This is a genomic window from Chryseobacterium sp. 2VB, from assembly GCF_005503635.1.
In the GTDB taxonomy this organism is placed as follows: domain Bacteria; phylum Bacteroidota; class Bacteroidia; order Flavobacteriales; family Weeksellaceae; genus Chryseobacterium; species Chryseobacterium cupriresistens.
This window is the reverse complement of record NZ_SCNC01000033.1, coordinates 1-44712: the sequence shown is the minus strand read 5'-3', so window position 1 is coordinate 44712 and position 44712 is coordinate 1. Positions and strand designations below refer to the sequence as shown.

Below are 44712 nucleotides of genomic sequence, written 5' to 3'. Positions count from 1 at the left end.
CCGTAATTCTTTACCTTAAACTTTAAACTTTAAATTCAAAGCTCTATTTAAACTTCTTCTTAAAGCTGAATTTAAGCATATTCATGAGTCCCGGTTCAATGATATCAATTCCCAGTCCGAAATTGCTGTCGGCAATGGTATGATGATCTGTTCTGAATTGTTCAAACTCACTTTGCGGAATTTCAATATTGATCAGAGGATTGTATTCAATATAAACACTTGCCCCATTTTTGTTCACTTTTTTTCGACTTTTATAATCAAAATATGGGTTGGATATTGTACTTTCCTGAACTGTATATTTTTCTTCAACATCAATTTTCTGATCCGTCTGCAAATTGATTTCATATTTCTCACTATCGAAATTATGCCAGAAAGGTAAATCTTTGTGGATGAAATCTCTTGCACTCGCCTTCACTACATTCCGGTCAAAGTACATCAGAAAACGGTTTTTCTGTGGATCCACAAAATAAGGATTTTCAATGGTTGCGGTATACTGGATCTTAACTTCATTCAGTCTTTTATCATCACTTACTACATCAATAGCAGCATCTTTGAATACGTTTCGGACATCTGTACCATTGCGGTCGCCTGAATAATTAAGCGCATAGAAAAGAAAGCTGTTCCAGCTGTCTATGATTTCTCTTTTATTGGTACTTTTAAAATACCTTCTCATAGCATTGGCTCTGTTTCCTTTATAAGTTGTTGATAAAGTAAGCTTTCCGGTATTACCCTGTGCATTTAAATCTACTCTTTCATCAATGCAGAAATAAGGGAATTTATAAGATTTTCTCACCTGAAGCTCCTGATCTTTCTTCACTTCCAGATAATGCATAAAATAGATAAAACCTCTGTTTTCAATCAATCCGAATTCATCACGGATGGTTGCATCAATGAAATATTCTTCACCTTTATAATTCACTTTTACGACAACATGATTGAAACTTAACAGGGACGGCAGATAGTATTTAATATAATAATCCGTATTAAAATTAACCAGAACTACAGAGGCGTCTACTCCTATATAATCAAGAATTACTTTCAATAAAACCGATTTTGCCTTACAATCACCCTGTTTATTTTCATAGGTTACTGACGGCTCCTGTGGCTTATGTCCATTCATTTCATCTGCATTGAAGACGTAATAAATATGATTTTGTACATATTCTATGGCAAACTGCAATTTTTCATCCTGATCAGCAATGGCATCCAGTTTTTCAACCAGGTTGGGAGCAAAATCCTTTAAAGAAGATTTGTTGAAAATCTCCTCATAGAACGGTACAATATAGTTGGAAAGATCTTTCCAGTTGCTTTCTGTAGCAAAATCTACATAAGGGAAAATTTCACGGCCTGAATCTACAGGGTTGATATAATTCTCTTCTTCAATGACAAATCTGTCTCCTTTTTTCAGATAACTGATTTCCGGCTCAAGAACATTGCCCTGTTCATCTCTGAAAAATGTTTTTTTGTAAGCAATAGTCTCTTCACGCTCATTGATGAACGTGAATTTAAAACTGCCATAAGCCCAATAGTTATCCGGACTTACCCAGACATATTTTGAGAACTCCTTTCTAAGAAAATCGCGGTCTGTAAATTCTTTGATTCTTGAATCTTCTAAAATCAGAACATCATACAGCCTGAGATCTTTAATGGTAATATTGATTTTTTTATTACTGCTCAGAACCCCTCCACTGCTTTGGTTTTCACTGTCGAGAACCTTAATTTTTGTGTCCGGAATCTTATCGATCAGCACTCCATCCCTTAACACACTGATTCTGTGAATCTGGTAGACTTCATTTTCCTCCACAATCACATCAGAAACAGAAGCTCTTTCCAGGTTTCCAGGTTCGTTCAGAGTATACGCCATGCAGACGTACTCACTGTTTTCCGTATTGCTTGTATAGTATTTTTTGTCTAAAAAATAGCAGTAATCACGACCTTCATCAATTTGTCTTCTGGCAAATTCGGAGTCTTTGATTCGGTTCTTTATTTCCTCATCCCCGATATTTCCTGCCCACATTTCAGGTTTTTGAATCCTGTAATTTTCAACTTGCATTTGATTATCCATATTTATTATAAGAATTATATTTTGGTTAGTGTTTAAGAAATTCAAATTAAACAATTAAAAAAGTAAAAAACAATAGCAGAAGTACTACAAATTCAGTATTTTTTTTCGGCACAGTAATTGCGAGGTATGGGGAAAATCAAGTTTATGAAAAGTATAGCAACAATTCTAAAAGGGGCAGCACCCGCATTAGCATTATTCGCAATGACGCAATGTACAACCACAGCCAATGCATCCGCAGGTGATGAAAAAACATTCATCGTAGGACCACAAACAGCAGATTGTACAGGAGTAGCTCCTATGAAATGTCTGCAGGTAAAAGAAAACGCTTCCGGAAACTGGACGAATTTCTACAGCAATATCGAAGGATTTACTTATGAACCGGGGTATGAATATGTTTTAAAAGTAAAAACAGAAAAAATTGAAAATCCGCCAGCTGACGGATCTTCCATAAAATACACTTTGGTAAAGCAGGTTTCTAAAACGAAAAAAGCAGAAATGGCAGCCAATGAAAAGACAATTATCGTAGGGCCGCAAACCGTAGAGTGTTCTGCTGGAGCCGGTCGTATGCAATGCATGCAGGTAAAAGAAAGCGCTTCTGCAGCCTGGACGAATTTCTACAGCCACATTGAAGGCTTTACTTATGAGCCGGGTTACGAATATGTTTTAAAAGTAAAAACAGAAAAAATCGAAAATCCTCCGGCAGATGCTTCTTCAATCAAATATACATTGGTAGAACAGGTTTCTAAAACGAAGAAATAATCAATAAAAAACCGCTTCTGAAAATTCAGAAGCGGTTTTTTATTGCTGGAAGCTGGGAGAATGAAGCCAGAAGTTGCTTTGGGACGATCCGAAAAAGTCAGCAAATAATCCATTTTAAGTGTTTATTTCTGTCTTTCTTTTTACTTCCTTTTTACTTCCTTTTTATCTTAAAACCCAGTCTCTTTTTGTGGAGGATCAGGATATTTTCCTTTCGTAGCCTCTCCCACTGTGTTGGCTGTTGTCATCGCCACTACAAGATCGTTCAGCATTCCGCTGGCTGCGGTGGGTGAATTGGGAAGGAGTACAAGATTACTTCTGTTGCTGGCGCCCACAGAATGTAAAGTATCATAATGCTGTGTCACCACAATCAATGCTGATGCTTCATGAGAATTGATATCCACATTATTTAGCATTCTTACAGACTCTTCAAGTCCTTTGGCAATTTCTCTTCTCTGGTCGGCAATTCCCTGCCCTTGTAATTTCTTGGATTCTGCTTCTGCTTTTGCAACCGCAACAATTCTTATTCTTTGTGCTTCAGATTCGTATTCAGCAGCCGTTTTTTCTCTTTCTGCTGCATTGATCCTGTTCATGGCATGTTTTACCTGCTCATCCGGATCAATATCGGTTACCAAAGCTTTGATAATATCATAACCATAACTGTTCATGGCATCCTGAAGCTCGCTTTTCACTGCAATGGCCACATCATCTTTTCTTACAAAAACATCATCAAGCTTCAACTTGGGAACTTCTGCTCTTACCACATCAAAAACAAAAGAAGTAATTTGATTTTCAGGATTTTCCAAACGATAATAAGCATCTCCCACCTGACTTCTGATGACCTGATACTGAACAGAAATTTTCATTTTGATGAAAACATTGTCTAATGTTTTGGTGTCAATCATGACATCCAGCTGCTGAATTCTCAGATTAAGTCTTTTGGCGATCTGATCTATGATGGGCAGCTTCAGGTGAAGACCTGAATGCTTTACCGCACGGAATTTCCCGAAACGCTCTATAATTGCTGCTGTTTCCTGCTTAACGACAAAAAACGAAGCGAATAAAATGATAAGCCCGAAGAAAATAACGGGTGCAAAATATATACTCATAGTTTTAATTTTTATTAATATGTCGTTACACCACCTGTTTTTGTTAAAAATATTTTTTGTAAGTAGCTGCTTAAATATAAGAAAAATAAATGTAAGATCCGGAATATAATCCCCGGGAAATCAGACTTGATGATATCATATTTTTTTTAAAACCAAAATTATTCTGAAAAAGACTTACTTTTGAATATTCATTACATCATGGTCAATTCAAAAGAAATATTAAAAGATCACATCTCTAAATTCACTTCAATTACTGAAGAGCAATTGGATTATGTTTTCGGACATTTTAACCTGATCTCTTTAAAAAAAGGGCAAAGTCTTATCTCGGAAGGTGATTTTGTGAATCATGAATATTTTGTTCTGGAAGGCTGTCTGAAAGCATTTTATCTTAATGACAGCATGAAAATGTTTATCCTTCAGTTTGCCATGCCTACGTGGTGGGTGACAGATTTTGATGCACTTTACAATAAAACAAGAGCAACCATCAATGTAGACTGTATCACCAATGCCAGCATCCTTTCTATTTCCAATGAGGACAGGGAAAAGATCTGTAATGAAATTCATGAAGTTGAACATTTTTTCAGATGGAGAACCAATAAAGGGTATGTAGCCGCCCAGAAACGCCTGTTATCTTTTATGAATAATGATGCCAGATTCCGGTATGAAGAACTTCTATCCTTGTATCCTCAATTGTACAATCTGGTTCCGAAACATCTGATTGCATCTTATCTGGGAGTAACCAGAGAAACTTTGAGCAGGCTGCACCAGTAATCAACCTCTTTAAAACAATTAATCTCTTCCTCTATTTTGTGAGGTACATCACGTAATTTTTTCCTTCAGTCGGCTGAACTTTGTGTCAATATTTAAAGCCAATAAAAATGGACACAAAAAATTTTAAAGTCAATACAGAAAACAGTACTATCGACTGGATCGGAAGAAAAGTAACCGGCGCTCACAATGGAACTATCGGTATAAAAGATGGAAACTTCACATTTGGAGAAGGAAGTTCTATGTCAGGAAAGTTTGTCATAGATACCCGTTCCATCAAAATCCTGGACATTGAAGATGCTGAAACCAATGCACAGTTTGCCAATCATCTGGCTTCTGATGATTTCTTTAATTCTGAGCATTTTCCTGAAGCTCATTTCGAAATCAAGCATGCTGAACCGGGTGATGAAAATCTTTATTATGCAAAAGGAGATCTTACCATAAAAGGAATTACACATCCTATAGACACAAGCCTGCAGATTGTAAAAACAGATAATATGGCCGTTCTAAAAACCAAGATCATAGTAGACAGAACGAAATTCAACATCAGATTCAGATCTTCCAATTTCTTCACCAATCTTGGTGATACGCTGATATACAACAATTTTGACTTAAACATCCATCTTGTAGCGGAAGCTTATTAATTCTATAACCTTAAAAATTGACCATCATGCCATTCATCAAAGTAGATGTACTTCGCGAAGATCTTAACCGCGAAACAAAACAGCAATTAATCAGAAAAATAAGTGAAGCTGTAACCTCAGTTTTAAATAAGGATCCTCATTTAACGCATATTGTCATCAATGAAATTGAAGATGACAACTGGGGATACGCCGGAGAACAGGTTTCAGTATTAAAAGAACAGGGGTTTTCAACAGGAAAAAAATAAATCAGCAATGAAAAAACAAACCGTCATTATAACAGGAGCTTCTTCAGGAATAGGATTGGAAACCGCCCGTTATTTCCTGGACAGAGACGATAATGTCATCATCAACTCACAAACGGCATCCAAATTAGAGGAAGTTTATCATGAATTGGGAGCAGGGGAAAATCTGGCAATGGTTGCCGGAAGTGTTTCTGACAAATCAACAGGGGAAGCATTGGTAAAAACAGCAATTGAAAGATTCGGATCAATCGACGTTCTCGTCAATAATGCCGGAATTTACGAGAACAAGCCTTTCCTTGAAGTTACCGAAGATTATCTGGACCGTTTTTTAACAACGAATTTAAAAGGAACATTCTTCACTACACAGGCTGTTATTCCTCAGATGATCAGACAAAAAGACGGCGTCGTGATCAATGTAGGAACGCCATTGGTGTATCATGCCATTGCGGAGTCTCCTTCCACAGCGCCTATTTCGAGTAAGGGAGCTATTCATGCACTGACTTTGCAGCTGGCGGCAGAGTTTGGGAAAGATAATATCAGAGTCAATACGGTGGCTCCCGGATTGATCAGAACTCCCATGCATGGTGCAGACCTTGACAATAATTCAGGAATCCATTTGATCAATCGTATTGGAGAACCTGAAGAAGTTGCTCAAATGATTCATGCGATTGCAAAGAACACATTAATTTCCGGGGCCATCATCAATGTTGACGGCGGAATGGGTGCCGGGCATCATTTATCATGAAACTATCATTAATTATAGCATGGCTGCTCAGCTTTCCGCTGAGTAGCCTTGCACAAAATCTAAAGGATATGAAAACCAATCAGAACGCAGAAACTGAAATAAGAAATGTGATAGAGAACTATTATTTCAAAGGAATTGATGAAGGAAATACTGAACTTCTTGGAAAAGCATTTTATAAAGGAGCTTTGCTTTTCGGAGATATCAATGGAGTTCCGTATTTCAAAACTGTAGAGCAATATATTGAAGGCGTTGGAAATCGTATAAGTCCGCAGAAATCAGGAAAAGGTTTTAAAGCGAAAATTATTTCAATCGACATTATGAATTCAATTGCTGTTGCAAAATTAAACGTAAGGATGTATGATTTTAATTATTATAATTTCATAACTTTCAATCATATAGACGGACAATGGATGATCGTTAACAAGACTTTGACCAATGTACAGCCTTAATTCAGATTTTTAATGAAAACCAATACAATCATGTGGAATAAAAATAGAATTACGGAATTACTGGGAATAGAATATCCTATTCTGCAGGGACCTTTTGGCGGAGGCCTTTCCACCGTTGAACTGACAACAACAGTGAGTAATCTCGGCGGATTGGGAGGTTTCGGAGCTTATACTTTGTCACCGCAGGAAATCTATGATGTTCACAGAGCCATACAATCCAAAACGGACAAACCTTATAATCTCAATCTCTGGGTAAGCGATCACGATATCATTAACGAAAAACACACAAAAGAACAATACCAAAAGGCTGTTGAGACTTTCAAACCTTATTTTGATCTTTTGCAGACGGATATTCCTTTACCACCACTCTCTTTTGAATCAAAATTTCAGAATCAGCTGAACACGGTTCTGGATATTAAGCCTAAAGTTTTCAGCTTTATGTTCGGACTTTTGGATGAAAATATCATCGAAGATCTTCATCGTCAGGGGACTGTTGTGCTGGGAAATGCAACAACGCCGGATGAAGCTGTTGCTCTGGAAAAAACAGGAGTGGATATTATTGTGGCTTCAGGTTTTGAGAGTGGCGGCCACAGACCTTCGTTTCTGGATAGTGCTGAGTTTTCTGTAACGGGAACTTTTGCTTTGATTCAATTGATTAAAGATAAGGTAAAAATTCCTGTAGTTGCTGCGGGAGGAATTGCCAACGGCCGTGGAATTGCGGGTGCTTTTAAGCTGGGAGCTGATGCTGTACAGATCGGAACGGCATTTCTGGCTACTGAAGAATCCGGAGCGTTACCGATACACAAAGAGTTTTTATTTTCTGAAGCTGCGAAATCCACTACTTTAACCAGAGCTTATACCGGAAGATTAGGACGTGGAATTACGACAAAAATCACAAGAGATGTATTGGCTGCAACAGAAAAAACATTACCGTTCCCATTGCAGACGCATTTTATGGGGGCATTGAGAAAAGCAGCTTTGGAACAGCAAAAAAATGATCTGGTTTTCTTCTGGTCCGGTCAGATTGCGCCGCTTTTAAAGCATAAAAAAGCCTCCACTTTAATGCAGGCATTAATTGAAGAGGCTTCTGAATTATTACAGTAAATAGAATTTATACGGTCATTCCGATGTCTATTCCTTTAATTTTTCTATATAAATCGGTAGCGTAATTGTCTGTCATTCCTGAAACGAAATCAATCACCCCAAGAACTTTCTGATAATCGGTGCCGTCATTGTAAATAAATTGCTTTGGAATTAGTTTCAAAGCTTTTTCATCATAGGATTTCCTATTGTCCTTAGACTTCAGAATGGAAGGAATAAAGTGATCCAGCAATTCATACATTACATTGTAACCGGCATTTTCAATTTCAACAACAGCTTTATGATTGTAAATTTTTTCTACCGAGAAACTTTCGATATCCTGCAGAGCTTTATTTTCTTTTTTATAAATATCAAGTAAGCCATTGCCAAGATTTCCTTCAAGAATCATTTCAAAGTTATGCTTATACATTTCAATCGATTTGTTGATCAAGGCATTGATTACTTTTGCTCTTAAATAAGAAATCTGTTCATTTTCATTGGATATAGAACTTAACTTTGTTTCAATTCTCTGAACATCATCAGTCTCCGATTTTACCAGCTCGAAAAACAGGTTTTTGCAGTCTGCTGTGGAAACAATTCCCAATCTGTGAGCATCTTCCATATCAATGATGTTGTAACAGATATCGTCAGCCGCTTCTACCAGCCACACAAAAGGATGTCTTTTGAAAATATGAGGTTCCTCACTTTCAGAAATAAGCTGTGTTCCTTTAGCAATTTCCAGGAAAATATCTTTTTCATTCTGGAAAAAACCGAATTTCTTCCTGTGAATAATTCCTTTCTTTTTCGCTACCGCTTCACACGGATATTTTGCAATACTTGCCAGTGTAGAGAATGTCAGCTGAATACCACCAGCATCTTTCCCTTGCTGCTGCTGTGCCAGCACTCTGATGGCGTTGGCATTTCCTTCAAAATTAACCAGATCCGCCCACTCCTTTTCATTGAACTTTGATTTCAGATCCTTTTCATTTCGTTCAAAATAGCTTGCAATAGCATCTTCCCCGGAATGTCCGAATGCAGGATTTCCCACATCATGGCATAAACACGCTGCGGCAATTACATTTCCTAAGTTATAGAGATAAAAATTTTTTGAATCTTCAGTGAGGTCGTTTTTAAAATCTTCAGCAATAAATTCACCGATAATACTTCCCAAACTTCTTCCTACGGATGATACTTCCAGAGAATGCGTAAGTCTGTTGTGTACAAAAACACTTCCCGGAAGAGGAAAAACCTGCGTTTTATTCTGCAGTCTTCTGAAGGCAGAAGAGAAGATAATTCTGTCGAAATCCCTTTGAAAATCAGTTCGCGAAGCTTTGGTCTGTGGATTGTTTCCTGTACGTTGATTGGTGAAAATCTGGTTTAAATTCATCATTTTTCAAAATTACTCCAAATTTTAATTGTATGGAATAGTATTTAGATTTTTATTAGTGAGATCTTTCATTCAAAAAATCTATTATAGTAAACGTTTTTTAGGGATCGGAAAACTTGATGAAATATTTTACATTTGGTCTAACTAATACATTGAAGATTATGAATGATTCTTCTTCATGTCAATTTTAAATTCTTAATACAATGACAGACAACACATGGCTCAACAGATGGGATGAAAGATACAGCACCAAAGAGTTTGCGTATGGAACAGAACCCAACAATTATCTCAGAGAACAATTAACACGGTTAACGCCCGGAAAAATACTTTTTCCTGCTGAGGGTGAAGGCCGGAATGCCGTTTTCGCAGCAACACAGGGATGGAAGGTTTCAGCTTTTGATATCAGTACAAACGGCAGGAATAAAGCGTTACAACTTGCAGAACAACTGGAAACCACCATTGATTATCAGGTTGGAGAACTTTCAACGTTAAACTATCAGAAAGAACAATTTGATGCCATTGCTCTTATTTACGCTCATTTCCCGGGAGGCATTAAATCTTCTATCCATCAGATGCTGAATCAGTATCTGCGTAAGGGCGGTTTTATTATTTTCGAAGCTTTCAGTAAAAACCATCTTGAATATATTGCAAAGAACGAGAAAGTAGGCGGTCCAAAGGATATTGAATCCTTATTTTCTATTGAAGAAATCAAAGCTGATTTTCCGGATTATGATATTATTGAATTAGCAGAAACAGAAATTGAGCTCAATGAGGGACTATTTCACAACGGGACAGGTTCCGTCATTCGTTTTGTAGGACAAAAACTGGCCTAAAAATATTTTAAACAGGTTTGTTTTGGGATAAAAATCAAGTTTTATGCAGTTATGGAATATTATTTGAATCTTTATCTCAAAACAAACGTATGCCTGAAGGTCCATCCATCATATTAATGAAAGAAAGCGTGCAGCCATTTGCAGGACAGCAAGTGACAGAAGTTTCAGGGAATGCCCAGTTTGAGAAAGATTCTTTTATTGGCCAGACTCTTCTCGAAATCCGTACTTTTGGAAAACAGACTTACCTCGTTTTTGAAAAAGCAGCCATCCGGATTCATTTATTAATGTTTGGTTCTTATAGCATTGATGAGCAGACCAAGCCGGATAAAAGTTTGCGTTTAGCCTTGTTTTTCGCTACCGGAAGTATTTATTTTTATACCTGCTCTGTGAAATCCGTAGATCTTGATTTTCTCTCCACCATTGATTGGGAAGCCGATGTAATGAGCGATCAGTGGAATCCCAAAAAAGCAGAAGAGAAATTGAAATCCAATCCGAAAATGATGGTTTGTGATGCATTGATGAATCAGGATATTTTTTCGGGTGTGGGAAATATTATTAAAAATGAGGTTCTTTTCAGGATTGGCATACAGCCGGAAAGCTTAGTGGGTAATCTTCCTGCTAAAAAAAGAAAAGAATTAATCGCTGAAGCCAGAAATTACAGTTTTGATTTTCTGAAATGGAAAAGAGAATTTGTTCTGAAAAAGCACTGGCTGGTTCATACAAAATCGGCATGTCCGGTTTGTGGACAAAAATTGGTTAAGAAACAAACGGGCGTAGGAAAAAGAAGAAGTTTTTATTGTGAAAAGGATCAGAAGCTTTATTGAATAAACGGTTATTTTATGTTTTGGCTGAAGCTATTGACTGTTTTTATTAATCTAACGGCCAAAGCCCGTTGCTATTGAATCATAATATTCTATTTTTCCCCACTGATTACACAGATTTACACAGATTTTCTAATCATTTGACTGATATTTATTATTACTCATTACTTATATATCAGTCTGAGTTGAGAAGACCTCCTGCAAATCTTGTAAAAAACTCGGAGCGGTAGACTTCACCAAGAGGAATTTCGGAATCTTCAATGTATATATTATGATTGTCAAATGAATCTATATAATTCATATTCACCACGTAGGATTTGCTGACTCTGATAAAGGTTTCCCCGGAAATCTTCTGATGAATGGTTTTTAAATTCATTGCCGTGATCAGCTTTTGCTGCTTTGTATAAATAACGACATAGTCTTTGAGCCCTTCAATAAATTTAATATCTGAAAAACTGATTTTATAGAACCTGCGTTCTGCCTTTATGAACAGGTAGTCTGCGGTATTGGATTCTACCGTATTTTTCACGGTATTCTTAGATAAAAGTTCGGTGTAAAGTACCGCTTTATCAATTGCTTTTTCCAGCCTTTGAGGATCAACAGGCTTCAGAAGATAATCAACAGCTTCCAGTTCATAACTTTTCAGGGCATATTGGGAATAGGCAGTTGTAAAAATGATCAGGGATTTTTTCGGAAGCATTTCTGCAAACTCCAGACCTGTTACCATAGGCATTTCTATATCAAGGAAAATAAGATCTACCTCATTATCTTTAAGAAATTCGAGAGCAGAAAGCGCATTGGAAAATTCCCCAAGGATACCGATACCGGAAATTTCAGCGATCAGCGATCTCATCTCGGATCTTGCCAGAGGTTCATCATCAATTATAATACAATTCATTACACGGGAATTTTTAAATTTACACTATATTCTGTATCATCAGATTCTATCTTCAAATCAAAAGTATCATTATAAAGAAGTTCCAGTCTTCTTGTGATATTGGCGAGCCCAAGTCCACCGCTCTTTTTGTCCGAAGGAAGATAACCGGTACTTATTGAATTTACACATTTAAAATAAAGCTGCCTGTTATTGATATTGATTTCTATTTTCACACAGGATTCTCTTCCACTAAGATCCACACTATGTTTTACCGCATTTTCTACAAAAGTGGTAAACAGATTCGGAGGAATAAAGGTACTGCTTATTATTCTGTGATCAATATTGACCTGAATGTCAAAAGAAAAATTGTCCCGTCTTATTTTTTCAAGGTTTAAAAAGTTAGACAGGAAATCAATCTCTGAAGTCAGCAACGTTTTTTCTTCGCTGTTTTCATACAGCTGATATCTGAGAAACTCGGAAAGTTTTACAATGACTACAGATGCTTTGGCCGGATCTGTTCTGATCAATGCTTTTACAAAAATAGACAATAACGGAAATTATATCAATTTTATTATACAAAACCGGTATTTTATTATACCAATGATTAAGCTTCAGGATTTCGTATAAAATACCGGCCATTTTGTATAAAAACAAATTTGTATCCTTCTTTTCTCTATTCCTTTGTGCTGATAAATGAACACATATGGAATTAACAGCTTTTCAAGAACTCACTCAGGAAATATCAGTAGAATGTTTTTTTATGACCGAATCTCAGCAGGAAGAAAAAGTAATACAGCTTATCGATCTTCATCATTTTATAGAATGTTTTGATGCAAAAATAAAAATTCTCAGCTATCTGCATCATTCCATTAATATTGTAAACCATGAAGGAAAGAAAAAAGGAATTCTGTTTTGTGACCTGAAACATTCTGCCGTTCCCGACAGCAATACATCTGAAGAGTTTAGAAGAAGATTTGGGCTCTCAGAACTCTGGTTTGTTTTTGTAGAGGAAACATTTGTGCCTGATACCGCCTGCTACACGGATGCAATTATTGAAAACAGCCTGGATATCTTCTACGACAGGATTTTCACCTTCAATTTTTTCCAATCTATCATTCAACCCTTAAAAAAATAAAACTGATTGTATAATATCTGAACTTATTTTTAAAATTCACAAGTTGGAAGATTAAAAAAAAATTAAAATTTTCTTCTTCCGGCTTTTAACCATTTCTTCAAAATACAATCAAAAAACAAAGCCGGCATAAGCTGTTTCAAATTTCAGGAATTCCCTCCTCCTTATGAAAACTCTTATTACTGCATGCACATCACTGATGAAAAGGATTTAAGAATTTGTATAAGGATTATTAAAAACAGGACATGGCAGTACCCAAACAAATATTTCAGACTTTTAAAACTAAAAAACTTCCTTTGATAACACGATATCACATCTGGAATATGAAAAGGAAGAACCCGGAATACAGCTATTTCTTTTATGATGACAGTGATATTGAAAAATTTCTCACAGAAGAATTTCCTCCCAGCTATATTGAAACCTACCATAAACTGACAATTGGTGCTGCAAAAGCTGACTTTTTCAGGTACGCTGTTTTATATAAAAAAGGAGGCATTTATCTGGATATTGACAGCAGTATCGTAAAGCCGTTCCGGGAACTTATCAAAGAAAGTGACGAAGCGGTGATCAGTGCGGAAAGACATGCCAATTTATATGTGCAATGGGGACTTATTTTTAATAAAAACCATCCTTTTCTTAAGAAGACATTAGAACTGATGCTTGATAATATCAATAATCACCGGTATCCGAATGATGTACATGCTACTACTGGTCCTACTGTCTTCAGTAAGGGCATAAAACAGTCTCTGGCTGAAAATCCATCTATTCCTTTTACTTTGTTTGACGGCATTGAGTTCAGGGGCTTTTTAAAGTTCAAATATAAACTGGGTAAGTTCTTTTTATACAAAAAAAGGTCTGAACATTGGAAGCAGCAGCAAATGCAGCAGGATATTATTGTTTAATGAGTTCCCATTTTTGAGAATACATTGATAATAATCACTCCGGTTACAATCAGGGCAATACCAATGATAGCCGGCAGATCCGGGATCTGTTTGAAGGCTATCACTCCGATCATCGTTATAAATACAATCCCTACGCCGGACCAGATGGCGTAGGTAATTCCTACAGGAATCTGACGAAGGGTAAGGCTTAAAAAATAAAAAGCGCAGGCATATCCGGCAACTGTTACTACAGATGGCCATAGTTTGGAAAATTCCTCAGATTTTTTCAGAAAAGTAGTGGCAATAATTTCAAATATGATTGCCAGAGCAAGAAAAATATAACTGCGTCCCATAAAATTCATTCTTTATACAAAAGTAGTAAAAGCCTCCGGGTAATTCAAAAACAAGGCATCCAAGCCATCGGTCAGCAGACAGTCTTATTTTCAGCTGTGACACAAACTCCTATTTCTCTCTGACATGAAATATGACAGCTGACAAAAATTCCAACATAGGAATCAGTGTTAAAAATAAATTTTATTAACATAAAGATCTGTATGAAGTGAAAAATTAACGTTCAAAAAATACGCTTTAAAACAATATTATGCTAAGCATTATTTATTATTTGTTTTATCAAGTCCAATATAGAAGTCGATAAACGATTAACACATTCACATAATTTTACAGATAAAACAATAAAAGTATTAATAAATTCCAAATAATACATTAATTTATTGTAAACAAAAATTCACCAATACATAAACCTGAAACACGCTAATACACTGATAAACATCATAATATTTTACTTTGGCACATGATTTGAAAGTAGTAATATTGCAATTGAAAGATTGATAAAAAAAAGTCAAATAATTAAAAATAATACAAAATGATAACTTATATCGGTATCGCAACAGGTTTAGTCGTAATTACTTCATATTTCATGACAGTAAGAAGAGAAAGAAACTAATCTTAAACAAAACAAAGCCTATAGAAAATCTATACTAATTATATTGTTTTATGTTTTTAGTCTGAGAGATCAGATCGCTCTTTTACCCATCGGGTAAAAGGGTCCAAAAACATAAGCAGAAAGATTTTAGTTTCATAACAAATTTTAATATCCAACGAATAAAGCCGGTCGCAAGTCTGGCTTTATTTTTTTATCAGGAGATTTCTGTAAAAACGTAAAAGGTGTATTTCCCACAGATTTCGAGGATTTTCAGCGATGTTTAGGAATATTTACAGAATTTGCTGCTTTGTTCGTTAGCGGCCATTCATCATTTATAATTTACAATCCATTTTACGCTGGACCAGCTGTTTATTATTTTTCAGGATTCTTTTTGACGTCCAATAAAGCTTTATCTTTGTTTACTCAATATTTTTTAATTGTCATTATGAATCTGTACAACCTTATTATTCAAGATAAAGAACAGGTAAATCTTAACGAAGTATTTCTCAATACGAACAACAGGGAGCAGCTTGTACAACTTATCAAGGAGCATGCTTATGTTAAGGAACTGCAGGAATACGGCCTGCCGGTTAACCATAAGATTCTGCTTGAAGGAAGTTCCGGATGTGGAAAAACAATGACGGCCAAGGCCATTGCCAATGCTCTGGGAAAAAATATTATTATTTTGAACCTTAGTAATATTGTTTCGTCCCGTATCGGGGAAACGTCCCAGAATATCAAAATGATCTTTGACAAAGCCGCCAGAGAAAGGTCGGTACTTTTTCTTGACGAACTGGATCAGATCGGAAAAGCAAGAGGCAGCGATGATAAAGATGTAGGCGAAATGAGAAGATTAGTTAATACCCTGATTCAGCTGATTGATTATTATCCTGAGAATGCGCTTTTAATCTGTGCCACCAATCATCCTGAGATTATTGATACTGCCCTTTTAAGACGTTTCCAGCTAAAAATTAATTATGAAATGCCTTCCGCTGAAATTCTGGATTCGTACTACAATCAATTGTTAGCAAAGTTTCCGGAAGATTTGAGAACGATTGAAAGAAAATACTCTGTTTCTTTTGCTGAAGCTAAAGACCATGCTTTAACCGCCGTCAAAGCTGCTTTAATAAAAAAACTGGAGGCTCAAGAAATTATCCCATCATGAAAGAAGATATTCTCCACAACCTCGCTTTGATCAATGAAAGAATAAGAAAGGCCTGTGAGCAATCCGGAAGGAATATTGATGATGTCAGGTTATTGCTCGCTACTAAAACTGTTTCTGCAGACCGTATCAAAATTGCTTTGGAAAACGGACAGGAATTAATCGCAGAAAACAAAGTACAGGAATTGAAGGAGAAATATGAAGACCTGAAAGACATTCCTCATGAAAATCATTTTATAGGCCATCTTCAGACCAATAAAATCAAAGATATTCTGAAATATGATGTTACCTGCGTCCAGTCTCTGGATCGTCTTGAACTGGCAGAAAAACTTCATCAAAGACTTTTGGCTGAAAACAGAACGATGGATGTTTTGATTCAGATGAATACATCCAATGAAGAAAGCAAATTTGGAGTTAATCCTGATCAGGCTATTGAACTTACCCGAAAGATATCCAACTACTCTACTTTAAAGATAAAGGGATTGATGACCATCGGTCTGTTCAGTGCTGAAACCGATAAAGTAAGAGCATGTTTTAAAATCCTGAAAAAACTTCAACAAAATATCATCACCGAAAATATCCCCAACGTAGAAATGAAAGAGCTTTCCATGGGAATGAGCGGCGATCTGGAAACAGCCATTGAAGAAGGCGCCACCATTGTACGGGTTGGAACTGCTGTTTTTGGAGCGAGAATCTACCCGGACAGCTATTATTGGGATGAAGGAAAAACAAATAACTAAGCTTACAACTATATGTTCCCATTTACTTATACTTTTGAGAGAGAAATAAAAGATGGCAAAACGTTTAAAAATGTCAGTGATGCAGTATGTCATTCAATCACAGAAAGGGGTTTAACTGATATTGTTCCTGCTGACGGCATCATCATAGGTGAAAACAAAATGTTTAAACTTGATTTTGCCGACAAATCTCCATTAGTTTTCTCACCTGGCAAAGAATACTTCTACTACAACGAAAATACAAGAATTCTTACCTACAAAACAAAAGCATTTTATTCCATACTATTTTCTCTGATCTATTCCGCTGTACTTTTCCTGATCCTGCATTTTATCCTACATCACCTGACTACTGAGATAATAATAGCTTCTCTCCTTTTCATTGCTGGTATTATTTTTCATTATTGTCATTATATTTTGGTAATAGATAACGTTTCCAAAAATTTAACCGAAAATTAAGCAGTAAAAACCTATCACTTTAGTAATACCGGCTTCGACAGGCTCAGCCTGACAACGCTTAAAAATTTCGGTTGGTATTCGGTTGTCCCCGTGAGCCTGTCGAAGGGCTAGTAATAAGAAAAACCTTTGTTACTCATTAATCCCAGGTATTAACTATAAGGACAAGTCAATAAACCCATTTCTTAGTCTACAAATCCGGTATAGTTTTTGCTGTAAACATTTCGTAACCAAACAAATACATTTATGGATAAAAAATTACTATCGGTATGTCTGTTCATGACATTATTATTCTTTTTTTCATGTGAAAAAGAAAACACACAGATGAAAAGTGGAATTTCCATTGAAACCATTTCAATTATAACCTGCGTTACTATGGGCTTTGCTATTTTGCTGGCGTATAGCTTTAAACGAAGATAACAAACCGGAATTTAAATACTAAGCACCTCTCAGTTTTTGGGAGGTGATTTTGTTTTAAAAATTTTAATTAAATGACTGGCATTTCATTAAAATATAATAAATTTCAAAAAATTTCTCTTTCGTAACTAATAAAACCCTAATGAAAAAAACATTCCTGTCAGCACTTTTATCTTTGCTCATTTTGAATTGTACTCACAAAAAAGAAAATGTTCGACAGACAGACAAAGAGAATCCCAACCTTACAATGTCTATCCCGCTTGAATATCTTGCGGATTACCCTTTAATTAAAGACTCTTCAAAATTTATCAAAAATCTTCAGCAAGCTTTTGATCTCCATGTCCATGAAAGTCCTGTTCAGCAAAAAGGTGAAAAAATAACGGTATTCAAAAAGGTAAAAATCAATGGTTCAGATCAGGAGTATTACTTTGTTGAATACGACTGGAAAACAGGACCAAATTCTGGATATCCCTGGAAAAATCAACTCTTATTAACACAAGAAGGGAAGCTTGTTAAAATTTTATCAGCAGAACGGTCTCAATTTGTTTCTATTTTCCCAAAACAAAATCCGTACTTACTGGCAACCTCGGTCACAGCACATGGAAACGGAGGTCATGAAATTTACAAAATAACAGCAGACTCTTTAGAAGATATCTATGGGGGTAACGTCAGAACATATGATGCTCATGAAGACAACAAAATTTATGAACCGTATGAGCTGCAATTAAAAATTAAAGACTACAATAATGACGGATTTAATGATATTGCTTTCACAGGAAAACTTGTATTGATCCAGAGGCGTACACCTAATGGATTATGGTATGACAACACAACAATCAATGGCAGGAAAGTCAGTTATTCTGTTGATAACCCATACAAAAAAATTCCTGTAGAATATATTTTTCTTTACGATCAAAAAACGGGGCATTTTAAGCCAAAAGGAGACTATAGAGAGAAGTACAAACTATCGAATAAAGACTCCATCATTTGTAATACTCAATCCCGATCATCCAGACTGTTTTCACACGCTCCGCAAAGTCTCCTGACTTTGAGGCATATAAAAACACTGTAAAATATCTAATTTACAGCTCCATTAATTATCTTTGATAAAAACCAGATATGAAAGAAGGATATGTTATCAGAGATCAGGATAGACCTCACTTTTTAACCTGCACTATTATTGAATGGATAGATATTTTTACCCGAAAAACATATCGGGATAGCATTATAGAATGTTTTGAATTCTGCATCAAAAACAAAGGAATGATTCTTTATGGCTATGTCATCATGAGCAACCATTTACACTTTATTGTACAGTCAAGGGATGGGAAACTCTCAGATCTAATCAGAGATTTTAAAAAAATTTACGGCGAAAAAAATATTAGAAAAAATACAAACAGAACCTGAAAGTCGAAAAGACTGGATTTTAGAAAGATTGGCTAAAGCTACTGAAACTCATTCAAGGAATAAAAATTTTCAGGTTTGGCAATATGGAAATCATGCTGAGGAGATTTTCAGCTTACAATTTCTATGGGATAAATTAAACTATATTCATCTAAACCCAGTTCGTGCCGGAATTGTATCAAAAGCAAATCACTATATTTATTCTTCAGCAACAAATTATTCTGATGGTACAGGAATAATCAATTCAATTGAAATTGCAGAAAATCCAGTGATTAATGTAAATAGAAGTTCTGAATTTTGGAAATATAACCATTATGATGAAGAATAATGCACTCAAAGTCAGGAGACTTTGTAGCGGAAGACCTTGCGTAGCGAAAAGAAATCCTGAGTTTTTAAATATAACCATTATGATCATGTATAGTTACTCAAAGTCAGGAGACTTTGCGTAGCTTGAGGTTTTGTTTTAATTAAAAAGAATTTGGTACAATCTTCAGCGTCACATCTTAATATTCACCACAATTTTTTATCTTTACTCATCATAAACCTTCAAATAAGCTTAAAACCACAAATGGAACAAAAGATACATCAGGGAAGAAATGTAAAAAGATTCAGAGAAATGCTGGGCATCAAACAGGAAGCTTTGGCGCTCGATTTAGGTGATGACTGGAATCAGAAGAAAATTTCCTTATTGGAACAGAAAGAAACCATTGAGGATACGCTTCTTCAAAAGATTTCTGAGGTTTTAAAAATTCCTGTGGAAGCATTTCAAAATTTTGATGAAGAACAGGCTATCAATATTATCGCAAGCAACTTCCATGATAACGCTACAGGTGTAATTGTCAATAATTACAATCCTATTGATAAAATCATCCAACTTCATGAAGAAAAAATTGCACTTTATGAAAGAATGCTGAAAGAAAAGGATGATATGATGACCAGGCTTGAAGAATTAATTAAAAGGAAATAAAAAATCATTGAGATTGCTTCGCTGCGCTCGCAATGACAATGGCCGTACAAACTTCGCCATTTGCCGAAAAAACACATCGTTTAAGCTTCGCTGAGTGGAGCGCCTTTGCGAACATTGAAACAATTAGTAGTCGAAAATCCTCGCGACAATTGCGTTAAAGAGATTGCTTCGCTATGCTCGCAATGACTATAAAAACAAAAATCCCTCTCATTGCTGAAAGGGATTTTTTATAGTTATAACTAAGATTACATATAAGCTTCAATCGGCTCACAAGTACATACTAAGTTTCTGTCTCCGTAAGCTTCATCTACTCTTGATACAGAAGCGAAGAATTTGGGGTCTCTTACCCACTCTAACGGATAAGCTGCCTTTTCTCTGCTGTATGGTTTATCCCATGAATCAGAGATTACCAGCTGTTCTGTATGAGGAGCATTTTTCAATACGTTGTTGGTAGCATCTGCTTCACCGTTGGCAATTTCATCGATTTCTTTTTTGATAGAGATCAACGCTTCAGCAAAACGATCAATTTCAGCCTTGCTTTCAGATTCTGTAGGCTCAATCATTAATGTACCTGCAACCGGGAAAGAAACGGTAGGAGCATGGAAACCATAATCCATCAATCTCTTCGCCACATCAGCCACTTCAATTCCTAAAGACTTGAACTGACGGAAGTCTACGATACATTCGTGAGCTACTCTTCCGTTTTCGTTTGAATATAAAATCGGGAAATGCTCTGCTAATACTTCTTTCAGATAGTTAGCGTTAAGAATAGCATGGCCTGTAGCCTTTTTAAGACCTTCTGTTCCTAACATCTTGATGTAAGCGTAAGAAATATTAAGGATTAATCCTGAACCGTAAGGTGCAGCAGAAATACCTTCAATTGCTTCTTTAGAACCAATTCTGATATTCGCGTTAGAAGGAAGGAAAGGTACTAAGTGTTTAGCAACACAGATCGGACCTACTCCAGGACCTCCGCCTCCGTGAGGAATTGCGAAAGTTTTGTGAAGGTTAAGGTGGCAAACGTCTGCTCCGATGTTTCCAGGACTTGTAAATCCTACCTGAGCGTTCATGTTTGCACCATCCATATATACTTGTCCTCCGTGCTCATGGATAAGGTTGGTAATTTCTTTAATGTTGGCATCAAAGAATCCGTAAGTAGAAGGATAAGTGATCATTACAGCTGATAAGTTGGCTGAATGAAGTTCTGTTTTAGCTTTAAGATCTTCGAAGTCGATTTCACCGTTTTCAAGGTTTTTCACGACTACGATTTTCATTCCTGCCATAGCAGCAGAAGCCGGGTTGGTACCGTGTGCAGACTGAGGGATCAATACTACATTTCTGTGGTGGTCACCTCTTGAGATATGATATTGTCTGATCACCATTAATCCTGCGTATTCTCCCTGAGCTCCGGAGTTTGGCTGAAGAGAAGTTCCTGCAAAACCTGTAATTTCTGCTAAATCTTTCTCCAGTTCACGGATCATTTCCTGATATCCTTCAGCCTGGTTTACAGGTACAAATGGATGAACTGCTCCCCAGTTTTCCCATGAAAGTGGTAACATCTGAGTAGCTGCGTTAAGTTTCATGGTACAAGATCCTAAAGAAATCATTGAATGAGTCAATGATAGGTCTTTTCTCTCAAGACGCTTGATGTAACGCATCAATTCTGTTTCCGTGTGGTATTTGTTGAATACTGATTCTGTAAGAATTTCGTCTTTTCTTAAGTTTTCTTCAGGAATACTGTATCCTTCTTTTATTTCTAATTTGAAAGTCTGCTTGTCTTTGAACTGGGCGAAAGAAGCCATCAGATAGTTTAATTTCTCTAATGTTGTACTTTCGTTGATCGCAATACTTACTACACCTTCTGTGAAATAGTTTAAGTTTAATCTGTGATCAAGCATTAGTCTTACCAGTCTTGCTTTCTCATCTTCAGCCATAGTGATTTTCACAGTATCGAAGATTGGCTCTTCTACTACCTGATATCCTAATGCTTTAAGACCTCCTTTTAAAGCATTGGCTTTAAAGTGAATCTGATCAGCGATATAGTTTAATCCTTTTGGTCCGTGGTAAACCGCATACATACCTGCCATTACAGCCAAAAGAACCTGAGCCGTACAGATGTTTGAAGTGGCTTTCTCTCTTTTGATGTGCTGCTCTCTGGTCTGTAATGCCATTCTTAATGCACGTTTTCCGTACATATCCTGAGAAACCCCAATGATTCTTCCCGGAATATCTCTTTTATAATCTTCTCTACAAGCGAAGAAAGCTGCGTGAGGACCTCCGTACCCTAATGGAATACCAAATCTCTGCGTAGTTCCTACGGCACAGTCAGCACCCATTTCTGCAGGAGACTTTAGCTTAACCAAAGCCATCGGATCACAAGCAACCGCTACCTGAAGATCAAGTTTTTTATATTCTACAATATCTTCTGTATAGTCTAAAACGATTCCGTTTTTACCAGGATATTGTAATAAAACACCATAATAAGAACCATCAAACTGGTGTGTTTTATGATCTCCTACTACAATCTCAATTTCTAACCCTTCAGCTTTTGTTTTTAATACAGAAATGGTTTGTGGAAGAACAAGGTCAGAAATGAAGAACTTGTTAGCTCCGGCTTTTTTCTGGTCTTTAGATCTGTTGTTGAAGAACATATGCATTGCTTCAGCAGCAGCAGTAGATTCATCCAATAAAGATGCGTTTGCCAATGCGAAACCTGTAAGATCACATACTACAGTCTGGAAATTAAGAAGAGCTTCAAGTCTTCCCTGTGCAATTTCTGCCTGATATGGAGTATACGCAGTATACCAGCTAGGGTTTTCAAAAATATTTCTCTGGATTGCTGAAGGCAAAAGGGTATTGTGGTATCCGAATCCGATATAACTTGTATAATCAGTATTTTTAGATGCCAATTCTTTTGAGTGGTTCAACATTTCGTATTCAGAAAGTGGTTCCGAGATCTCAAGATCTTTCTCTAAACGGATAGAAGAAGGGATGGTCTGAGAAATTAACTCTTCAATACTAGAAACGCCAAGTTTCTCCAACATCGCCTGTTTATCGGCTTCATTAAGGGAAATGTGACGGCTCACAAACTGTTCTGTATTCATTTTTATTTATTAGATTTTGTTTGTAAAAAGATGGGTAAAATTACAATTTTTTGAATGATTTCACAAGAGTACCAGAGAGGTGATAATTCACACATCTATTTGTGATTTTTATCACAATTTGCATTTCGTAAATTATGATAAGGTTAGCATTAATTTCATCAATAATAACCATTATTCTATACATAATACACAAGGAAAACTATCAATTTCTATATAATTAAGTTCTTTGCGTATTATTAAATTAGTGTATATCATCAATAAATTTCACCCTTATTATTGAATCTATTAAACGAATTTTTTTAAAAATATAATGTGTTCAACATCTATTTTTATTCTTATACTGAAAGCTTCTGTCATTCAAATTTACTTCCATTAAAACTCTTTTAAATTAATTTGAAACTGCTATTCATCAGGTTGTAAGAATTTTATGAAATTTTATTAATTATATTTATTCTAAATTAATATATTTGCAACATGAATATGATTATCCCATTTAAAGTTCCGCCATTGGCACCTTACTCATTCAATACCGAAGAGATGTTCTGTGAAAAGAAATCATGCTGTAAAAAATTCAAGAAGGGAAAAAGATGTAAAAAATGCCCGGGAAGAAAGAAAATGGCATAAACGCAATTAGCTGAAGTTTTTTATCAGCATATAGATCGCAATTGCCAGAATAATAATTCCCCAGATCAGCATCATTATCTTAGGCTGACCTGACTTGTTTATTCTTGTTGCAGGCTGCGGCTTAAACATTTCTTCCACCGAACTTTTGAACTTTTCAGAATCGTTTTCAAAAACTTCTGTGATGGTAATTCCCTGAACAACCGTTTTGTGCAAAAGAGAATTGGTTGCATGCAGCAGAAGCTGGAATTTTCCGTCTTTAAATTCTGTGATCTTAAAGATCCTCTCTCCATACGGCTTTTCTAATCCGAAAGGCAATACTTTCACCACATCGGCATTACTCGTCTGCCAGTTGATGATAATCTCCTCTCCTTTTTTCGCATGAATTTTATTCGCTGTAAAAGTTTTGATGGCTGGCGGAATATTATACCTGAAACTTCGCTGATGGTTTTCTAAATTCTGATCATAAGTACGTCTCAGCGCGCGATCACTTAAGGTTTCATAAGCCTCCTGAATCTCACGGAAACGGTCCGCAAAAAAGTCATCATTGTCATTTTTATCGGGATGATATTTTAAGGACAGTTTACGATAGGCTTTTTTGACGTCTTCTTCTGAAGCATCCTGTGATATACCGAGAAAATAATAGTAATCTTTCATTGAGCAATACAAAAATAAGGATTTATTTTTCTTTGCGTTTGATGTTTACGGTAAAATTTTGTTGGAAGTATAGATCAAAAAGTCATTGCGAACTGCATGTGAAGCAATCTCAACATAGCTTATAATCCGTTGGTTGGAAAAACGCAAGGGCGCAAAGTTTTTTATAGCTGTCTGCATATTTTTAAGGCGCAAAGATTTTATCTCCGATAAAACTGTACTTCTCAACAAATACATGAATTGAATGAGTTCAACAGCCCCTTTGTCATTCCGAGCAAAGCAAGGAATCTCTACTTCATATTAAAGGTGTTTCCCGCAGATCTCGCAGATTACGCAGATCATTTCGTAGTAAATTCAATCATAAGAACTGAACAGTAATAGACCGACCGTAATTACTTACGGGAAATCCAATCCTTAGTGGGAGCAATCCACTCATTGAGTGCTTTGAAAAGAAAGCCATGATTCAATCCCGTATTAAGCTCTATTTCTTTAAAGTCTTTTAGGTGGGATCTGACGAACCGCTGTTCATACGACATTGGCACATGTCCGTCATCTGATCTCTCCGTAATGGAAAGAATCCTTCCATACAATCTGAAGTTTGTATCTTTTTCCAAAGAATCATCTTTAAAACTGGCTCCGATGAAGACAAACTTCAATTGCGGATTCTTTTCATAATAAGACACATATTGTGCAATATATCCTCCCTGCGAAGTTCCCACAACGGTAATCCTTCCGGCAGGAATACCCTTTTTCATCAGGCTGTCAATCTGCTTTTTTACTTTTTCAGCATATGCTGACGGATCTGTGTTCGCTTTTCTTTTCTCAGAAATAACAGTCGTATTTTTATCCTTTAGCTTATTGAGTATTGTCTCATATTCTGCAACACCATATTTCGGATGTTTTTCCTCAAAAGAATGGTCTTCCAAAAATTTATTATGTAAAAAGAAAATATATTGTTTTTGTTGTGACTTTTGGCCATATATGATGATTGAGAAAAACGAAAATAGCACAAAGAAAATATTCTTACACTTCAACATAACCGGAAATATCATTTAGTAATAGCAAATATAGCGTTAAAAAGTCTTCACAGGAAAGCACTTTAAATAAAATTCCGGCTCGGGAAGCTTCGCTTCCCGAGCCGGAATGTAACAATTTCAATTTAGTTTTACTTTTCTTATGCTTCACACATATTATCCTTTTTGCAGCATTTTGAATGAAATTCTTTTTTAAACTTCCCTTTCAGTTCCTGATAGTCTTCATCACTCATTTCCCTGATCTTATCTGCCAGTCCGAAAGGTGACTTTTCTTTGATTCCGTACTCATCAAAAATACCTTTGATAAATTTTCTTCTTTGTATTGCTTTTTTAGCGATTAAGGCTACACCTGCAACGGCTAATGCCCCAAGAGCCCCTTTTAATGCTGAATTTTTCATTTTTTCAAAATTTTAAATTTTCTACTTCTTGTTTTTTATAGAGACGAATGAATGCTGATTTTTACTTTACTACTTCTTTAAAAATTTCAGATTATTCGTTATTTCTGTTGAAGAATCCACCGGAGCATTTATTTCTCCAGACTTCTTTAAATTTTTCTCTTTCTTCAGGAGATAAACCTGCCATTTTTTCTCTCATCTTTCTTTCCTTGAAATCTCTCACCCCTTTACCAAAGTGGAAACCTCCAAAAAGAATTTTGCTTAAGATCAGTATTCCCATGGCCTGCCAGAAAGTAATTGTTTTTGCTCCTAAAATCTCCGGAAGAAGGCAGTTCCAAAGCATCATGACAATCCATGTAACGGCAGCTAAAATTAATGGCGGGCATAGCAATAAAAAAATCCAACCCTTTTTGTGTTTATGATTCATAATTTCTTTTTCTAACTTTTTAAATCTTCGTATAATTTTCTCAATCTGTTTCTTAAGTGCTTCACAGCATAGTTTTTTCTGCTGATGATGGTTTTGATGTTTTCTCCCTGTTCATCGGCGATCTCCTGGAGGGTTTTGTCGTTCAGTTCATTTTCTACGTAGACCAGCCTTTGTTTTTCGGGAAGTTCATCAAGCGCTTCAAACAGTTTTTTCCAGATCTCATCCTGAAACATCTTTACTTCAGGACCGGCGCTTTCATCCATCAAAAGGATATCCTTGATAGAAAAACTGCCGTCTTCATCTTCATATACGAAATCTTCAAGATTTTCTGTTTTCTTTTTCCGGTAACGGTCTGTGATTTTATTCGCCGTCACTCTGTACAGCCAGCCTCCAACGTTTACGATCTCAGAAAGATTCGTAAGGCTACTGAACTGATACCACACTTCCTGCAGAATATCTTCCGCATCCTCCGTGTTTTTCACTTTCGGACGAATATAAGACATCAGCTTCCCTCCGTAGTTGGAAACGGTTTGTGAGATGATGCTTTCTTTCTCCTTCTGTGGCATTGTTATTTTTTCGACAACCTCCATACTGATATGACGGTTAGCCTTTTGGTTTTACTTTAATAAATTTAAAATATTTTTCTTACAATTCAATTTTTCTTTTATCCATCAACATTTTACCTTCTCAATTATTCGGATTACTCATTACTCATTACTTATGTTTAAGGGAGCTTTTTCCCGCTATCCGCTCATACTCCTCACGCCAAATAACCCCACCCTATTACCCTCCGGCTCTTCCACACATGTTCCGGGGTAACCGCTGCTATCGGGGCTAAGTTGGTGAGTGATAATTGGTAATTGATGAATGATAAGATTGCACAGTAATGTTATTTTCTTGTTGGAAAACGCAAAGACGCAAAAGGTTTAACAACGATATGTTTTAAGGCGCAAAGATTTTATCTCCGATAAAATTGTACGGCTTTAAAAATGAAACGGATATTTCAAAGAAATATTTGTCATTCCGGGCGAAGCGAGGAATCCAAGCTCCGTATTAATAATAACGCATCTTATTAATTATGCAAATACCGATGAAAAACTGTTTAACTACCCGTGATTTGCAAAATAATAAATGATTATCGTTTGCTGAAAATCATTGATTTTCTTGCGCCTTAAAAACAATATAAAGATTAAAAAGCTTAGCGTCTTTGCGATTATCCAACCTATTAAAGCCTAATGAGATTGCCTAGCTTTGCTCTCAATGACATTCACCATAAAAAAAAACGGAAGACCTGAGTCCTCCGTTCAAATGCTATTTAATTAATAGTTTATTTATTAAAATTTTCAGCAAAGAATCCTAACATCGATTTATAAAGCTCAATTCTGTTCGGCTCTTTTCCAAATCCGTGTCCTTCATCGTATTTTACCAGATAAGGAACTTCAAATCCTTTGGCACGCATTGCTTTTACAATCTGATCAGATTCATTGATGTTAACCCTTGGGTCATTAGCTCCCTGTACTACGAATAAAGGTTTCTTAATCTTATCAATCTGAAACACAGGAGATACCTCTTTAGCAATTTTAGCTTCCTCAGGATTATCAAGATCGTACCAGATCTGTTTTACCATTTCTTTGTAGGGTTTCCAGTATTCCGGGAAAGAATCAAAGAAAGTAAAGATATTGGATACTCCTACATAATCCACTCCACAAGCATATAAATCAGGAGTTTTGATCAATCCCATCAATGTTGCATATCCTCCGTGGCTTCCTCCGTAAATGGCCACTTTATCTTTATCTACCCATCCCTGTTCAATGGCGTATTTTACTCCGTCTTCCACATCATCCATTGCTTTTCTTCCAATTTGCTTGTAACCCGCTTTCTGGAATGATTTTCCATATCCGCCGGAGATTCTGAAGTTAACCTGAAGGGTTGCATAACCTCTGCTGGCAAACAATTGTGTTTCCGGATTGAATCCCCAGCTGTCTCTGATTCCCTGAGGGCCGCCGTGAGGATTTACAATCAAAGGAACTTTTTTACCTTCAAGAGCCGCTTTTGGCAATGTAATATATCCATGGATTGTCAACCCGTCTCTGCTTTTAAATTCGATAGGTCTCATTTCAGCCATGTCTTCTTCCTTCAGCTGTGGCATCAGGTTGTACAGAAGCTTGGTCTGCTTGGTTTTGGTGTCGTATTCATAATAGGTTCCATACAGCTTATCACTTCCTACAACAACCAGAAGTTTATCATTATTATCATCAGAAGAAACAATTCCAAATTCCTTATCTCCAAACTGAGATTTTAACTTATCATGTATTTCCTTATAGAATTTACTCACCGGAACCGTTTCTCCCTTGGTTCCTTCATAGCTGATATAATCAAGCTCATAGTTCCTGTTTTTACCCGCTGTGCTTATTGAGCTTACATCATATACAGAATTGGAATAAATTTCTTTAATCACCGCATTCTTTTTAAGATCATACAGTACAATTCTCGCTTTATCGCTATCCAGATTGGTTACGACATACGCTTCATCTTTATTTTTAGAATTTTCATTAAACTCTATAATACTGAAGGTATCAGACCAGTCTGCAGATTTAATCAGATTGAATTTTGCGGTCTGCAGATCTTTATAATAGGTTTTTGTGGTTAATCCGTTTTCAAGGACGCTATAACCTCTCAGATTTCCGTCTTTATCAAAAAGATAATCGTCAATAGGGCTGTTGACATCTTTATTTTCATACAGCTGGGTCATTTCCCCGGTAACGAAATTGATTTTAAAAGGCTCAAAGATCTGCTTGTTGTTTTTATTCATGGTAACCACAACAAAATCCGTATCTTTTATAGGAATAATGGCCTGCACTTTTACTCCGTCAAATGGTGTTAAATCCTTTTGATTTCCTCCGTCTGTATCGGTAGCATACAGGTGGATATTTTCATTTCCGCCTCTATCTTGTGTATAGAAAAGGCGTTTTTTGTTCAGCCAGCCATAGTTTCTTATCAGATCATCTTTTTCTACAATAGCTTTGGTAATTTTTCCGGTGCTAAGATCTTTTACATAAACATGATTTTTTTTCTCCTGATCTTTTTCTTTATAGGAAAGATATTTCCCATCAGGAGAGATTTTAAAGGCTGAAGCTTTTGGTCTTGCAAAGTAATCTTCAACTTTGTATTTAAAATCTCCTTTGTCGTAGGAAATAAGCTTTTCAAGATTAGCCTTGGAAGATGGCAAAGTAGGATCTCCCGGCAGTTTGGCAGTAGAACTCTGTGCGTTGGTCATAATGGTGGATAGTACAATAAGGGCTGTACCGAAAATGTTGTGATTTAGATTCATAACTTCTGTTTTAAAGGTTAAAGTTATATAGGCATTTCATTTTTAGAGTAATAAAAACTCATGCTTTTCTACAATAAGACTCTTTACACCTATAAAATGTTACATTTTTATCTCATTTAATTAAAAAAATCCCGATTATATAAAAAAGACAGCCTTTACAGACTGTCTTTTTTAGTGTAAATAAATTCCGAAATACCAGGTCCAGACGATCAGAATAATCTGCATGGGAATCCTTTGAGTATAAAGATATTTCATTCCCGGCCCTGTGTAATCGGCTTTAAAAATATTAATCTTTTTTCTGGAAGAATTGATATTGGCTATAAAAACCAATACATAGAAAATAATGAGTAAAATTGCTGTTATCTCACGGATGGCCGGAATCATAAGCCCGATTCCTGCTGCAATCTCCAGAACTCCTGTACAATATACCAAAAACATCCTGGCAGGGATAAAATCAGGGATCATCATCGCCATTCCTTTTTGAAATTTAAAATGGGAAAAACCTGTAAATAGGATGAAAACAGCCATTCCCAGATTCCCTGAAAATATATAATCCGGCTTTCCCTGAAACAAAAAAGTCTCCAGCAAAGCCAGAATAAATGTTGCGAAAAGTATTACAAGTAATTTCATTTATAGATGGTAGATATTAGGTGGCAGGTAGCAGTATTCAGGATAAGATACCAACTCTAAACATTAAACTTTAAACGTTGAACTTCTTTACACTGAGCCAAGGCTCACTCCTTCCGCAAGACTTTTCACCACCATCAATCCTTTTGTGAAGCCTGTATTCATATGATCCTGCCACTGTTTTTCTACCTGAACTTCGGCATGAAGTTTCGTTTTTCCGTCAAAGTCTATCAGAAAATACTTCTCAAAGCTCCCGTTCCACTCCATGACCTCTTTGCTTTGGGTATCTTCATGCCCCTCTTTATCTACCATTCCAAGATGTTTGAACACAATATGATTGGGCTCGTCCATGCTGTCTATGGTTGAAACCATTCCTTCCCCCTGTGCATTCAGGAAATAGGTTTTTCCTCCTACTTTCCAGTCGGATTTCATAACAGATCCTGCTCCGAAATACTTGGTCCATTCACTATATGTTTCAGGATTCCATAGGATGTCCCACACTTTCTGCATAGGCGCATCAATTACTGTTTCGTATGATAAGGTTTCCATTTTTTATTTTTTTTAGGGTGGTCATTGCGAACAAAGCGAAGTAATCTCAGAGCTCGCAGATTTTTCTTTAATTCTAACTCAATTATTTACAGCTGATTTTCTGAAAGATGTTTAACGAGTGACATCGCTTTTGGAAACTTCTCTTCAAAAAATTCTTTAAATTCTGCCGGTGTCTGAATTTCTGTTTTCAGTAAAGTGCCTTCTTCGTTCTCCTCAAGAAAGTAAGCCTCTGTAGCTTCACCCCAGTCCTGAGGAACTTCAATGCCTTCATAAATTTCTCCAAGGTGCAAAAATTTTATTTCCTCGTTGGGAATCATTTTTTCCACCCTGCTGTACATTCCGTTGTTTTTCGGATCAAGAAATTTGACAATATTATTTTCTTCAAGCGTTCCTTCATAAAAAGAACCTTCTGTAAATGCTGTTGTCCATTGTCTGTAGGTAATATCACCCCAAAGGACACTCCATACTTTTTCAGGTTCAGCATTGATCTCTATTTCATATGATAATTTTTCCATATATTTTTTAAGGGATTAGGTGATGGATAATAGGTTGCAGGTGACTGCGTTGGTGGGTGAGTTTGAGAGTCAGAGAGTAAGAGTGTTATTTTGGGACCGCTTCTAGCTTCTGGCCTCTGGCTTCTCATTCTATCCTCCGACAAAATCACCACCATTGATATGAATAATTTCTCCTGTAATATAACTTGCATCCTTTGAGGCAAGAAAAACATAAGCTGGTGCTACTTCAGAAGGTTGTCCCGCACGTTTCAGCGGAGTGTCTTTTCCAAAGGTGGAAAGGTCATCAAAAGCTTCTTTAACCAATGGAGTCCATATAGGTCCTGGTGCAATTCCGTTTACCAGAATTTCTTTTTCTGCAAGATTATCGGCAAGAGACCGGATAAAAGACAAAACAGCACCTTTTGTTGCCGCATAATCTAACAAGTGGTCACTTCCGCGGTACGCTGTAACAGAGGTTGTACAAATGATTCGTCCTCCTTTTGGTATCATAGGAAGAAAATTTCTGGTGAATGAAATCATGGAAATAATATTGGTATCAAACGTTTCCTGAATCTGTTCATCAGAGATTTTTTCCAGACTGCTTTTTGAAGTATGAATTCCTGCATTATTAACAAGAATATCAATATTCTTCCACTCTGTTTTAATCTTGTCTGCGCATTTGGTTCTGAATGCTTTCCGGGTAAGATCTCCTTTGATCAGAAGACACTTCTGCCCTTCTTTTTCCACCAGTCTTTTGGTTTCGTTAGCATCATCGTCACTTTCTTTATAGATAATGGCGACATCTGCTCCTTCTCTGGCAAAATGAACGGCCACCGCCTGTCCTATGCCGCTGTCTCCTCCGGAAATAACAGCTTTTTTACCCTGCAGCTTCCGGCTTCCCTGATAATCGTTCCTGATAATTTCCGGAAACACCCCGTCTTTAGGGACTTTTGACTTAGAGTCTGATTTGTTCTGTGTTTTCATATGCAAATCTTTTTTCTAAATCACATCAAACAATACGCCGAAAATATTTAAGAATTATAAGCGTCTTCCAGATCCTGAATAATAATTTTCTGCATTTTCATCATCGCCTGAACAACTTTATAGGCTTTTTCCTGGTTAGAATCATTCATCAGCTGGATGAGTCTCTTAGGAACAATCTGCCAGCTTAATCCGTATTTATCTTTCAGCCAGCCGCACATACTTTCTCTGCCACCGCCAGCAGTGAGTGTATTCCAATATTTGTCGGTTTGCTCCTGATCATCTGTCATTACCACTAATGATATTCCTTCATTGAAGTCAAACTGGTGATCATAGGAATTATCCATACAGAATACGCTGTAATTATCGATTGTAAAATGAGCATGCTGAACATTTTCTGCCGGTTCCGGAATGTTATGTCCTTCGCTCCCTGCTCCGTAGGTCAATATATTTCCGATGCTTGAATTGGGAAAAGTTTTCGTGTAAAGTTCCATTGCTTCTTTGGCTTTTCCGTTATTCTGATGGATAAACATCAAGGTAGGAATTATTTTCTGATCGCTTGCTTTTTCTCCCAGAAACAACTGCCATGTTACACCATATTTATCTTGAACCCATCCATATTTCGGGCTCCATGAGTAAGATCCCAGTTCCATCAAAGCTATTCCGCCATCCAGTAACTGATCCCAGTATTTTTGAACCTCATCTTCTGTTTCACAGATGACCATGAAAGAGATAGAAGCATTTTTTTTGAATTGAGGACCTCCATTCAGAAGCATGATTCTTTGTCCAAACAAATCAATATTCATGACAACAGGAGTATCTGCAGTGATTTCGCCTCCGAAAACCTTACAATAAAATTCTGCTGACTGCTTAGCGTCTCCATCATACCAGAGACATGGGAAAATATCGTTATTCATAATTTTAATTTTTAATAAAGGTGGTGTAATTTAATTCTCTATACAGCAAAACAGATCTTATGCCTTTGCTTTTAAACGGTACCAATCCGTTTTACTGCAATGACACTGCAAAATTTTTCAGTTGTATATATATATTATGCTTCTTTAAAGCAGACCTGATTTTCTTTCATGTAATTCTTCAGTTTCATCATTGCATTTTTACCGAAACCATGCAGCTGCATGATTTCTTTTTCGGAGTAATCTGAAAGTTTTTCCAAAGAATTTATTTTTTCTTTTTCTAAGGCTCTTCTTGCCGGTATTGCAATAACTCCGTGAAGGAATTGCTCTGTAGAGTCATAATTAAAAGCATACATAGAGTTTAAACTCTTTGACATGATAACTAGATTGATCATGGCTACAAAAAAATATTGTTAATGATTCTCAACATATTTGTGGAAGTTGTTGAGAATAGCATACCAGCCATCCCGCTGCATTTCCACAGAATTTTGTTTTTCCGGATCGAAAATTTCAATCACCTTTGTTGTATTCTCATCTATTTTATCGAAAACAACTTCCACTTTTCGTCCGTCCTCCAGGTGATACTTAATGATCTCATGAGGAATTATTTCATCATATACGCCTTCAAAATCAAATCCGAAGCTTTTGTCTTTCGCTTCCATTCTGTTTTTGAATTTGCCTCCTACGACAAGGTTATTTTCAGAACTAGGACAGTGCCAGGTCTCGTGGGCGAAATTCCATTTCGTAATGTGCTTGGGTTCATTGAAATAATTCCAAACCTTCTCCACCGGTGCTAAAATTGTGATGTCTATTTTAATTGGATCCATAGTTCTATATTTTTAAAAGTTTAAATAAAGAGCTGCCCAAAAATGAGCATCTCTTTATTATCATTAGTTAAATATAAGATTATTTTGCAGATTCTTCGTTATAGTTCACCATCCAATGAACACCATACTTATCCTGAAAACATCCGAAGTAGTCTCCCCAGAACTGATCTTCAATTGGCATTTCCACGTTTCCGCCATCAGAAAGTTCTTTAAAAATCCTGTCTGCTTCGCTTTTTGAATCAGGGAAAATAGACACATAATTATTATTTCCTACGGTAAGAGTCTGCCCGAATGCCGGTACAATATCGGATGCCATTAACAGGTCTCCGCCTACAGGCAGAGCGATGTGCATTACCCTGTTTTTTTCTTCTTCTGACAGATTTTCGGTACCGGGAGCATTGCCCATTTTATGAATTCCACCAACGAATTCACCACCGAAAACACTTTTGTAAAAATTGAACGCTTCTTCAGCTGTTCCATCAAAATTCAGATACGGATTTAACTTAGCCATGATTTTTAATTTTAAAGTTATTATTATAAAATATTGTTTCTACTGTTGATCCATTAAGGATTAATTAATTTACTATGAATAAAAAACGCTTAATGGTTTAAAAATTTTTCTACTTCTCTGACGGTAAAGTCTATTAAGTTGGTATCAATACTTCCATCAAAGTCCGGCATCATATAAGTACCATGAGTTGCGGGAAGTATCAGTAACCGGGAGCCTTTCACCAACCGCCACATTTCGGTAGTATGTTCCGGCTTCATCACATCCTGATCGCCGCTGATAAATAATGCAGGTGATTTGATCGACCTCAGCACTTCATCATTCCAGTCCTGAAAAGTCTGCATCCTTGTACAATCTTTCTCAAAAAGGTTTTCAAGCTTTGAAAAATCAGGATTGAGGCTTAAGAAATTAATTTTAAAGGGTTCCGGCATTGAGTCAAAAGTTGCTTCCTGCATTCCTTCAAAAAAACCGTCTATCATTCCGCTTCTTTTGTAGAAAGCTGAGGCAACAACCAGTTTTTCAACAATGCCCGGATGTCGGTGGCCAATCTGCATCACCGTACTTCCTCCATTACTGAATCCCCAGAATGAAGCTTTTTCAATGTTGAGTTCTGCCAAAAGTCCTGCAACATCGTCTGCGTCCTGCTCAAAGGTTTCCGGCATATCGCGGTGCTCACTTCTGCCATGATTTTGTAAATCGATTCCTATCAGCTGGAATTTACCTTCAAGCCTTGCGATGACTTCTTTAAAATCATAAAGTATAGAAGAGCCTCCGCCATGAATTAAAACCACGGGCTTTCCCGATCCGTAGATTTCATAGTACAATTGGATTCCGTTGACTTTTTTATAGCCTTTTTCTACTGGATTCATTATTAATATTTAATATTTTCGTCCACATCATATTTCATTCCCGGGTAATCCAAAATTCTGCGCATGAGACCTATCTGCCCGCAGAGATAGTCTTCACGGCCGATGCACATTCCGACAAAATTTAGTTTTGTTTCTTTAATGAAAGGGATGTTCATTCCTATTTCAAATATTTCATCCAGCTCTTCATCGGTTACTTCCTGAAGTTTTTGAAAGACTTTGGCTGAAATTGTATGAAAGTTTTCTTTCAGTTCAGCAAGGGTTGGATATTTAAAACTTTCATCCAGTGCTTTTCCCTGGAAAAACAAATCATTGCAAGGGTCTTCTCCGTGAAGCCCAAGTACTGAACCTAATCCGTAGCGCATGTTGACAAAGTTTCCTGCCATCCATACGATATGATTGGTTTTATTTTCAATTCTTTTCAAGGCGTCTTCTTCCGAAATGCCGTCCAAAACGTTCATAAAGCTTTGGGAATGCATTCTGTAAGCCGGAATAACGAGCTCCATTTTTTTTGCTTTTGGTGTGTTCATTTTTAATCAGAGATTAGAAGTTAGAAATTATAGGTTAGTAGGTTGGAGAAACGCAAAGGCGCTAAGAATTTTACAAACTATGCTTTTTTAAGTCGCAAGGATTTTATCTGCGATAAAATTGTACTTTTCTAAAAATAGTCTGGAAACTTTGACGGTTCACTTGTCATTCCGAGCAGAGCAAGAATTTATTTTATTGCACCCGGTTTTCCTAAAATTCTACGGAGGTAACCCAGCTGCCCGCTGTGATAGATTTCATGAAGGCTTAAGGTTGATATATCTTTAACCATTTCAGGTTTAAAACTCTCAAGCGTGCTGAGCTTTGCTTCCAGCTTATCCTGGGATTGTTTTAAATAGGATTTTAATTCTTCAAAACTGATCAATTCATCTTTCCTGTCCAGAGGAATTTCTCCTCTGTTATAAAAGGAAAATTTTTCATTGTCCCAGACAGATTCTTCTCCTAAAATATTCAGTAATGGATTTCTGATGTAAATTAAATGTCCAAGGATCCAGTTCATACAATTGGCTTCACCATTGGTGAAAAATCAAAGATTCTTCATGGGTAATACCATCGATATTCATCGTAATCACAAAATAGTTATTGGTTACCTGATTTTTTATGATTTCTATATCGTTTGATTGTGTTTCCATATGATATATTTTGTGGTGTTATGGATTATTCTGCAGGGATCTGAGAGGCATCACCATGCACAACTTCCCACTGATGGCCGTTGATATCAGCAAAACTGCTTTGATACATCCATCCGTAATCTACAGGCTCACTGTATTTTGACCCTCCGTTTTCAATGGCTGTTTTTACCATACCGTCTACTTCTTCCCGGCTGTTGACTCCGATAGCAAGAAGTACCTGAGTAGTATCTCCTTTCGCAAAAGGCCTGTTGGTAAAGGTTTGGAAAAATTCTTCTTTAAGAAACATAGTGTAGATATGATTTTCTTTCATGACTACGCATATTGCTTTCTCATCTGAAAACTGTTCATTAATAGAAAAGCCAAGCTTCGTCCAGAATTCTCTGGTTTTTTGAACGTCTTTTACAGGTAAATTGACGTAAATATCGGTAATATTCATTTTGTAAATTTTAGTGGTGATTGTTATCCAAAATTACCGGGATTCGGTAAGAATGCGCTTGCCATAGGGCAAGATTTATTTTTTATTTGGATTAATTTATTCAGCAGGCATTTGAGACATATCTGCAAAAGTAATATTCCAGCCATGCCCATCCGGATCCCAGAAGGAGTTCTGATACATCCATCCGTAATCCTGAGGTTCTTCATGCTGCCGTGCACCGTTCTCTACAGCAGTGTTTACTATTTTATCTACTTCTTCACGGCTGTTCAAACCTACCGCTACAAGAACCTGACTGATATTTTCTTTGGCAACAGGTTTATTGGTGAAGGTCATAAAATAATCTTCCTGGAGAAACATCACATAGATGGTATCATTCAAAACAACGCAGGTTGCTTTATCATCAGAGAATTGTTCATTGATAGAAAAACCTACCTTAGTCCAGAATTCTTTGGTTTTCTGTACATCTTTTACCGGAAGGTTGACATAAATTTGATTGACTTTCATTTTTCGTAATTTTAGTGTTAATCTGTAATCCAAAATTACCGAGGTGCAATGAAAATCTACTTGTCATACGGCAAGATTTAATTTTTCTTGGGATGAGAAACGATTTCCTTACGGATACGACTGAGAGAAGTGTCTGTAACTCCAAGATAGGAAGCAATTTGTTTCAAGGGTGCCCATTGTACGACTTTAGATTTCTGCTCCAGCAGATTCAGGTATCTTCTGGTGGCAGAAAGGGTAAACATTTCTACAGATCTTTGTTTGTAAGCAAAAAGTTCCTGAGACATCCATGATCTTCCCCATTCCCTGAGGTTTGGGATTTTATGGAACAACTCCTGGAATGTATCATAATCCAGCCTCCAGCACTCGCAGTCTGTGATACAAACGATATTTTCCTGAGAGGGAACCCGCTGAAACATTGACAACACCTCAATGATAACTTCATTTTCTACAAAAAAGTGGGTGGTTACTTCATTTCCGTTGAAATCATTCACATAGGAACGCGCCAATCCGCTTTCAAGAATATAATATTCATTGGCCGTTTTTCCTTCCTCAAGAATGAAATCACCTTTCTGGAAAGATTTTTTTTCATGAGCCTGAAATATTTCAGAAAGCTCTTCGGGGAAAAAGAAAGGGAAATCATAGCAGATTTCTAGGGCTTTATTGGTCATTGGTGTCAATTTTTTTAAGTCTTTAAAAGTAAAATTTTTAATTGAATTAAAAGCAAGAAACATTAAACAAAGAATGTAACACCTTTATAAAAAGCCATGTACTACACTATAACAAATATTATTTTAAAACCTACGATGTTAAACAGCCATTTAAACCACCCCGTCAAAAATTCTTTGAATTTTCGCCACCCCTCCGGAGGATGGGAATGACTATCTGCCGATACAGTAATGGTAAGTTTTTTACAGGAAATATTTTTTAAAACAGGGAAAGCTGTATTGATTTGGGAGCATTGGGTTTCTGGGCATCGCCAAATACCGTTTTTCCGCCAAAACGCCAGGAATTCTGTCTTTCTTCTTCAATCACCTGCTGAATATCAAAATCCGGAGTGAAATCTTTTTCTGCTTTTGCTATGATCTGATGAAGTTTATTTAAAGAATTCAGCTTATCAGAATTTCCAAGTTTGGATTTTTCAATCCCTTTTCTCAGAATGCTGATACTTTCGTCATACGTATTGATCGGCACCGGGAAAGGGTGTCCGTCTTTACCACCATGAGCAAAGGAAAACCTTGCCGGATCTGCAAATCTTGACGGCGCTCCGTGAATTACTTCACTGACCAGAGCCAATGACTGCATGGTTCTTGGTCCTACTCCTTCCAGCATCAGCAGGTCTTCAAAATTCTGTGGCTGCTGTTCTCTGGTAACATACAGCAGTGCTCCGAGACGTTTCAGATCAACATCAGAAGCCTGCACATCATGATGGGCAGGAAGAATCAGTCTTGCAAAATCTTTCATCACTTCTGCAGAATCGGTGTGGGAAATATCCAGAATTCCTTTCCTGTTCTCTGAGGCTTCAGTATCGGTAAGGTTAAGAATTCTTCCTCTTGAAATCCCATTGATTCCTGTGTGGGGCTGTTCTACAAAAGAGGTAATGTTTTCCGAGTGCCAGTGATAACGTCTTGCTGTTCCGTCTGATTCATGCATTCCCTGCTGAATGACGCTCCAGTTTCCATTGTCTGAAAGAATGAAATTGTGCAGATACAACTGATAGCCATCCTGAATAGCCGTATTATCTACTTTTGCAGAAAGCTTGCTGGCTCTTACCAGTTCTGTTCCGTTCAATCCGGTTTTATCTGCAATTTTAATGAGCTCTGATGGAGTTTCGCGGGAAAATTTCCCTTTTCCGCCACAGATATAAAGTCCCAGCGATTGAGAATTTGGGTTAACAGAACGTTTTAAAGCTCCCATAACGGAAGTGGTAATCCCTGAAGAATGCCAATCCATTCCCATCACCGCTCCAAAGCTCTGGAACCAGAATGGATCTGCCAGACGGCGTAAGACCTCGTCTTTACCGTAATCCATGAGAATGACTTCAATAATCGAAAGCCCCAGAACAGACATGCGTTCATACAGCCATGGCGGTACTTTGCCATAGTGAAGAGGTAAATCTGCTGTTCCTGATCGTTTCATTCTAAGATTAAAGTGTAAAGGTAAGTTTTATTCACCTTATTATTTAATGATCCGGATCATTATTAATAATCAACTACGGTAAAACATACGGATTCATAAAACCGTTTTTATTGGTGAGAAAGTATATTGATCAGCTTATTAAATGGATCTATAACGAAAAATCTTCGGACTCCCCATTCTTCATGGGTAAGTTCATAAGTGATTTCAAAGCCTGCATTTTTCATTTTATCATAGATTTCATCCACATTATCCACTTCAATTGACAGGTCAGGAACTTCTGTATTATTTCCTCCCTGTTCAGCAAAGCTGATCTGAACTTTGGCTCCTTCCTCATTACCCAATGTTTTAATCCAACCGTGATCCATCAGAATATCCAGCTCAAGAATGTCCTGATAAAATTGTTCTGCTTTAGAGAGATCATCTGTTTTAATATTGGCTACGATTCTTTTTACCATGTTCAAATTTTTTAATAAAAAAGCCTTGTGAAATTACATAAAATTCACAAGGCTTAATCAGGTATTGAATTGAATCTTGATTAAATGGAAGCCGCAGCTTCTAAAATCAGTTGAGTCACTTCTTCAGGATGTGAGGCCAGTGAGGCATGTCCTGCATCCAACGAAATTATTTTCTCGGGTTCAAGCCGCTCTGCCATTTCTTTTTCGGTTTCTGCCGGGATCATACGATCCTGCAAAGAGATCTGGTACCAGCTTGGAATTGTCTTCCATGCCGGTTCACCCGCTACGTCTCCAAAACACTGACTGTGAATAGGTTTTTGTGACAATGACATCACCAAAGCTTTGTCATCATCTAAATCCTGGCAGAAAGCAGATTTAAATTCATCATATTTGATCCATAAAAAGCCTTTGTTATCCGGATAAATGCTTGCTCCACCCGGCGATTCTCTTCTTCCTAACAGAGATCCCAGACTGTCTCCTGCATCTGGTGCGAAAGCCGCAATATAAACCAGTCCTGCCACTTTATCATGATGTCCTGCTCCTGAGATAACGGCACCGCCATAGGAATGTCCTACTAAAAGCACTTTTCCTTCCTGAGCATCAATAAGGTCTGTGGTTTTATTAATATCATCCTGCAGAGAAGTTAATGGGTTCTGAACACTTCTTACTTTATATCCTGCTTTTGTCAATGAAGGGATAATGTACTGCCAATGTGACCCGTCTCCCCAAGCTCCGTGTACCAAAATAATGGTTAAATCTTTTTGTTCCATAATGATTGTGTTAAATTTGATATGGTAAAGCTACGGCTTAGAATATGAGCAGACGTTAACTTAAGTTAATTTACAATCCGGCTTCTTATTCTGCTGAGTGACTGTTCGGTTACACCCAAATAACTGGCAATATGTTTCTGGGCTATTTTCTGAAAGAGCGCAGGCTGTTTTTTGAGCAAATTGAGATATCTGTTTTCAGGGGAATAGCACAGTAGGTCATCAATCCGTTTTTTGGCATCCAGATAAATTTTTTCGCTCATTACTCTTCCGAACTCCTGCCAGTAAGCCTCTTTTTTGTATAAATTCCGAAGGTGATCTTTACTCAACAGCAGAATTTCACAGTTTTCCAATGCCTGGATATTCATATTGGATACAGTATCACAAAGAATGCTTTCATAATCGGTGAAAAATTCATTTTCAAAATAAAATGCAAAATTGATTTCGCGCCCCTGATCATTGATATAAAAACATCTGATGGTTCCTTTTTTTATAAACCCCAGATATTTGCATTTATCCCCCTGTTTCAGGAAAAAATCAGATTTTAAAAGCCTTGTATCATGAAGCAAAGCATAGAATTCTTCAAAATGATCTGAATCTACCTGGAAAATTTCTCCATATTTCTGATAATTATTTGACGTCATTTGGTGTTATTTGATTGGTTTTTATATTCAAAAAAGCCTTGCAAAATCATATTCACAAGGCTTTTCTACAAAAATTATTTTATTATTTCAATGCTGCAAGAGCGGCATCGTAATTAGGTTCATTAGCAATTTCAGGAACCTGCTCAGTATATACTACTTTGTTGTTTTCGTCTGTAACGATCACTGCTCGGCTCAGTAATCCTTTCATAGGAGAATCTACGATGGTCACTTCATAATCGTCTCCGAAGCTGCTTCTGAAATCTGAAAGTGTTTCTACATTATTCAATCCTTCTGCTGCACAGAATCTTCCTAATGCAAATGGAAGGTCTTTAGAAACATTGATGATCACTGTATTATCAAGCTTTGAAGCTTCCTCATTGAATTTTCTGGAAGAAGCGGCACAGGTAGGGGTATCAATACTTGGGAAAATATTGAATACTTTTTTCTTTCCGTCAAAATTTTGAAGTGTTTTCACATTTAATCCTGAATCTACCAATGCAAAATCTTTTACTGTGGTTCCTACTGATGGTAATGCTCCTATTGTGTGTACTTCGTTTCCTTTTAAAGTGATTGTCGTTGACATAATATTTATTTTTTTATTTTTTCAAATGTAATCAAAAAAGAAAATTTTTCCGGTTTTATTATGGTTAAATTAATCTTAAAGTGAGAATAAAAAACATCTTATTGATTATCAGTTTTATCAGACATAATTACTATATAGCTGCAGCCTTGAAAAAGCCTGATTTTAAGGACAAAAAGTTCAGCCTCTGAACATTATAAAATTATTTCTAAAATAAATGTAACCGGAAGGTGAACATAAATTAAGCAGATATCAATATAAAGAGTCAAAAGCCTCTTTTTTTTATGGAAATATCTTAAATAAAACAATGATATTTACTAAATTTGTGGGACTTAAAATTTCAAATAAAAAATAACAGTATAATGTCAGAAAAATCAAAAATCTATTACACACTTACTGATGAAGCTCCAATGCTGGCTACTCACTCGTTTTTACCTATCGTAAAAGCTTTTACAAAATCAGCAGATATCGAAATCGCAGTACCGGACATTTCTTTGGCAGGAAGAATTTTAGCCAACTTCCCTGAGTTTTTGAAAGACGACCAAAAGATCGGTGATGCTTTGGCAGAACTTGGAGAATTGGCAACAAAACCTGAAGCCAACATCATTAAGTTACCGAACATTTCTGCTTCTGTACCTCAATTGGATGCAGCGATTGCTGAATTACAAGGTAAAGGTTTCGCAGTTCCAAACTATCCTGCAGAACCTAAAAATGACGAAGAAAAAGCGATCAAAGCTAAATATGCCAAGGTATTAGGAAGTGCTGTAAACCCTGTATTAAGAGAAGGAAACTCTGACAGACGTGCTCCAAAAGCTGTTAAAAACTATGCAAAAGCTAATCCTCACAGAATGGGTGATTGGGCATCTGACAGCAAAACTGATGTGGCTCACATGAACAATGGTGATTTCTATGGTACAGAAACTTCTACAACTTTAGAAAACGCTACAAAATACAGAATCGTATTCAAAGGTAACGATGGTTCTGAATCTGTTTTAAAAGACTACGCAGGTCTTCAGGCTGGTGAAGTAATTGATTCTTCTGTTATGAACTTAAAGGCATTGAAAGCATTCGTTCAGGAAGCAATCGAAGAAGCTAAAAACAGAAATGTACTTCTTTCTGCTCACCTTAAAGCAACGATGATGAAAATCTCTGACCCTATCATTTTCGGGGCTATTGTTGAAACTTTCTTCAAAGAAGTATTCACTAAATATGCTGAGGCATTCAAATCTTTAGATATTAATCCAAACAACGGTCTTGCTGATCTTTTCGAAAAAATCAAAGGAAATGCTCAGGAAGCTGACATCAAAGCTGATATTGAAAAAGCTCTTGCTGAAGGACCTAGAGTGGCTATGGTAAACTCTGATAAAGGAATTACCAACTTCCACGTACCTTCAGATATCATCGTTGATGCTTCTATGGCTGCTCTTGTAAGAGGCGGAGGTAAAATGTGGAACAAAGACGGAAATGAAGAAGATACCGTTTGTATCATTCCGGACCGTTCTTATGCAGGTTTCTACCAGTCTGTGATTGACGATATGAAAGCGCACGGAAAATTGGACCCTACCACAATGGGATCTGTTCCAAACGTAGGTTTAATGGCTCAGAAAGCTGAAGAATATGGTTCTCACGATAAAACTTTCCAATTAGTTGCAGACGGAACTGTAGAAGTTCAGGATGAAGCCGGAAACGTTCTTCTTTCTCAGAAAGTAGAAAAAGATGATATCTTCAGAATGTGTCAGACTAAAGATGCTCCTATCCAGGACTGGGTAAAATTAGCGGTAAACAGATCAAGATTATCTGATACTCCTGCTATCTTCTGGTTAGACAAAGGAAGAGCTCACGACAGAGAAATCATCAAAAAAGTAGAGAAATATCTTGCTGATCACGATACTACAGGTCTTGACATCAGAATCCTTGATGTAAAAGACGCTATGACTGAAACGTTGAAGAGAGCAAGAGAAGGTAAAGATACAATCTCAGTTTCCGGAAACGTATTGAGAGATTATTTAACAGACCTTTTCCCAATCCTTGAGCTTGGTACTTCTGCAAAAATGCTTTCTATTGTACCATTGATGAACGGTGGTGGTTTATTTGAAACTGGTGCCGGAGGTTCTGCTCCAAAACATATTGAGCAGTTCCTGGAAGAAGGATACCTAAGATGGGATTCTCTGGGTGAATTCTTAGCACTTCAGGCTTCTTTAGAGCATCTTGCACAAACTCAGGGAAATACAAAATCTCAGGTTTTAGCTGATGCATTGGATGAAGCTAACGCTAAATTCTTAGCTACAGATAAATCTCCTGCAAGAAAAGTAGGTCAGATAGACAACAGAGGTTCTCACTTCTATCTAGCAATGTATTGGGCTGAAGCGTTGGCGAACCAGACTGCTGATGCTGAACTTGCTGCTCAGTTTGCTCCTGTTGCTCAGGCAATGCAGGAAAATGAAGAAGTAATCAATGCTGAATTAATTGGTGCTCAGGGTAAACCTCAGAACATTGAAGGTTACTACAAAGCTGATACGTATAAAACATATGCAGCCATGAGACCTAGCACTGTTTTAAATGAAATTATTGACGGAATTTAATTGTTCCTTTTGATATAAATGAAAGCTCCTTTTTTAAGGAGCTTTTTTTGTAACCACCCCGTTAAAAAATATCGGTACAACCACCCCGTCAAAAATTCAAAAAATTTTTGCCACCCCTCCAGAGGACTATCGTGTGGACACAATTATTCCTAGTTTTATACATTTATTGTTATTTAGTATTATGACAAGAAATTTCAGGGAATTAGCCGATAAACGTTTACTTAAA

At 36.7% G+C, this 44712-nt stretch carries 53 protein-coding genes; 20 read left to right on the top strand and 33 right to left on the bottom strand.

The annotated features are described in order from the left end of the window. Positions 1-43: 43 nt before the first annotated feature. Positions 44-2065 (bottom strand): hypothetical protein, encoded by a 2022-nt coding sequence (locus FFS26_RS20835; protein ID WP_137906029.1) that lies wholly within the window; start codon positions 2063-2065, stop codon positions 44-46. Between the two features lie 144 nt (positions 2066-2209). On the opposite strand from FFS26_RS20835, the gene FFS26_RS22835 reads away from it, so the two are divergent. Further along, positions 2210-2824 (top strand): DUF4377 domain-containing protein, encoded by a 615-nt coding sequence (locus tag FFS26_RS22835; RefSeq protein WP_228406516.1) that lies wholly within the window; start codon positions 2210-2212, stop codon positions 2822-2824. A 167-nt stretch (positions 2825-2991) separates the two neighbouring features. On the opposite strand, the gene FFS26_RS20820 is transcribed toward FFS26_RS22835, so the two are convergent. Continuing rightward, a complete protein-coding gene (locus FFS26_RS20820) occupies positions 2992-3930 on the bottom strand; it encodes an SPFH domain-containing protein (protein WP_110010426.1) in 939 nt (312 codons plus the stop codon). 180 nt (positions 3931-4110) lie between these two features. Between FFS26_RS20820 and FFS26_RS20815 the strand changes: the two genes are divergently transcribed. From FFS26_RS20815 to FFS26_RS20790, 6 genes are all read left to right on the top strand, one after another. Next, positions 4111-4701, top strand: coding sequence for a Crp/Fnr family transcriptional regulator (locus FFS26_RS20815; RefSeq protein WP_228406517.1), 591 nt, complete (start codon positions 4111-4113; stop codon positions 4699-4701). Between the two features lie 107 nt (positions 4702-4808). Beyond that, complete coding sequence (locus FFS26_RS20810; RefSeq protein WP_110010366.1) at positions 4809-5342, top strand: YceI family protein; 534 nt, start codon at positions 4809-4811, stop codon at positions 5340-5342. A gap of 26 nt (positions 5343-5368) precedes the next feature. Continuing rightward, positions 5369-5587 (top strand): tautomerase family protein, encoded by a 219-nt coding sequence (locus FFS26_RS20805; RefSeq protein WP_062675241.1) that lies wholly within the window; start codon positions 5369-5371, stop codon positions 5585-5587. Positions 5588-5594: 7 nt separating this feature from the next. Then, positions 5595-6329 (top strand): SDR family NAD(P)-dependent oxidoreductase, encoded by a 735-nt coding sequence (locus FFS26_RS20800; protein WP_137906028.1) that lies wholly within the window; start codon positions 5595-5597, stop codon positions 6327-6329. Next, positions 6326-6778, top strand: a complete 453-nt coding sequence (locus tag FFS26_RS20795; RefSeq protein WP_137906027.1) for a nuclear transport factor 2 family protein — start codon at positions 6326-6328, stop codon at positions 6776-6778. Before FFS26_RS20800 ends, FFS26_RS20795 begins: the two co-directional genes overlap by 4 nt. A gap of 12 nt (positions 6779-6790) precedes the next feature. Further along, a complete protein-coding gene (locus tag FFS26_RS20790) occupies positions 6791-7882 on the top strand; it encodes an NAD(P)H-dependent flavin oxidoreductase (protein ID WP_228406518.1) in 1092 nt (363 codons plus the stop codon). Between the two features lie 7 nt (positions 7883-7889). Here FFS26_RS20790 and FFS26_RS20785 read toward each other — a convergent pair whose 3' ends face one another. Then, a complete protein-coding gene (locus FFS26_RS20785; RefSeq protein WP_110010428.1) occupies positions 7890-9245 on the bottom strand; it encodes a deoxyguanosinetriphosphate triphosphohydrolase in 1356 nt (451 codons plus the stop codon). 203 nt (positions 9246-9448) lie between these two features. On the opposite strand from FFS26_RS20785, the gene FFS26_RS20780 reads away from it, so the two are divergent. Together FFS26_RS20780 and FFS26_RS20775 are read left to right on the top strand one after the other, a co-directional pair. After that, a complete protein-coding gene (locus tag FFS26_RS20780; protein ID WP_110010369.1) occupies positions 9449-10078 on the top strand; it encodes a class I SAM-dependent methyltransferase in 630 nt (209 codons plus the stop codon). A gap of 89 nt (positions 10079-10167) precedes the next feature. Next, on the top strand, positions 10168-10902 hold the full coding sequence (locus tag FFS26_RS20775; protein ID WP_137906026.1) for a DNA-formamidopyrimidine glycosylase family protein: 735 nt from the start codon (positions 10168-10170) through the stop codon (positions 10900-10902). Positions 10903-11074: 172 nt separating this feature from the next. Here the strand turns inward: FFS26_RS20775 and FFS26_RS20770 are convergent, their stop codons facing one another. Next, positions 11075-11797, bottom strand: a complete 723-nt coding sequence (locus FFS26_RS20770) for a LytR/AlgR family response regulator transcription factor (protein ID WP_110010371.1) — start codon at positions 11795-11797, stop codon at positions 11075-11077. Then, complete coding sequence (locus FFS26_RS20765; RefSeq protein ID WP_228449472.1) at positions 11797-12324, bottom strand: sensor histidine kinase; 528 nt, start codon at positions 12322-12324, stop codon at positions 11797-11799. Before FFS26_RS20765 ends, FFS26_RS20770 begins: the two co-directional genes overlap by 1 nt. 155 nt (positions 12325-12479) lie before the next feature. Here FFS26_RS20765 and FFS26_RS20760 point away from each other — a divergent pair, with 155 nt between their 5' ends. Further along, entirely contained in the window at positions 12480-12911 is a 432-nt protein-coding gene (locus FFS26_RS20760) for a hypothetical protein (protein ID WP_137906025.1), read from the top strand. A 242-nt stretch (positions 12912-13153) separates the two neighbouring features. Continuing rightward, positions 13154-13810 (top strand): glycosyltransferase family 32 protein, encoded by a 657-nt coding sequence (locus tag FFS26_RS20755; RefSeq protein ID WP_110010374.1) that lies wholly within the window; start codon positions 13154-13156, stop codon positions 13808-13810. Here FFS26_RS20755 and FFS26_RS20750 read toward each other — a convergent pair. Next, entirely contained in the window at positions 13807-14142 is a 336-nt protein-coding gene (locus FFS26_RS20750) for a DMT family transporter (RefSeq protein WP_110010375.1), read from the bottom strand. The two genes, FFS26_RS20755 and FFS26_RS20750, sit on opposite strands and share 4 nt — an antisense overlap. A 1035-nt stretch (positions 14143-15177) precedes the next feature. Between FFS26_RS20750 and FFS26_RS20745 the strand changes: the two genes are divergently transcribed. The 7 genes from FFS26_RS20745 (at position 15178) to FFS26_RS20720 (ending at position 19872) form a co-directional block, all read left to right on the top strand. Next, the gene (locus FFS26_RS20745; RefSeq protein ID WP_137906024.1) at positions 15178-15897 is read left to right on the top strand and encodes an AAA family ATPase; all 720 of its coding nucleotides are present in this window, start codon (positions 15178-15180) and stop codon (positions 15895-15897) included. Beyond that, positions 15894-16634, top strand: a complete 741-nt coding sequence (locus FFS26_RS20740) for a YggS family pyridoxal phosphate-dependent enzyme (protein WP_137906023.1) — start codon at positions 15894-15896, stop codon at positions 16632-16634. Before FFS26_RS20745 ends, FFS26_RS20740 begins: the two co-directional genes overlap by 4 nt. Before the next feature lie 12 nt (positions 16635-16646). Beyond that, positions 16647-17087: a hypothetical protein gene (locus FFS26_RS20735; protein ID WP_137906022.1), complete on the top strand. Its 441-nt coding sequence runs from the start codon at positions 16647-16649 to the stop codon at positions 17085-17087. A gap of 556 nt (positions 17088-17643) precedes the next feature. Continuing rightward, positions 17644-18573, top strand: a complete 930-nt coding sequence (locus FFS26_RS20730; protein ID WP_137906021.1) for a hypothetical protein — start codon at positions 17644-17646, stop codon at positions 18571-18573. Positions 18574-18620: 47 nt separating this feature from the next. Beyond that, entirely contained in the window at positions 18621-18908 is a 288-nt protein-coding gene (locus FFS26_RS22955; protein ID WP_317129473.1) for a transposase, read from the top strand. A gap of 28 nt (positions 18909-18936) precedes the next feature. Continuing rightward, positions 18937-19233 (top strand): hypothetical protein, encoded by a 297-nt coding sequence (locus FFS26_RS22950; RefSeq protein ID WP_317129472.1) that lies wholly within the window; start codon positions 18937-18939, stop codon positions 19231-19233. A gap of 240 nt (positions 19234-19473) precedes the next feature. Next, positions 19474-19872: a helix-turn-helix domain-containing protein gene (locus FFS26_RS20720; protein WP_137906020.1), complete on the top strand. Its 399-nt coding sequence runs from the start codon at positions 19474-19476 to the stop codon at positions 19870-19872. A 245-nt stretch (positions 19873-20117) separates the two neighbouring features. On the opposite strand, the gene gcvP is transcribed toward FFS26_RS20720, so the two are convergent. After that, positions 20118-22976 carry an aminomethyl-transferring glycine dehydrogenase gene (gene gcvP, locus FFS26_RS20715; protein WP_137906019.1) on the bottom strand — a complete coding sequence of 953 codons (2859 nt, stop codon included), beginning with the start codon at positions 22974-22976 and terminating at the stop codon, positions 20118-20120. 474 nt (positions 22977-23450) lie between these two features. On the opposite strand from gcvP, the gene FFS26_RS22670 reads away from it, so the two are divergent. Next, entirely contained in the window at positions 23451-23600 is a 150-nt protein-coding gene (locus FFS26_RS22670; protein WP_171006367.1) for a hypothetical protein, read from the top strand. Between the two features lie 6 nt (positions 23601-23606). Here the strand turns inward: FFS26_RS22670 and FFS26_RS20710 are convergent, their stop codons facing one another. The 26 genes from FFS26_RS20710 to tpx all read right to left on the bottom strand — a co-directional run bounded on the left by FFS26_RS20710 (position 23607) and on the right by tpx (position 41907). Further along, the gene (locus FFS26_RS20710; protein WP_110010381.1) at positions 23607-24254 is read right to left on the bottom strand and encodes a J domain-containing protein; all 648 of its coding nucleotides are present in this window, start codon (positions 24252-24254) and stop codon (positions 23607-23609) included. A gap of 389 nt (positions 24255-24643) precedes the next feature. After that, positions 24644-25177, bottom strand: a complete 534-nt coding sequence (locus tag FFS26_RS20705) for an alpha/beta hydrolase (protein WP_171006366.1) — start codon at positions 25175-25177, stop codon at positions 24644-24646. A 248-nt stretch (positions 25178-25425) separates the two neighbouring features. Next, positions 25426-25683: a hypothetical protein gene (locus FFS26_RS20700; protein WP_137906017.1), complete on the bottom strand. Its 258-nt coding sequence runs from the start codon at positions 25681-25683 to the stop codon at positions 25426-25428. Between the two features lie 91 nt (positions 25684-25774). After that, positions 25775-26107: a hypothetical protein gene (locus FFS26_RS20695; RefSeq protein ID WP_047433535.1), complete on the bottom strand. Its 333-nt coding sequence runs from the start codon at positions 26105-26107 to the stop codon at positions 25775-25777. Positions 26108-26118: 11 nt separating this feature from the next. After that, positions 26119-26673 (bottom strand): RNA polymerase sigma factor, encoded by a 555-nt coding sequence (locus FFS26_RS20690; protein ID WP_228406519.1) that lies wholly within the window; start codon positions 26671-26673, stop codon positions 26119-26121. A gap of 761 nt (positions 26674-27434) precedes the next feature. Beyond that, positions 27435-29438, bottom strand: coding sequence for an alpha/beta hydrolase family protein (locus tag FFS26_RS20685; protein ID WP_110010384.1), 2004 nt, complete (start codon positions 29436-29438; stop codon positions 27435-27437). Positions 29439-29609: 171 nt separating this feature from the next. Further along, positions 29610-30068 carry a DoxX family protein gene (locus FFS26_RS20680; protein WP_137906016.1) on the bottom strand — a complete coding sequence of 153 codons (459 nt, stop codon included), beginning with the start codon at positions 30066-30068 and terminating at the stop codon, positions 29610-29612. Between the two features lie 87 nt (positions 30069-30155). Continuing rightward, entirely contained in the window at positions 30156-30614 is a 459-nt protein-coding gene (locus FFS26_RS20675) for an SRPBCC family protein (RefSeq protein ID WP_137906015.1), read from the bottom strand. An 86-nt stretch (positions 30615-30700) separates the two neighbouring features. After that, positions 30701-31129, bottom strand: a complete 429-nt coding sequence (locus FFS26_RS20670) for a hypothetical protein (protein WP_062675262.1) — start codon at positions 31127-31129, stop codon at positions 30701-30703. Between the two features lie 129 nt (positions 31130-31258). Further along, positions 31259-32092 (bottom strand): SDR family oxidoreductase, encoded by an 834-nt coding sequence (locus FFS26_RS20665; RefSeq protein WP_110010387.1) that lies wholly within the window; start codon positions 32090-32092, stop codon positions 31259-31261. Between the two features lie 47 nt (positions 32093-32139). Then, positions 32140-33006, bottom strand: a complete 867-nt coding sequence (locus FFS26_RS20660) for a VOC family protein (protein ID WP_137906014.1) — start codon at positions 33004-33006, stop codon at positions 32140-32142. Positions 33007-33140: 134 nt separating this feature from the next. Then, on the bottom strand, positions 33141-33380 hold the full coding sequence (locus FFS26_RS20655; protein WP_227942545.1) for a hypothetical protein: 240 nt from the start codon (positions 33378-33380) through the stop codon (positions 33141-33143). Between the two features lie 36 nt (positions 33381-33416). Next, positions 33417-33830, bottom strand: a complete 414-nt coding sequence (locus FFS26_RS20650) for an SRPBCC family protein (RefSeq protein WP_110010389.1) — start codon at positions 33828-33830, stop codon at positions 33417-33419. A 79-nt stretch (positions 33831-33909) separates the two neighbouring features. Then, positions 33910-34341, bottom strand: coding sequence for a VOC family protein (locus FFS26_RS20645; protein WP_062675266.1), 432 nt, complete (start codon positions 34339-34341; stop codon positions 33910-33912). 89 nt (positions 34342-34430) lie between these two features. Then, positions 34431-35207: an alpha/beta fold hydrolase gene (locus tag FFS26_RS20640; RefSeq protein ID WP_110010390.1), complete on the bottom strand. Its 777-nt coding sequence runs from the start codon at positions 35205-35207 to the stop codon at positions 34431-34433. Between the two features lie 2 nt (positions 35208-35209). Then, the gene (locus FFS26_RS20635) at positions 35210-35734 is read right to left on the bottom strand and encodes a hypothetical protein (RefSeq protein WP_110010391.1); all 525 of its coding nucleotides are present in this window, start codon (positions 35732-35734) and stop codon (positions 35210-35212) included. A 185-nt stretch (positions 35735-35919) separates the two neighbouring features. Beyond that, positions 35920-36249: a hypothetical protein gene (locus FFS26_RS20630; RefSeq protein WP_228449471.1), complete on the bottom strand. Its 330-nt coding sequence runs from the start codon at positions 36247-36249 to the stop codon at positions 35920-35922. A gap of 10 nt (positions 36250-36259) precedes the next feature. Next, positions 36260-36382 (bottom strand): hypothetical protein, encoded by a 123-nt coding sequence (locus tag FFS26_RS22920; RefSeq protein ID WP_262710330.1) that lies wholly within the window; start codon positions 36380-36382, stop codon positions 36260-36262. A 25-nt stretch (positions 36383-36407) separates the two neighbouring features. Then, entirely contained in the window at positions 36408-36818 is a 411-nt protein-coding gene (locus FFS26_RS20625; RefSeq protein ID WP_137906013.1) for a VOC family protein, read from the bottom strand. A gap of 96 nt (positions 36819-36914) precedes the next feature. Continuing rightward, complete coding sequence (locus FFS26_RS20620; RefSeq protein ID WP_110010394.1) at positions 36915-37322, bottom strand: VOC family protein; 408 nt, start codon at positions 37320-37322, stop codon at positions 36915-36917. Positions 37323-37399: 77 nt separating this feature from the next. Beyond that, complete coding sequence (locus FFS26_RS20615) at positions 37400-37990, bottom strand: Crp/Fnr family transcriptional regulator (protein WP_110010430.1); 591 nt, start codon at positions 37988-37990, stop codon at positions 37400-37402. Between the two features lie 256 nt (positions 37991-38246). Next, the gene (locus FFS26_RS20610) at positions 38247-39458 is read right to left on the bottom strand and encodes a DUF763 domain-containing protein (RefSeq protein ID WP_110010395.1); all 1212 of its coding nucleotides are present in this window, start codon (positions 39456-39458) and stop codon (positions 38247-38249) included. A gap of 107 nt (positions 39459-39565) precedes the next feature. Then, positions 39566-39913 carry a VOC family protein gene (locus FFS26_RS20605; protein WP_110010396.1) on the bottom strand — a complete coding sequence of 116 codons (348 nt, stop codon included), beginning with the start codon at positions 39911-39913 and terminating at the stop codon, positions 39566-39568. Positions 39914-39993: 80 nt separating this feature from the next. Next, complete coding sequence (locus FFS26_RS20600; RefSeq protein ID WP_110010397.1) at positions 39994-40683, bottom strand: alpha/beta hydrolase; 690 nt, start codon at positions 40681-40683, stop codon at positions 39994-39996. 65 nt (positions 40684-40748) lie between these two features. Further along, positions 40749-41324: a Crp/Fnr family transcriptional regulator gene (locus FFS26_RS20595; RefSeq protein WP_110010398.1), complete on the bottom strand. Its 576-nt coding sequence runs from the start codon at positions 41322-41324 to the stop codon at positions 40749-40751. An 82-nt stretch (positions 41325-41406) separates the two neighbouring features. Then, positions 41407-41907 (bottom strand): thiol peroxidase, encoded by a 501-nt coding sequence (gene tpx, locus FFS26_RS20590; protein WP_137906012.1) that lies wholly within the window; start codon positions 41905-41907, stop codon positions 41407-41409. 359 nt (positions 41908-42266) lie between these two features. Here tpx and FFS26_RS20585 point away from each other — a divergent pair, with 359 nt between their 5' ends. Beyond that, the gene (locus tag FFS26_RS20585) at positions 42267-44486 is read left to right on the top strand and encodes an NADP-dependent isocitrate dehydrogenase (protein WP_137906011.1); all 2220 of its coding nucleotides are present in this window, start codon (positions 42267-42269) and stop codon (positions 44484-44486) included. Positions 44487-44712 lie beyond the last annotated feature (226 nt).

What these genes read in the sequence shown, in the direction of transcription:
- FFS26_RS20820 (WP_110010426.1), bottom strand. Translation starts at nt 3,930, where the DNA reads ATGAGTATATATTTTGCACCCGTTATTTTCTTCGGGCTTATCATTTTA.
- FFS26_RS20700 (WP_137906017.1), bottom strand. Translation starts at nt 25,683, where the DNA reads ATGAAAAATTCAGCATTAAAAGGGGCTCTTGGGGCATTAGCCGTTGCA.
- FFS26_RS20645 (WP_062675266.1), bottom strand. Translation starts at nt 34,341, where the DNA reads ATGGCTAAGTTAAATCCGTATCTGAATTTTGATGGAACAGCTGAAGAA.
- FFS26_RS20685 (WP_110010384.1), bottom strand. Translation starts at nt 29,438, where the DNA reads ATGAATCTAAATCACAACATTTTCGGTACAGCCCTTATTGTACTATCC.
- FFS26_RS20680 (WP_137906016.1), bottom strand. Translation starts at nt 30,068, where the DNA reads ATGAAATTACTTGTAATACTTTTCGCAACATTTATTCTGGCTTTGCTG.
- FFS26_RS20775 (WP_137906026.1), top strand. Translation starts at nt 10,168, where the DNA reads ATGCCTGAAGGTCCATCCATCATATTAATGAAAGAAAGCGTGCAGCCA.
- FFS26_RS22835 (WP_228406516.1), top strand. Translation starts at nt 2,210, where the DNA reads ATGAAAAGTATAGCAACAATTCTAAAAGGGGCAGCACCCGCATTAGCA.
- FFS26_RS20780 (WP_110010369.1), top strand. Translation starts at nt 9,449, where the DNA reads ATGACAGACAACACATGGCTCAACAGATGGGATGAAAGATACAGCACC.
- FFS26_RS20710 (WP_110010381.1), bottom strand. Translation starts at nt 24,254, where the DNA reads ATGAAAGATTACTATTATTTTCTCGGTATATCACAGGATGCTTCAGAA.
- FFS26_RS20585 (WP_137906011.1), top strand. Translation starts at nt 42,267, where the DNA reads ATGTCAGAAAAATCAAAAATCTATTACACACTTACTGATGAAGCTCCA.
- tpx (WP_137906012.1), bottom strand. Translation starts at nt 41,907, where the DNA reads ATGTCAACGACAATCACTTTAAAAGGAAACGAAGTACACACAATAGGA.
- FFS26_RS20675 (WP_137906015.1), bottom strand. Translation starts at nt 30,614, where the DNA reads ATGGAAACCTTATCATACGAAACAGTAATTGATGCGCCTATGCAGAAA.
- FFS26_RS20695 (WP_047433535.1), bottom strand. Translation starts at nt 26,107, where the DNA reads ATGAATCATAAACACAAAAAGGGTTGGATTTTTTTATTGCTATGCCCG.
- FFS26_RS20655 (WP_227942545.1), bottom strand. Translation starts at nt 33,380, where the DNA reads ATGTCAAAGAGTTTAAACTCTATGTATGCTTTTAATTATGACTCTACA.
- FFS26_RS20640 (WP_110010390.1), bottom strand. Translation starts at nt 35,207, where the DNA reads ATGAATCCAGTAGAAAAAGGCTATAAAAAAGTCAACGGAATCCAATTG.
- FFS26_RS20755 (WP_110010374.1), top strand. Translation starts at nt 13,154, where the DNA reads ATGGCAGTACCCAAACAAATATTTCAGACTTTTAAAACTAAAAAACTT.
- FFS26_RS20620 (WP_110010394.1), bottom strand. Translation starts at nt 37,322, where the DNA reads ATGAAAGTCAATCAAATTTATGTCAACCTTCCGGTAAAAGATGTACAG.
- FFS26_RS20670 (WP_062675262.1), bottom strand. Translation starts at nt 31,129, where the DNA reads ATGGAAAAATTATCATATGAAATAGAGATCAATGCTGAACCTGAAAAA.
- FFS26_RS20735 (WP_137906022.1), top strand. Translation starts at nt 16,647, where the DNA reads ATGTTCCCATTTACTTATACTTTTGAGAGAGAAATAAAAGATGGCAAA.
- FFS26_RS20810 (WP_110010366.1), top strand. Translation starts at nt 4,809, where the DNA reads ATGGACACAAAAAATTTTAAAGTCAATACAGAAAACAGTACTATCGAC.
- FFS26_RS20800 (WP_137906028.1), top strand. Translation starts at nt 5,595, where the DNA reads ATGAAAAAACAAACCGTCATTATAACAGGAGCTTCTTCAGGAATAGGA.
- FFS26_RS20625 (WP_137906013.1), bottom strand. Translation starts at nt 36,818, where the DNA reads ATGAATATTACCGATATTTACGTCAATTTACCTGTAAAAGACGTTCAA.
- FFS26_RS20615 (WP_110010430.1), bottom strand. Translation starts at nt 37,990, where the DNA reads ATGACCAATAAAGCCCTAGAAATCTGCTATGATTTCCCTTTCTTTTTC.
- FFS26_RS20605 (WP_110010396.1), bottom strand. Translation starts at nt 39,913, where the DNA reads ATGGTAAAAAGAATCGTAGCCAATATTAAAACAGATGATCTCTCTAAA.
- FFS26_RS20660 (WP_137906014.1), bottom strand. Translation starts at nt 33,006, where the DNA reads ATGAATAACGATATTTTCCCATGTCTCTGGTATGATGGAGACGCTAAG.
- FFS26_RS20665 (WP_110010387.1), bottom strand. Translation starts at nt 32,092, where the DNA reads ATGAAAACACAGAACAAATCAGACTCTAAGTCAAAAGTCCCTAAAGAC.
- FFS26_RS22920 (WP_262710330.1), bottom strand. Translation starts at nt 36,382, where the DNA reads ATGGAAACACAATCAAACGATATAGAAATCATAAAAAATCAGGTAACC.
- FFS26_RS20760 (WP_137906025.1), top strand. Translation starts at nt 12,480, where the DNA reads ATGGAATTAACAGCTTTTCAAGAACTCACTCAGGAAATATCAGTAGAA.
- FFS26_RS20650 (WP_110010389.1), bottom strand. Translation starts at nt 33,830, where the DNA reads ATGGATCCAATTAAAATAGACATCACAATTTTAGCACCGGTGGAGAAG.
- FFS26_RS20745 (WP_137906024.1), top strand. Translation starts at nt 15,178, where the DNA reads ATGAATCTGTACAACCTTATTATTCAAGATAAAGAACAGGTAAATCTT.
- FFS26_RS20720 (WP_137906020.1), top strand. Translation starts at nt 19,474, where the DNA reads ATGGAACAAAAGATACATCAGGGAAGAAATGTAAAAAGATTCAGAGAA.
- FFS26_RS20750 (WP_110010375.1), bottom strand. Translation starts at nt 14,142, where the DNA reads ATGGGACGCAGTTATATTTTTCTTGCTCTGGCAATCATATTTGAAATT.
- FFS26_RS20690 (WP_228406519.1), bottom strand. Translation starts at nt 26,673, where the DNA reads ATGCCACAGAAGGAGAAAGAAAGCATCATCTCACAAACCGTTTCCAAC.
- FFS26_RS20770 (WP_110010371.1), bottom strand. Translation starts at nt 11,797, where the DNA reads ATGAATTGTATTATAATTGATGATGAACCTCTGGCAAGATCCGAGATG.
- FFS26_RS20730 (WP_137906021.1), top strand. Translation starts at nt 17,644, where the DNA reads ATGAAAAAAACATTCCTGTCAGCACTTTTATCTTTGCTCATTTTGAAT.
- FFS26_RS20835 (WP_137906029.1), bottom strand. Translation starts at nt 2,065, where the DNA reads ATGGATAATCAAATGCAAGTTGAAAATTACAGGATTCAAAAACCTGAA.
- gcvP (WP_137906019.1), bottom strand. Translation starts at nt 22,976, where the DNA reads ATGAATACAGAACAGTTTGTGAGCCGTCACATTTCCCTTAATGAAGCC.
- FFS26_RS20610 (WP_110010395.1), bottom strand. Translation starts at nt 39,458, where the DNA reads ATGAAACGATCAGGAACAGCAGATTTACCTCTTCACTATGGCAAAGTA.
- FFS26_RS20805 (WP_062675241.1), top strand. Translation starts at nt 5,369, where the DNA reads ATGCCATTCATCAAAGTAGATGTACTTCGCGAAGATCTTAACCGCGAA.
- FFS26_RS20635 (WP_110010391.1), bottom strand. Translation starts at nt 35,734, where the DNA reads ATGAACACACCAAAAGCAAAAAAAATGGAGCTCGTTATTCCGGCTTAC.
- FFS26_RS20790 (WP_228406518.1), top strand. Translation starts at nt 6,791, where the DNA reads ATGAAAACCAATACAATCATGTGGAATAAAAATAGAATTACGGAATTA.
- FFS26_RS20795 (WP_137906027.1), top strand. Translation starts at nt 6,326, where the DNA reads ATGAAACTATCATTAATTATAGCATGGCTGCTCAGCTTTCCGCTGAGT.
- FFS26_RS20630 (WP_228449471.1), bottom strand. Translation starts at nt 36,249, where the DNA reads ATGAACTGGATCCTTGGACATTTAATTTACATCAGAAATCCATTACTG.
- FFS26_RS20595 (WP_110010398.1), bottom strand. Translation starts at nt 41,324, where the DNA reads ATGACGTCAAATAATTATCAGAAATATGGAGAAATTTTCCAGGTAGAT.
- FFS26_RS22955 (WP_317129473.1), top strand. Translation starts at nt 18,621, where the DNA reads ATGAAAGAAGGATATGTTATCAGAGATCAGGATAGACCTCACTTTTTA.
- FFS26_RS20600 (WP_110010397.1), bottom strand. Translation starts at nt 40,683, where the DNA reads ATGGAACAAAAAGATTTAACCATTATTTTGGTACACGGAGCTTGGGGA.
- FFS26_RS20740 (WP_137906023.1), top strand. Translation starts at nt 15,894, where the DNA reads ATGAAAGAAGATATTCTCCACAACCTCGCTTTGATCAATGAAAGAATA.
- FFS26_RS22670 (WP_171006367.1), top strand. Translation starts at nt 23,451, where the DNA reads ATGAATATGATTATCCCATTTAAAGTTCCGCCATTGGCACCTTACTCA.
- FFS26_RS20785 (WP_110010428.1), bottom strand. Translation starts at nt 9,245, where the DNA reads ATGAATTTAAACCAGATTTTCACCAATCAACGTACAGGAAACAATCCA.